This window comes from Streptomyces bugieae (genome assembly GCF_036352915.1).
GTDB lineage: Bacteria > Actinomycetota > Actinomycetes > Streptomycetales > Streptomycetaceae > Streptomyces > Streptomyces endophytica.
Window position 1 is genome coordinate 1 of the sequence record NZ_JAZBJP010000019.1, and the last position, 57671, is coordinate 57671.

At 72.0% G+C, this 57671-nt stretch carries 50 protein-coding genes, 1 pseudogene and 1 riboswitch (1 of these 52 running past the window's edge); of the genes and pseudogenes, 14 read left to right on the plus strand and 37 right to left on the minus strand.

The genetic code is table 11. The features are described 5' to 3' along the window. The 6 genes from V2J85_RS25155 to V2J85_RS25180 all read right to left on the minus strand — a co-directional run. The coding region (locus tag V2J85_RS25155; protein WP_474064969.1) for a P-type ATPase actuator domain-containing protein at nt 1–559 on the minus strand (559 nt) is incomplete at its 3' end. A 32-nt stretch (nt 560–591) separates the two neighbouring features. Continuing rightward, the gene (gene kdpA / locus V2J85_RS25160) at nt 592–2283 is read right to left on the minus strand and encodes a potassium-transporting ATPase subunit KdpA (RefSeq protein WP_330822855.1); all 1692 of its coding nucleotides are present in this window, start codon (nt 2281–2283) and stop codon (nt 592–594) included. Between the two features lie 31 nt (nt 2284–2314). Beyond that, nucleotides 2315–2404, minus strand: coding sequence for a K(+)-transporting ATPase subunit F (gene kdpF / locus V2J85_RS25165; RefSeq protein ID WP_096212427.1), 90 nt, complete (start codon nt 2402–2404; stop codon nt 2315–2317). 324 nt (nt 2405–2728) lie between these two features. Continuing rightward, nucleotides 2729–3496 carry a DUF3710 domain-containing protein gene (locus tag V2J85_RS25170; RefSeq protein WP_261955262.1) on the minus strand — a complete coding sequence of 256 codons (768 nt, stop codon included), beginning with the start codon at nt 3494–3496 and terminating at the stop codon, nt 2729–2731. A 1-nt stretch (nt 3497) separates the two neighbouring features. Further along, the gene (gene dut / locus V2J85_RS25175; protein WP_330822786.1) at nt 3498–4019 is read right to left on the minus strand and encodes a dUTP diphosphatase; all 522 of its coding nucleotides are present in this window, start codon (nt 4017–4019) and stop codon (nt 3498–3500) included. After that, complete coding sequence (locus V2J85_RS25180) at nt 4016–4609, minus strand: PaaI family thioesterase (RefSeq protein ID WP_261955263.1); 594 nt, start codon at nt 4607–4609, stop codon at nt 4016–4018. The genes dut and V2J85_RS25180 overlap by 4 nt, the downstream gene beginning before the upstream one ends. Before the next feature lie 58 nt (nt 4610–4667). Here V2J85_RS25180 and V2J85_RS25185 point away from each other — a divergent pair, with 58 nt between their 5' ends. Continuing rightward, nucleotides 4668–5111: a DUF3093 domain-containing protein gene (locus tag V2J85_RS25185; RefSeq protein ID WP_330822788.1), complete on the plus strand. Its 444-nt coding sequence runs from the start codon at nt 4668–4670 to the stop codon at nt 5109–5111. Between the two features lie 54 nt (nt 5112–5165). Here V2J85_RS25185 and V2J85_RS25190 read toward each other — a convergent pair whose 3' ends face one another. The 4 genes from V2J85_RS25190 to V2J85_RS25205 form a co-directional block, all read right to left on the minus strand. After that, nucleotides 5166–5936 (minus strand): hypothetical protein, encoded by a 771-nt coding sequence (locus V2J85_RS25190; RefSeq protein WP_261955265.1) that lies wholly within the window; start codon nt 5934–5936, stop codon nt 5166–5168. A 13-nt stretch (nt 5937–5949) separates the two neighbouring features. After that, nucleotides 5950–6252, minus strand: coding sequence for a DUF4193 domain-containing protein (locus tag V2J85_RS25195; RefSeq protein ID WP_016575747.1), 303 nt, complete (start codon nt 6250–6252; stop codon nt 5950–5952). Between the two features lie 536 nt (nt 6253–6788). Further along, nucleotides 6789–8051, minus strand: a complete 1263-nt coding sequence (locus V2J85_RS25200; protein WP_261955266.1) for a sensor histidine kinase — start codon at nt 8049–8051, stop codon at nt 6789–6791. A 6-nt stretch (nt 8052–8057) separates the two neighbouring features. Next, nucleotides 8058–8711 carry a response regulator transcription factor gene (locus V2J85_RS25205; protein WP_006602630.1) on the minus strand — a complete coding sequence of 218 codons (654 nt, stop codon included), beginning with the start codon at nt 8709–8711 and terminating at the stop codon, nt 8058–8060. A 330-nt stretch (nt 8712–9041) separates the two neighbouring features. Between V2J85_RS25205 and V2J85_RS25210 the strand changes: the two genes are divergently transcribed. Further along, nucleotides 9042–9218, plus strand: coding sequence for a hypothetical protein (locus tag V2J85_RS25210; protein WP_199812429.1), 177 nt, complete (start codon nt 9042–9044; stop codon nt 9216–9218). 87 nt (nt 9219–9305) lie between these two features. Here the strand turns inward: V2J85_RS25210 and V2J85_RS25215 are convergent, their stop codons facing one another. Both V2J85_RS25215 and V2J85_RS25220 read right to left on the minus strand, forming a co-directional pair. Further along, on the minus strand, nt 9306–10121 hold the full coding sequence (locus tag V2J85_RS25215) for an inositol monophosphatase family protein (protein ID WP_261955267.1): 816 nt from the start codon (nt 10119–10121) through the stop codon (nt 9306–9308). 96 nt (nt 10122–10217) lie between these two features. Beyond that, nucleotides 10218–11372, minus strand: a complete 1155-nt coding sequence (locus V2J85_RS25220) for a ferrochelatase (RefSeq protein ID WP_261955268.1) — start codon at nt 11370–11372, stop codon at nt 10218–10220. A 182-nt stretch (nt 11373–11554) separates the two neighbouring features. Here V2J85_RS25220 and V2J85_RS25225 point away from each other — a divergent pair, with 182 nt between their 5' ends. Both V2J85_RS25225 and V2J85_RS25230 read left to right on the plus strand, forming a co-directional pair. Then, nucleotides 11555–12826: an MFS transporter gene (locus V2J85_RS25225; RefSeq protein ID WP_330822797.1), complete on the plus strand. Its 1272-nt coding sequence runs from the start codon at nt 11555–11557 to the stop codon at nt 12824–12826. 180 nt (nt 12827–13006) lie between these two features. Further along, nucleotides 13007–14350, plus strand: coding sequence for a D-arabinono-1,4-lactone oxidase (locus V2J85_RS25230; RefSeq protein ID WP_330822798.1), 1344 nt, complete (start codon nt 13007–13009; stop codon nt 14348–14350). Between the two features lie 30 nt (nt 14351–14380). On the opposite strand, the gene V2J85_RS25235 is transcribed toward V2J85_RS25230, so the two are convergent. Beyond that, entirely contained in the window at nt 14381–15493 is a 1113-nt protein-coding gene (locus V2J85_RS25235) for a hypothetical protein (protein WP_330822799.1), read from the minus strand. 496 nt (nt 15494–15989) lie between these two features. Here V2J85_RS25235 and sepH point away from each other — a divergent pair, with 496 nt between their 5' ends. Beyond that, nucleotides 15990–17048, plus strand: coding sequence for a septation protein SepH (gene sepH / locus V2J85_RS25240; protein WP_261955272.1), 1059 nt, complete (start codon nt 15990–15992; stop codon nt 17046–17048). Between the two features lie 96 nt (nt 17049–17144). Here sepH and V2J85_RS25245 read toward each other — a convergent pair whose 3' ends face one another. After that, nucleotides 17145–17984 carry a sulfurtransferase gene (locus tag V2J85_RS25245; protein WP_330822801.1) on the minus strand — a complete coding sequence of 280 codons (840 nt, stop codon included), beginning with the start codon at nt 17982–17984 and terminating at the stop codon, nt 17145–17147. A gap of 246 nt (nt 17985–18230) precedes the next feature. On the opposite strand from V2J85_RS25245, the gene V2J85_RS25250 reads away from it, so the two are divergent. Beyond that, entirely contained in the window at nt 18231–19019 is a 789-nt protein-coding gene (locus V2J85_RS25250) for a VOC family protein (protein ID WP_261955274.1), read from the plus strand. Between the two features lie 48 nt (nt 19020–19067). Here the strand turns inward: V2J85_RS25250 and V2J85_RS25255 are convergent, their stop codons facing one another. Continuing rightward, entirely contained in the window at nt 19068–19712 is a 645-nt protein-coding gene (locus tag V2J85_RS25255; protein WP_261955275.1) for a ScbR family autoregulator-binding transcription factor, read from the minus strand. Between the two features lie 108 nt (nt 19713–19820). Between V2J85_RS25255 and V2J85_RS25260 the strand changes: the two genes are divergently transcribed. Beyond that, nucleotides 19821–20819: a ScbA/BarX family gamma-butyrolactone biosynthesis protein gene (locus tag V2J85_RS25260; RefSeq protein ID WP_419836832.1), complete on the plus strand. Its 999-nt coding sequence runs from the start codon at nt 19821–19823 to the stop codon at nt 20817–20819. On the opposite strand, the gene V2J85_RS25265 is transcribed toward V2J85_RS25260, so the two are convergent. The 5 genes from V2J85_RS25265 to V2J85_RS25285 form a co-directional block, all read right to left on the minus strand. Further along, nucleotides 20809–21588 carry a glucose 1-dehydrogenase gene (locus V2J85_RS25265; protein ID WP_261955277.1) on the minus strand — a complete coding sequence of 260 codons (780 nt, stop codon included), beginning with the start codon at nt 21586–21588 and terminating at the stop codon, nt 20809–20811. The two genes, V2J85_RS25260 and V2J85_RS25265, sit on opposite strands and share 11 nt — an antisense overlap. 36 nt (nt 21589–21624) lie before the next feature. Further along, nucleotides 21625–22293 (minus strand): thymidine kinase, encoded by a 669-nt coding sequence (locus V2J85_RS25270; protein ID WP_261955278.1) that lies wholly within the window; start codon nt 22291–22293, stop codon nt 21625–21627. A 121-nt stretch (nt 22294–22414) separates the two neighbouring features. Next, complete coding sequence (locus tag V2J85_RS25275) at nt 22415–23605, minus strand: alkaline phosphatase family protein (RefSeq protein WP_261955279.1); 1191 nt, start codon at nt 23603–23605, stop codon at nt 22415–22417. Further along, the gene (locus V2J85_RS25280; protein ID WP_030417303.1) at nt 23605–24198 is read right to left on the minus strand and encodes a DUF5998 family protein; all 594 of its coding nucleotides are present in this window, start codon (nt 24196–24198) and stop codon (nt 23605–23607) included. Before V2J85_RS25280 ends, V2J85_RS25275 begins: the two co-directional genes overlap by 1 nt. Before the next feature lie 70 nt (nt 24199–24268). After that, the gene (locus V2J85_RS25285) at nt 24269–27316 is read right to left on the minus strand and encodes a bifunctional acetate--CoA ligase family protein/GNAT family N-acetyltransferase (protein WP_330822805.1); all 3048 of its coding nucleotides are present in this window, start codon (nt 27314–27316) and stop codon (nt 24269–24271) included. 133 nt (nt 27317–27449) lie between these two features. Here V2J85_RS25285 and V2J85_RS25290 point away from each other — a divergent pair, with 133 nt between their 5' ends. Then, nucleotides 27450–27731 (plus strand): HPr family phosphocarrier protein, encoded by a 282-nt coding sequence (locus tag V2J85_RS25290; protein ID WP_033267424.1) that lies wholly within the window; start codon nt 27450–27452, stop codon nt 27729–27731. A gap of 329 nt (nt 27732–28060) precedes the next feature. Here V2J85_RS25290 and V2J85_RS25295 read toward each other — a convergent pair whose 3' ends face one another. The 4 genes from V2J85_RS25295 to V2J85_RS25310 form a co-directional block, all read right to left on the minus strand. Next, complete coding sequence (locus V2J85_RS25295) at nt 28061–28750, minus strand: GntR family transcriptional regulator (protein ID WP_261955281.1); 690 nt, start codon at nt 28748–28750, stop codon at nt 28061–28063. Nucleotides 28751–28930: 180 nt separating this feature from the next. Further along, a complete protein-coding gene (locus V2J85_RS25300; protein ID WP_261955282.1) occupies nt 28931–29731 on the minus strand; it encodes a M23 family metallopeptidase in 801 nt (266 codons plus the stop codon). A 12-nt stretch (nt 29732–29743) separates the two neighbouring features. Continuing rightward, a riboswitch (cyclic di-AMP (ydaO/yuaA leader) is annotated at nt 29744–29897 on the minus strand. A 275-nt stretch (nt 29898–30172) separates the two neighbouring features. After that, nucleotides 30173–31555, minus strand: coding sequence for a M16 family metallopeptidase (locus V2J85_RS25305; protein WP_330822856.1), 1383 nt, complete (start codon nt 31553–31555; stop codon nt 30173–30175). A 35-nt stretch (nt 31556–31590) separates the two neighbouring features. After that, nucleotides 31591–32928: a M16 family metallopeptidase gene (locus tag V2J85_RS25310; RefSeq protein WP_261957399.1), complete on the minus strand. Its 1338-nt coding sequence runs from the start codon at nt 32926–32928 to the stop codon at nt 31591–31593. A gap of 346 nt (nt 32929–33274) precedes the next feature. Here V2J85_RS25310 and V2J85_RS25315 point away from each other — a divergent pair, with 346 nt between their 5' ends. Further along, the gene (locus tag V2J85_RS25315) at nt 33275–35722 is read left to right on the plus strand and encodes a DNA gyrase/topoisomerase IV subunit A (protein WP_261955283.1); all 2448 of its coding nucleotides are present in this window, start codon (nt 33275–33277) and stop codon (nt 35720–35722) included. Between the two features lie 137 nt (nt 35723–35859). Here V2J85_RS25315 and V2J85_RS25320 read toward each other — a convergent pair whose 3' ends face one another. Next, nucleotides 35860–37131: a CobW family GTP-binding protein gene (locus V2J85_RS25320; RefSeq protein WP_330822858.1), complete on the minus strand. Its 1272-nt coding sequence runs from the start codon at nt 37129–37131 to the stop codon at nt 35860–35862. 642 nt (nt 37132–37773) lie between these two features. Next, the gene (locus V2J85_RS25325) at nt 37774–38943 is read right to left on the minus strand and encodes a citrate synthase/methylcitrate synthase (protein ID WP_261955284.1); all 1170 of its coding nucleotides are present in this window, start codon (nt 38941–38943) and stop codon (nt 37774–37776) included. A gap of 156 nt (nt 38944–39099) precedes the next feature. Between V2J85_RS25325 and V2J85_RS25330 the strand changes: the two genes are divergently transcribed. From V2J85_RS25330 to V2J85_RS25345, 4 genes are all read left to right on the plus strand, one after another. After that, nucleotides 39100–40347 (plus strand): citrate synthase, encoded by a 1248-nt coding sequence (locus V2J85_RS25330; protein WP_330822806.1) that lies wholly within the window; start codon nt 39100–39102, stop codon nt 40345–40347. Nucleotides 40348–40705: 358 nt separating this feature from the next. Continuing rightward, complete coding sequence (locus V2J85_RS25335; protein ID WP_330822807.1) at nt 40706–41650, plus strand: sucrase ferredoxin; 945 nt, start codon at nt 40706–40708, stop codon at nt 41648–41650. 499 nt (nt 41651–42149) lie between these two features. Then, a complete protein-coding gene (locus V2J85_RS25340; protein WP_330822859.1) occupies nt 42150–43769 on the plus strand; it encodes a sensor histidine kinase in 1620 nt (539 codons plus the stop codon). After that, nucleotides 43766–44440, plus strand: a complete 675-nt coding sequence (locus V2J85_RS25345) for a DUF7342 family protein (RefSeq protein WP_261955287.1) — start codon at nt 43766–43768, stop codon at nt 44438–44440. Before V2J85_RS25340 ends, V2J85_RS25345 begins: the two co-directional genes overlap by 4 nt. Nucleotides 44441–44453: 13 nt before the next feature. Here V2J85_RS25345 and V2J85_RS25350 read toward each other — a convergent pair whose 3' ends face one another. From V2J85_RS25350 to V2J85_RS25375, 6 genes are all read right to left on the minus strand, one after another. Next, entirely contained in the window at nt 44454–46058 is a 1605-nt protein-coding gene (locus V2J85_RS25350; RefSeq protein WP_330822809.1) for a solute symporter family protein, read from the minus strand. After that, nucleotides 46055–46558 (minus strand): DUF485 domain-containing protein, encoded by a 504-nt coding sequence (locus V2J85_RS25355; protein WP_330822810.1) that lies wholly within the window; start codon nt 46556–46558, stop codon nt 46055–46057. Before V2J85_RS25355 ends, V2J85_RS25350 begins: the two co-directional genes overlap by 4 nt. Before the next feature lie 117 nt (nt 46559–46675). After that, nucleotides 46676–47350, minus strand: coding sequence for a response regulator transcription factor (locus tag V2J85_RS25360; RefSeq protein WP_330822811.1), 675 nt, complete (start codon nt 47348–47350; stop codon nt 46676–46678). Next, nucleotides 47347–48456, minus strand: a complete 1110-nt coding sequence (locus V2J85_RS25365; RefSeq protein ID WP_419836836.1) for a sensor histidine kinase — start codon at nt 48454–48456, stop codon at nt 47347–47349. Before V2J85_RS25365 ends, V2J85_RS25360 begins: the two co-directional genes overlap by 4 nt. 103 nt (nt 48457–48559) lie before the next feature. Next, on the minus strand, nt 48560–49048 hold the full coding sequence (locus V2J85_RS25370) for a DUF1453 domain-containing protein (protein WP_330822813.1): 489 nt from the start codon (nt 49046–49048) through the stop codon (nt 48560–48562). A gap of 157 nt (nt 49049–49205) precedes the next feature. Continuing rightward, complete coding sequence (locus V2J85_RS25375) at nt 49206–51326, minus strand: DNA gyrase/topoisomerase IV subunit B (RefSeq protein WP_261955293.1); 2121 nt, start codon at nt 51324–51326, stop codon at nt 49206–49208. Nucleotides 51327–51770: 444 nt separating this feature from the next. Between V2J85_RS25375 and V2J85_RS25380 the strand changes: the two genes are divergently transcribed. Next, a complete protein-coding gene (locus V2J85_RS25380; protein WP_030412880.1) occupies nt 51771–52001 on the plus strand; it encodes a DUF7455 domain-containing protein in 231 nt (76 codons plus the stop codon). Nucleotides 52002–52127: 126 nt separating this feature from the next. Here the strand turns inward: V2J85_RS25380 and V2J85_RS25385 are convergent, their stop codons facing one another. From V2J85_RS25385 to V2J85_RS25405, 5 genes and pseudogenes are all read right to left on the minus strand, one after another. Continuing rightward, a complete protein-coding gene (locus V2J85_RS25385; RefSeq protein WP_261955294.1) occupies nt 52128–52937 on the minus strand; it encodes a serine protease in 810 nt (269 codons plus the stop codon). A gap of 140 nt (nt 52938–53077) precedes the next feature. Continuing rightward, entirely contained in the window at nt 53078–54631 is a 1554-nt protein-coding gene (locus V2J85_RS25390) for an RNA polymerase sigma factor (RefSeq protein WP_261955295.1), read from the minus strand. A 395-nt stretch (nt 54632–55026) separates the two neighbouring features. Then, entirely contained in the window at nt 55027–56028 is a 1002-nt protein-coding gene (locus V2J85_RS25395; protein ID WP_330822814.1) for a FadR/GntR family transcriptional regulator, read from the minus strand. Between the two features lie 730 nt (nt 56029–56758). Beyond that, nucleotides 56759–57524, minus strand: a pseudogene (locus V2J85_RS25400) (NUDIX hydrolase). A gap of 47 nt (nt 57525–57571) precedes the next feature. After that, nucleotides 57572–57671, minus strand: partial view of a glycogen debranching N-terminal domain-containing protein gene (locus V2J85_RS25405; protein WP_330822815.1) — the 3' portion only. The gene runs 1901 nt beyond the window's last position; 100 of the gene's 2001 nt are visible here — the last part of the coding sequence; its start codon lies off the right edge, out of view — the gene reads right to left on this strand; its stop codon occupies nt 57572–57574.

Genomic DNA, 57671 nt, shown 5'->3' on the forward strand with positions numbered 1-57671 from the left:
GGTCACCGCCGGACTCGCGGATGACCGGGGCGGACTCGCCGGTGATGGCGGACTCGTCGACGGACGCCACGCCTTCGACGACATCGCCGTCACCGGGGATGATGTCGCCGGCCTCGCAGACGACGAGATCGCCGATGCGCAGCTCGGTGCCGGCGACCTGCTCCTCCACCCCGCCGTTCAGCCGGCGCGCCACGGTGTCGGTCTTGGCCTTGCGCAGGGTGTCGGCCTGCGCCTTGCCGCGGCCCTCGGCGACCGCCTCGGCCAGATTGGCGAAGATCACGGTCAGCCACAGCCAGACGGCGATCGCCCAGCCGAACCAGTCCCCGGGGGACAGGCAGGCGAAGAGTGTGGTGAGGACGGAGCCGACCTCGACCACGAACATCACGGGGGACTTGACCATCACCCGCGGATCGAGCTTGCGCAGCGCGTCCGGCAGGGACCTGACCAGCTGCTTCGGGTCGAAGAGGCCGCCGCCGACGCGGCCGCCGCCGGGCTGGTGCCCGCCGGGGAGGTCCTGGTGCGGGGCGCGGGTCGGGGTGGCTGTCGGGGTGGTGGTCATGGAGCCGGGCTCCTCAGGCTTGGCGGGGGCGGTCATGACAGGCCCTCCGCCAGCGGGCCGAGCGCCAGCGCCGGGAAGTAGGTCAGACCGGTGATGATCAGGATGGTGCCGACGAGCAGCCCGGCGAAGAGCGGCTTCTCGGTACGCAGGGTCCCGGCGGTCTCCGGGATGGGCTTCTGCTCGGCGAGCGAGCCGGCCAGCGCGAGGACGAACACCATCGGCAGGAAGCGACCGAGCAGCATGGCCAGCCCGATCGTGGTGTTGTACCAGGGCGTGTTGGCGTTCAGGCCGGCGAAGGCGGAGCCGTTGTTGTTGGCGCCGGAGGTAAAGGCGTACAGGACCTCGGAGAAGCCGTGCGAGCCGGCGCCCAGGGCCTTGGTGTTGAGCATCGAGCCCAGTGCGTCGGGCAGCACCATCGAGGCGGCGGTGAAGCCGAGGACCAGCGTCGGGGTGACGAGGATGTAGCAGGCGGCGAGCTTGATCTCGCGGGTGCCGATCTTCTTGCCGAGGTACTCGGGCGTGCGGCCCACCATCAGGCCGGCGATGAACACCGCGATGACGGCCATGATCAGCATGCCGTAGAGGCCGGAGCCGACGCCGCCGGGGGCGATCTCGCCCAGCATCATGCCGAGCAGCTGGAGGCCGCCGCCGAAGGCGGTGAAGGAGGAGTGGAAGGAGTCGACCGCTCCGGTGGAGGTGAGGGTGGTGGCGACCGAGAAGATCGACGAGGCGCCGACGCCGAAGCGGGTCTCCTTGCCCTCCATGGCGGCGCCCGCGGCCTGCAGGGCCGGACCGCCGTGCGCGAACTCGGTCCACATCATCAGGGCGGTGAAGCCGAGCCAGATGACGCCCATCGTGGCGAGGACGGCGTAGCCCTGCCGCACGTTGCCGACGAGCTTGCCGAAGGTCCGGGTCAGCGCGAACGGGATGACCAGGATCAGGAAGATCTCGAAGAGGTTGGTGAAGGCGTCGGGGTTCTCGAAGGGGTGGGCGGAGTTGGCGTTGAAGTAGCCGCCTCCGTTGGTGCCCAGTTCCTTGATGACCTCCTGGGAGGCGACCGCACCGCCGTTGGTCTGCTGGTGCCCGCCCAGGCCGGGTCCGTTCAAGAACTGCCCGACCTCGTGGATGCCGGAGAAGTTCTGGATCGCGCCGCAGGCGACCAGGACGACGGCGCCGATGACGGAGACCGGTATGAGGACGCGGACGGTGCCGCGGACCAGGTCGGACCAGAAGTTTCCGAGTTCGCCGGTGCGGGACCTGGCGAAGCCGCGGACCAGGGCGATCGCGACGGCCATGCCGGTGGCCGCGGACACGAAGTTCTGCACCGCGAGGCCGACGGTCTGCACGACGTGGCCCATGGCCTGCTCGCCGCTGTAGGACTGCCAGTTGGTGTTGGCGACGAACGACGCGGCGGTGTTGAACGCCTGGTCGGGGCTGATCGACGCGAACCCCAGGGACAGCGGCAGACCGCCCTGGAGGCGCTGCAGCAGGTAGAGGAAGAGCACCCCGACCGCGGAGAAGGCCAGCACCCCGCGCAGGTAGGCGGGCCAGCGCATCTGGGCGTCCGGGTTGGCGCCGATGCAGCGGTAGAGGATCTTCTCGGCGCGGAGGTGCCGCGGGGAGCTGTAGACGGCGGCCATGTGGTCGCCGAGGGGGCGGTACGCCAGGGCCAGCGCCGCGACGAGCGCCGTCAGCTGGAGCACGCCGGCGAGGACGGGGCTCATCGAGCCCGCCGCGGAGGCAGCAGTGGTCACCTCAGAACCTCTCCGGGAAGACGAGGGCGAGGACGAGGTATCCCAGCAGGGCGACGGCGACGATCAGGCCGACCGTGTTCTCGACGGTCACAGCTTCGCCACCCCCTTGGCGACGAGGGCCACCAGCGCGAAGACCGCGATCGTGACGACGACGAAGGCCACGTCGGCCATCGTGTGCTCCTAGAGGGGAGGGGAGTTCGGACCCCTAGAGCAAACCGCCCGCATGACCGCTCCTGACCGGTGTTGACGCCTCCCTTACGGCCATTAGCGCCCCGTTGACGGATCTCATACGCCGCTCGGCCTGACCTGCACAAACGCGGAGGGCCCGCACCCCCTCCAAGGGGTGCGGGCCCGTATGACCGTCGTGATCCGGCCGGTCCGGCGCCCTTCCGGGCTCCGCCGGCCGGATCGTGTGTCAGCGGATCTCGGTGATCTCCGGTCCGCGCTCCAGGCGCTCCACGCCGCCGCCGAAGCGGGACTGCTCGACCTGCTCCTGCTGCACGCCGTCCGGCACCATCTGGGCGTCGTCCGGCAGCTTCAGGACGATCGGGTCGCGCGGCGCCATCGGGCCTTCGCCACGGACGATGACGGTGTCCCGGAAGATGTGCTCCAGCACGCCCGCGGCCTGCGGCTGCACCGCGCCCTGGCCGGAGATCACGCCGCGCAGGAACCACCGCGGGCCGTCCACGCCCACGAACCGCACGACCTGCACACCGTTCGTGCCGTCCGGCAGCTGTACCGGCACCTGGGCGCGCAGCTCCCAGCCCAGCGGGCCCTCGACCTCGTCGATGACCCCGCCCTGCTGGGTGATGCCGGCCGCGATCTCCTCGCGGACCTCGCCCCAGATGCCCTCGTTGCGGGGAGCGGCGAACGCCTGCAGCTGTACGGCGCTGTCCTGCAGCACCACCGTCGCGGCGACGATCGCGTCACCGGCGACCTCCACCCGCAGCTCCATGCCCTCGACCCCGGGCACGAACAGCCCGCCGAGGTCGACCCTGCCCTCTCCGGGGTTGGTGACCTCGGAGGAGTCCCACGGCCCGTCGGGGCGCGGCGCGGGCGGAAGATTGACCCGACCCTGCCCCTCGTCGCTCTCCTCCTCGGCCGTCGCGCCGGTCACCGTCTCCTCGGCGAGCCCCGCTGCCGACTCCTCAGGAGTCTTGTTCTTCTTGCGACGTCCGAACACGTCACTGTCCTTCCCGGTCGGCACCGACCGCTGCGTATTCATTCCCGCCCGTGGAGCCGCCCACCGCCGCATGACCGCCGGTGGAACCGAATCCCCCCTCGGCCCGCGCCGAGCCGGGAAGTTCCGCCACCTCGTGGAAGCGCACCTTCTCGACCTGCTGGACGACAAGTTGGGCGATCCGGTCGAACCTCTCGAACCGCACGGTCTCCCGAGGGTCCAGATTGACCACGATCACCTTGATCTCTCCACGGTACCCGGCATCCACCGTCCCGGGGGCATTCACGAGCGCCAGTCCGCAGCGCGCGGCGAGCCCGGAGCGCGGGTGCACGAACGCCGCGTAGCCGTCGGGCAGCGCGATCGCCACGCCGGTGGGCAGCACCGTGCGCTCCCCCGGCGCCAGCTCGGCCGCCTCGGTGGTCACCAGATCGACGCCGGCGTCGCCCGGATGCCCGTACGCCGGGACGGGCACCTTCGGGTCGAGCCGCCGCAGCAGTACGTCGACGGGATTGCGTACCTCACTCACGGGTTCACCTCGAAGGCTCGCGCGCGCTTGACCTGGTCCGGGTCGGCCATCGCCGCCTGGATCTCCTCGGTCCTTCCGTTCTCGATGAAGTGGTCGACCTTCACCTCGATGAAGACGGCGTCGGCGCGCACCGCGACCGGGCCGTCCGGGCCGCCTATGCGTCCCACCGCCGTCGAGTAGATCTTCCGCCCGTGCACCGCGGTGACCTGCGCGTCCAGGTGCAGCACCGTGCCGAGCGGCACCGGCCGTACGAAGTCGGTCTCCAGCCGGCCGGTCACCGCGATCACCCGCAGCAGCCAGTTCAGCGAGCCGAGCGTCTCGTCGAGCGCGGTGGCCAGCACCCCGCCGTGGGCCAGGCCCGGCGCGCCCTGGTGGGCCTCCTTGACCGTGAACTCGGCCTGGACGCTCACACCCTCGCCGGCCCGCGCCTCCAGGTGCAGACCGTGCGGCTGGCCGGTGCCACAGCCGAAGCAGCGGTCGTAGTGCGCGCCGAGGAGTTCTCCAGGCGCCGGCGCCTCGGCGTGCCGGACCGGAGCGACGGCGTCCGTCGGTGGCGTCAGCCGCGCCCTGGGTTCGTCAGTTCCACTCACGAGTGCAGACCCTACCCGCGCGGATAAGGGGCCCGCGCCGCCGTGCCAAGCTGGAGCCATGCAGTCGTACGAAGAACGTCTCACCGCGCCCCGCTCCTGGTGGGTGATCGCCGGGCTGATCGGCGCCGCCTGTGCCCTGATGCTGCTCCCGGTGGGGACGCTGCCGATGCTCGGCGGGCTGATCGGCGGGGCGGCGCTGTCCGCAGTGGCGGTGAGCGCGTACGGGTCGGTGCGGATCCGGGTGGTGGGCGGTGCGCTGATCGCCGGTGACGCGAAGATCCCGGCGTCGGCGCTGGGCGAGGCAGTGGCGCTGGACGCGGCGGAGGCGCTGGCCTGGCGGACGCACAAGGCCGATGCCCGGGCGTTCATGCTGCTCCGCAGCTATGTGCCGACCGCGGTGCGGGTGGAGATCACGGACCCGGACGACCCGACGCCGTACGCCTATCTGTCGACGCGGGACCCGGAGCGTCTGGTGGCGGCACTGACGGCCGTACGCGCCTGACGGGCGGGCCGGGCTCACCGGGCCGGGGATACCGGCCCCCTTCAGCGGTCCGCTTCAGTCGCCGGGCGGGAGCGGGGCCGGTCCGGGCGGCGGAGACGCCGGGAGGGCGTCGGGAAGTGCGTCCCAGGGCACCTGCCTGGCCCGCAGGTCCTTGCGGATTTTTTCCGCAACTTTTCTGGTGTCGCGGCGGTTCATGAAGCCGCCGACGGCGGCGCCCACCATGAACGGGGTGAGGCTGGGGAGGTTGCGCAGCGTGCGCTTCATGATCTGCTGGCGCAGCTCACGCTTCATCTGCCCGCCGAGCGCGGCGTTCAGCGAGGCCGGTTTCGCGATGTCGATGCCCCGCTCCTCCGTCCACGACGTCAGACAGGCCATCCCGCGCTGGCGGAGATTCCCGGCCGGCCGCAGGCCGTAGACCTCGTGCAGCTCGGCGATGAGCTTGAGCTCGATCACGGCGACGCCGGTGATCTCGGTGGCCAGCTCGGCCGGCATGGCGGGCGGTACGGGCAGCATGGCTGCCGCGCCCACGCCCGCTCCGACGGTGGCGGTCCCCGCACAGGCGCCCGCGACGAGCTTGTCGGCGAGTTCCTCGGGGGTCAGTCCGGGGAACTGGGCGCGCAGGGTGGCGAGGTCGCGGACCTGGATCCGCGGGGCGAGCTCGATGATCCGGTCGGCGATGGCGGCGATCGTCGCCCGTACCCGGCCGCGCCATACCGGGGCGGTCGGGTCGGCGGGCACGGGCGCGGTTTCGTCGCGTGATCGTGCGCCGGCCGCCGGACCTTGGCCGCCCTCGGGACGCTTGCGGAACGGGTTCACGCCAGCCACGGCGTAGACCGGCTCAGGCCGCGCAGTCGCGGCAGATCGGGTTGCCGTTCTTGTCCTCCGCGGCGAGCTGGCTGCGGTGGTGCACCAGGAAGCAGCTCATGCAGGTGAACTCGTCCTGCTGCTTGGGCAGCACGCGCACCGCGAGCTCTTCGTTGGACAGGTCGGCGCCGGGGAGCTCCAGGCCCTCGGCCTGCTCGAACTCGTCGACGTCGACGGCCGAGGCGGACTTGTCGTTCCGCCGCGACTTCAGCTCCTCGATGCTGTCCTCGTTGAGGTCGTCGTCGGTCTTGCGTGGAGTGTCGTAATCCGTAGCCATTTTCGCTCTCCCCCTCTGGGTGTCTGCGGTGTCTCAGCGCTCGTAACGCGTGAGAGGCCGGACTTGTGCCCGACCTGAGGCGGAGATTTTGCCTCACATCAAGGTCTGTTACTCAATCGACACCCAACCGCACCCCTGAAGAGGTGATCGGTTTGGATGGCGATCAGGACCGTACACGGTCCGAATGTCGCACCTCGCGCAGCCCATCACCTGTACTTCCCGTGATTCGGGGCCCGGGAAACCCGGACTTCCCCGGCATTCCACCAGGGCTTTTGATCGCGGAGCGTAGATGGCTGGAAATTCGCGTCTGTGAGGGATCACACACGCGATGACCGATGGGTGGACCGGTCCAATTCCGCGCAAAGCGAACGTGGCGAAGGATCGCTCCCCGCCCCCCTTTTCGTCAAACCGGCCCGGCCGGCAGACCTCCGCGGTGTACGGCCGCGAGACGGGCGATCCTACCCACCGGGGCCCTGATGCTGGTCAGGGCGGTGGCGGACGGCTCCAGCGGCCGCACAGCCGCCTTTGCGAGGGCCTCACAGCGGCAGCACCACCCGCATCACGAGACCGCCGCCCTCGCGGGGTTCTGCGGTGATGGTGCCGTCGTGTGCGCGGACCACCGAGCGGACGATGGACAGGCCCAGGCCGACGCCCTTGTCGCTGCCGGTGCGCTCGGTGCGCAGCCGGCGGAACGGCTCGAAGAGGTTCTCCACCTCGTAGGCGGGGACCACCGGCCCGGTGTTGGTGACCACCAGCACCGCACACCCCGGCTGCGGCTCGGTGCTCACCTCCACCCACCCCTCGGGCACGTTGTAGCGCACCGCGTTCTGCACCAGATTCAGCGCGATCCGCTCCAGCAGCACACCATTGCCCTGCACGAAGACCTGCTGGCGCACCCCACGCAGCACCACGCCCTTGGCCTGCGCCTCCTCACGGAGCTGGTCCACGGCCTGAGCGGCGACCTCGGACAGATCCACCGGCTTCTTGTCCACGACCCGGTTCTCACTGCGCGCCAGCAGCAACAACCCCTCCACCAACTGCTCACTGCGCTCGTTGGTGGCCAGCAGCGTCTTGCCCAGCTGCGCCAGCTCCGGCGAGGCGTCCGGATCGGCCAGCTGCACCTCCAGCAGCGTCCGGTTGATCGCCAACGGCGTCCGCAGCTCGTGCGAGGCATTGGCCACGAACCGCCGCTGCGACTCGAACGCCCGGTCCAGCCGGTCCAGCATCTCGTCGAAGGTGTCCGCCAGCTCCTTGAGCTCGTCGTCCGGACCCCCCAACTCGATCCGCCGGTGCAGATCCGACCCCGCCACCCGCTGCGCGGTCCGCGTGATCCGACCCAACGGCGACAGCACCCGCCCCGCCATCGCATAACCGAACGCGAACGCCACCACCGTCAACCCCAGCAACGCCAGCAACGAACGGTTCAGCAGGCTGTTGAGCGCCAGCGCGCGCTGGTGCTGGAGGCACTGCTCGACGGCCTGCTGGAGCAGCGGTCCGGAGGTCTGGGTGGGCAGGTCGCAGATGTCGCTGGTGGACTCGAACTTGCCACCGAGGATCTTCAGTGGCAGCGCGCTGCCGTCGTGCAGGGCGTCCGCGGCGAGCATGTAGATGATGGTCAGCAGCACGATGCCGGCCATCAGGAACATCCCGCCGTACAGCAGCGTCAGCCGTATCCGGATCGTCGGCCGGAGCCACGGGAAGGGCCGGACGTTGACCGGCGGGCGGGGGTCCCAGGCGGGTTTGGGCGGGATGGGCTGCGGTGGGGCGGCCGGCTTGGAGAACGAGGGCAGGGAAGGCATCGCCGGTCAGATCCGGTAACCCGAGCCGGGGACGGTGACGATCACCGCGGGCTCGCCGAGCTTGCGGCGCAGCGTCATGACCGTGACCCGCACGACGTTGGTGAACGGGTCGGTGTTCTCGTCCCAGGCCTTCTCCAGGAGCTGCTCGGCCGAGACGACGGTGCCCTCGCTGCGCATCAGCACCTCCAGCACCGCGAACTCCTTCGGGGCGAGCTGGACCTCCTTGCCGTCGCGGAAGACCTCGCGGCGGTTCGGGTCGAGCTTGATCCCGGCCCGCTCCAGGACGGGCGGCAGCGCGACGGTCGTACGGCGGCCCAGGGCGCGCACCCGGGCGGTCAGCTCGGTGAAGGCGAACGGCTTGGGGAGGTAGTCGTCCGCGCCGATCTCCAGGCCCTCGACGCGGTCGCTGACGTCTCCGGAGGCGGTGAGCATCAGGACACGGGTGGGCATCCCCAGCTCGACGATCTTGCGGCAGACGTCGTCGCCGTGGACGACCGGGAGGTCGCGGTCGAGCACGACGACGTCGTAGTCGTTGACCGCGATCCGTTCGAGGGCGGCAGCGCCGTCGTAGACCACGTCGACGGCCATGGCCTCCCGGCGTAGTCCGGTGGCCACCGCATCGGCGAGCAGCTGCTCGTCCTCGACGACGAGAACACGCACGTCGCTAGTCCTTCCTCACGGCCCTTTCGGGCGGGCACAACAATCACTCTGAGCCCTTCCATCCTGCCCCGAAGAGCCATAAACCGGCAGTAAGGCGGGAGGGCGGGGGCTGGGGCCCGGGGCCGCTGCGCCCGATCGGCAGGATTCCTGGGCGGGTTGAGGTTTCCCTGAGGTTGCGGGTGGGGAGGACGACTGCACACCCGCGATCACGCCCTGTTTTTTCTCTGGCGATCCACGTGCCATGAACTGATCCATTCCGCAGGGACCACGCCGTGATCGACCCACCGTCGGCACACCCCCGTGCCACCGACCCACGACGAGGGGGCGCACATGGACGCGTTCACCGCAGGCATTTTGCAGCGCATAGAGAACACCGAAGCCGATCTGGACCGGGCCCGCCGCGCGGGCGATGACTTCCTCGTCGAGGTCGAGCAGGCCGAGCTCGAGGACCTCCAGCGGCTGGCGAACGAGCACGGTGTGCGTTATGGAGCGGTCAGCAACGCCTGACCGCGACGGCGTACGGGGATCGCGCCCCGGCACCCAGGACAGGGTGCCGGGGCGCGGTCGTGCCCGGGCCGGTGGCGCGGCCGCGGGTCAGTCGTGCCAGGCGCCGAGCTCGTCCAGCAGCGGCTGGAGCTGCGCGAAGAGCTCCGGGGAGGCGGCGAGGGTCAGTTCGTGGGAGGCCGGCTGCCCGGGGCGGCCACCGGTGCGGGCCCCGGCCTCACGGGCGATCAGCGCACCGGCCGCCAGGTCCCAGGGGTTCAGCCCGCGCTCGTAGTAGGCGTCCAGCCGGCCGCAGGCCACGTCGCACAGGTCGATGGCGGCCGATCCGCCCCGCCGGATGTCGCGGACCTGCGGCAGCAGGGTGCGCACCACCTCGGCCTGGGCGGCTCGGCGGTCGGCCAGGTAGCCGAAGCCGGTGCCGAGCAGCGCCTGGGAGAGCTGCGGCGCGGGCCGGTGCCGGATCGGCTCGCCGTTGTTGTACGCGCCCCGGCCCAGGACGGCGTGACAGGTCTCGCCGCGCATCGGGGCGGCGACGACCCCGACGACCACCTCGCCGTCCTTCTCGGCGGCGATCGACACCGCCCAGGAGGGCAGGTCGTAGAGGTAGTTGACGGTGCCGTCGACGGGGTCGATGACCCAGCGGATGCCGCTGGTGCCCTCCGTGCTGGCGCCCTCCTCCCCCAGGAAGCCGTCGTCGGGGCGGTGCTCCCCGAGGAAGCCGGTGATCAGCTTCTCGGAGGCGAGGTCCATCTCGGTGACGACGTCGATCGGGCTGGTCTTCGTGGCGGCCACACCGAGGTCGGCGGGTCGGCCGTCGCGCAGCAGCGCCCCGGCGCGGCGGGCGGCCTCCAGGGCCAGCTCCAGAAGGTCGTCGTACAGCGCGTCGGTCTGCGTCGGGTCGGGCACGGTGCTCCTTGCTCGGACGAGCGGCGGTCGGGCAGCGGTGGGCGGCGTACGGCAGTCGGGCGGGCCGCCGGGCGTACGCCGCCGCGGTGTTCGGGTCTACGCGGGGGCCTGGGCGACCGGGCCCTGCCAGTCGGCGCCGGCCGCGGCCGGGCGCGGGGCGCGGGCCGGGCAGCAACCGACCGGGCACAGGTCGTGGGAGGGGCCGAGGGCGCCGAGGGCGCAGCGCTCGGGGGTGCGGCCGCGTTCGGTGGCGGCGCGCTCCAGGAGGAGCTCGCGGACGGCGGCGGCGAACCGGGGGTCGGCGCCCACGGTCGCGGACCGGGCGAGGGGCAGTCCCAGTTCGGCGGCCTTGGCGGTGGCCTCGGTGTCGAGGTCGTACTTGACCTCCATGTGGTCCGAGACGAAGCCGATGGGGGCCATGACCACGGCCGGGACGCCGGCGGCGTGCCGCTCCTCCAGGTGGTCGCAGATGTCGGGCTCCAGCCAGGGGATGTGCGGGGCGCCGCTGCGGGACTGGTAGACGAGCTGCCAGGGGTGGTCCACGCCGGTCTCCGCGCGGACCGCGTCGGCGATCACCCGGGCCACGTCGAGGTGCTGGGCCACGTAGGCGCCGCCCTCGCCGCCCTCGGTGTGGTCGTCCGGGGTGCCGGAGGTGTCGGCGGCGGCGGTGGGGATGGAGTGCGTGGTGAACGCGAGGTGGGCGCCGTCGCGGACGTCGTCCGGCAGCGCGGCGAGGGACGCCAGCACACCGTCGACCATCGGCCGGACGAAGCCGGGGTGGTTGAAGTAGTGCCGCAGCTTGTCGACCTGCGGGACCGGCAGCCCCTCGGCCTGGAGGGCGGCGAGCGCGTCGGCGAGGTTCTCGCGGTACTGGCGGCAGCCCGAGTACGAGGCGTAGGCGCTGGTCGCCAGGACGGCGATGCGGCGGTGGCCGTCGCCCACCATCTGGCGCAGGGTGTCGGTCAGGTACGGCGCCCAGTTGCGGTTGCCCCAGTAGACCGGCAGTTCCAGGCCGTTCTCGGCGAAATCCTTGCGCAGTGCGTCGAGCAGCTCGCGGTTCTGGGCGTTGATCGGGCTGACGCCGCCGAACAGGAAGTAGTGCTGCCCCACCTCCTTGAGGCGCTCGCGGGGGATGCCGCGGCCGCGGGTGACGTTCTCCAGGAACGGGACGACGTCGTCGGGGCCTTCGGGGCCGCCGAAGGAGAGCAGCAGCAGGGCGTCGTAGGGGCGGGGATCACGCTGTTCGGGCATGGCATCGATCCTGCCACCCTTCCCCCGGGTGCGGCGGGCAGGTCCCGGTACGCGGACGGCCCGCGAGCGCGGCGGGATCGGTCCGAAAAACCGGAGGCGTGGGGCTGCGCACCGCCCGTAAGCTGTATCGGCCACATACATTCCTTACCGATCTTCGGTCCTCATCCGGCGGAGCGCCCCCGTTGCCCAGTCCCTACCGCGCCATCTTCGGCCGCCCCGGCACCAAGTCCTTCTCCGCCGCCGGGCTGCTGGGCCGGATGCCGCTGTCGATGCTGAGCATCGGTGTCGTCACGATGGTCTCCCAGCTGACCGGGCGGTACGGCCTGGCGGGCGCGCTGTCGGCGACCCTCGCCCTGTCCGCGGCGGTGCTCGGTCCGCAGATCTCCCGGCTGGTGGACCGGCACGGCCAGCGCCGGGTGCTGCGCCCGGCGACGTTGGTGTCGCTCGCCGCGGTCGCGGGTCTGCTGCTCAGTGCCCAGCAGCGCTGGCCGGACTGGGTGCTGTTCGTCTTCGCGGCGTGCGCGGGATGCGTGCCGAGCGTCGGGTCGATGGTCCGGGCGCGCTGGGCGGAGCTGTACCGGGGTTCGCCGCGGGAGCTGCACACCGCGTACTCGTGGGAGTCGATCGTCGACGAGATGTGCTTCATCGTCGGGCCGATCCTGTCGATCGGGCTGTCCACCGCGTGGTTCCCGGAGGCCGGGCCGCTGCTGGCGGGGGTCTTCCTGGCGGCCGGGGTGTGTTGGCTGACGGCACAGCGGGCGACGGAGCCGGTGCCGCATCCGCGGGGGCAGCAGGCCAGCGGCTCGGCGCTGCGTTCGCCGGGGCTGCAGGTGCTGGTGGGGACGTTCGTGGCGACCGGCGCGATCTTCGGGGCGATCGACGTGGTGACGGTGGCCTTCGCGGAGCAGGCCGGGCACAAGACGGCGGCCAGTCTGGTACTGGCCGTGTACGCGCTCGGTTCGTGCGTGGCCGGTGCCGTCTTCGGGCTGCTGCACCTCAAGGGCCATCCGTCGCGCCGCTGGGTGATCGGGGTGTGCGCGATGGCGGTGAGCATGGTGCCGCTCCAGCTGGTGGGTTCGCTGCCGTTGCTGGCCGTCGCGCTGTTCGTGGCGGGGCTGTCCATCGCGCCGACGATGGTGACGACGATGGCCCTGGTCGAGGAGCACGTCCCGCAGTCGAAGCTGACCGAGGGCATGACGTGGACCAGCACCGGTCTGGCCGTGGGGGTGGCGCTGGGTTCGTCGGCGGCCGGCTGGGTGGTGGACGCCGCCGGTGCGGAGCGCGGCTATCTGGTGCCGGGCGCGTCGGGGGTACTGGCCGCGCTGGTGGCGTTCGCGGGTTACCGCCGGCTCCGTCCGCGGCAGCCGGCGGCCACGGCGGCCCCGGTCGCGGCGGGCCTGCCGGAGGGCGGCACCGCGGCCGCGGAACGGCAGGGCGGGCAGCCCGTCGCGTGAGTCGCGCGGCCCCGGGGGTTACCGGCGGTACGAGATGTCCCGGAGCCGGGTGATTACGGCCGATTCCTTGATCGCGTAATTCCGCTCTCCCCCTGTGGAGGACCCCGGGGTGACTGACATCATGCGCTCACACCAACGGCGGCCGACCGGCCGGCCCGCGTGAGGGGAGGGGACGTCACCATGGCAGTCAGCAACGCCGTCGACGGCTCGGGAGGGCGCGGCTCCACCGCCGCCCCGTGGCGCAACTGGGCGGGCAACGTCGCCGCCCGCCCGGCCCGGACGGTGACCCCGGCGAGCACCGAGGAGCTGGCGGCCGCGGTCCGCGCCGCCGCCGCGGACGGGCTGACGGTCAAGGCGGCCGGTACGGGCCACTCCTTCACCCCGGCGGCCGCCACCGACGGGCTGCTGGTCCGTCCCGAGCGGCTGACCGGCGTGCGCGCGGTGGACCGCGCGGCCGGCACGGTCACGGTGGCCGCCGGGACGCCCCTCAAGCGCCTCAACGAGACGCTGTCCGCGCACGGGCTGTCGCTGACCAACATGGGCGACATCATGGAGCAGACCGTCTCCGGTGCGGTCAGCACCGGTACCCACGGCACCGGCCGGGACTCGGCGTCGCTGGCCGCCCAGATCTCCGGTCTGCAGCTGGTCACCGCCGACGGCTCGGTGCTGACCTGTTCCGCCGAGGAGAACCCGGACGTCTTCGCCGCGGCCCGGCTGGGCCTGGGCGCGCTCGGCGTGATCAGCGAGCTCACCTTCGCCGTGGAGCCGGAGTTCCTGCTGACCGCCCGTGAGGAGCCGATGCCGTTCGACGAGGTGACCGGCCGGTTCGACGAACTGGTCGCCGAGAACGAGCACTTCGAGTTCTACTGGTTCCCGCACACCGGCAACTGCAACACCAAGCGCAACAACCGCAGCCAGGGTCCCGCGGCCCCGCCCGGCCGGATCAGCGGCTGGGTCGAGGACGAGCTGCTGTCCAACGGCGTCTTCCAGGTCGCCTGCGCCGTCGGGCGCGCGCTGCCGGCCGCCATACCGGGCATCGCCAGGATGTCCAGCCGGGCCCTGTCGGCCCGTACGTACACCGACATCCCCTACAAGGTGTTCACCTCACCGCGGCGGGTGCGGTTCGTGGAGATGGAGTACGCACTGCCCCGGGCGGCCGCGGTCGCGGCGCTGGGCGAGCTGAAGGCGCTGGTGGAGCGCTCGGACTTCAAGATCAGCTTCCCGGTGGAGGTGCGCACCGCGCCGGCCGACGACCTCCCGCTGTCCACCGCCTCCGGCCGGGACACCGTCTACGTCGCCGTGCACATGTACCGCGGCACGCCCCACGAGGCGTACTTCGCGGCCGCCGAGCGGATCATGACCGCGCACGGGGGCCGCCCGCACTGGGGCAAGCTGCACACCCGCGACGCGGCGTACCTCGCCGCCGCCTATCCGCGGTTCGGCGAGTTCACCGCGGTCCGGGACCGGCTGGACCCGGACCGCCGGTTCGGCAACGCGTACCTGCGCCGGGTGCTCGGGGACTGACCCGGGCACCCGACGCGGGGCGCGGCCGGTTCAGGAGGCTCCCGGTTCGGGCGCCTCGGCCTCGGGCTCCGGCCCGCTCTGCTGACCCCCCTGGTGCCCGCCGGTCGCGTCGCCGCTGCCGGTGCCGCCGCTGTCCGCCGACCCGCTCGGGGACGGGTTCGTGGACGGGTTCGTGGAGGGCGAGCCCTCCGGGTCCGGCGAGGTCTTGCCGCCGTCGGACGGGCTGGGGCTCGGCGACGGCGTGCCGTGATCGGTGCCCCGGCCGTTGCCGGTGTCGCCGGACCTGCCCGGATCCGGAGTGGCACCGCCGTTGCCGTGCCGACCGCCGTCCCCCGGGGTGCCGCCCAGGCCGGGCGACTGCGGGGTGACGGGCTGGTGCCGGCCGGCGCTCCCGGTCCGGGTGAGGTTGCCGAGCGTGGTGCCCTGCTGGCCGCTCGGGGTCTGCCCGGTCAGCAGCTCGGTGGCGGTCACCCCGCCCATGGCGAGGGCGAACACCGCGAGCGCGCCGAGCGCCGGCCGCTTCCAGCCGCGCAACCGCGTGCCGTACGTGGTGGCGCTGACCTCCTCGGGCCGGCCGACGCGCGACCCGGCCGGGGGCAGGACGGCATCCGGGCGGGCGGGCGCCTGCACCGGTGTCATGGTGGGGACGTCGAGGCGCGGCACCATTTGAGTCCGGTCGATCGGGTGGGCGTTCGCGGGATCGCGCCGGAGGGCCTGCACGGCCCGGGGGATCACCTGCGTACGGGCCGTGTCGGGCCCGGAGGTCTTGGCGGCGACGGAGGTGACGTGGTCCTCCGTGCCCTGCTTGTCGAAGGTGGGCAGCACCATCGTGGGGTCGGGCCGCCCTGTCTGCCGGGTGGTGGATCGAGTGCGGGAGGAGGAGCGGCGCGGCCTCGGCCGGGTGCTGACCGAAGCCTCCTTGATCTGCTCGCCGGTACGCCGGAAGAGGTGCTGGAATATCGACCCGCCGGTCGTGGCCACGACACTGACCAGACCCGCACCGATGATGGTTCCGTACACACCGAGTTGACCGGCGAGATACGCGGCGACGGCCGCGGCGAGTGCACTGCCGGACACCTGAGCGACGCTCAGGTCTATCCGCTTCTCCTTCTTCTTCGTGCCTGTTTCGGTTTCTTCGTCCATCTCCAACCTTTGATAGCCCCTTCGATCCATCTTGCACGGAGAAGTGACCAATTGGCGGAGTCAAAGGTTCCGAATCTGGGGAATATGTGAAACTCGCCACCCGTGCGTCAGGTCGAGAGATCGACAAGGTGACCGACCCCCGCTGTTCCCCCACAAGTTCGGCGGCGCGGCGGTCCACCTCGGTGGTCCGAATGGAGTACTGTGACGAACCCTGGCCCCGGTTCCCGTCCGGCTGCCCGGAACCCATGGGAGGGGCCAGATGACGGCACTCACCCCGGGGCGCCGCCGCTCGGCACGGGTGATCGGCGACAGGGCAAGCGGCATGGTCACTGAGCGTTGCGAACTGGTAACCGTGTCATAACGGCGTTTGAGGGCCAAGCCTCGACACGCCGGGCAACTCGGCAATGTTGTGGCAGGCTGCACCCGGGCAGGCCACACTCGACTAGCGGAAGCAGCGACGCACGTGACGTCGGCAGGCACCACCCGGGAGGTCCCCATGCCCGAACTGCGTGTCGTGGCCGTCTCCAACGACGGCACACGGCTGGTGCTCAAAGCTGCGGACAGCACCGAGTACACGCTTCCGATCGACGAGCGGCTGCGCGCCGCCGTCCGCAACGACCGCGCGCGGCTGGGCCAGATCGAGATCGAGGTCGAGAGCCACCTGCGGCCGCGGGACATCCAGGCCCGGATAAGAGCCGGTGCCTCCGCCGAAGAGGTCGCGCAGCTGGCCGGCATCCCCGTCGACCGGGTGCGCCGCTTCGAGGGCCCGGTGCTGGCCGAGCGCGCCTTCATGGCCGAGCGGGCCCGCAAGACGCCGGTGCGCCGGCCCGGCGAGAACACCGGCCCGCAGCTCGGCGAGGCGGTCGCGGAGCGGCTGCTGCTGCGCGGCGCCGACAAGGACAGCGTCCAGTGGGACTCCTGGCGCCGGGACGACGGCACCTGGGAGGTGCTGCTGGTCTACCGGGTCGCCACCGAACCGCACTCGGCGAGCTGGACCTACGACCCGCCGCGCCGGCTCGTCCAGGCCGTGGACGACGAGGCCCGGGCACTGATCGGCGAGGCCGACGACACACCCGAGCCGAGCTTCCCGTTCGTGCCGCGGATCGCCCGGCTGCCGCGCGACCGGCCGCTGGACCGCACGCTGGACCGGCACTCCGAGCGCGGTGAGCGCGGTGCGCAGGCCGGCGGCGAGGACGACGCCCGGGGCGCGGAGGAGGCCACCGGCGAGCGGGAGCGGGATTCGCTGACCAGCCTGCTGGAGGCGGTGCCGAGCTTCCGCGGCGACATGGTCGTACCGGAGAGCGCCAAGGCGCCGCAGGCCGACGAGGAGTCCGAGGCCGAGGTCGAGGAGCCGCCGGCCCCGGCGGCGAGCGCGGGGGCGGGTTCCGCGTACGCCGATGTGCTGATGCCGCGGGCAGTGGCCGGCCACCGCGACCGGCTGACCGGGACGACGGACCGGCAGGCCGAGGCGGACGGCGTCCGGCCCGGCCGCCGGGCCGCGGTGCCCAGCTGGGACGAGATCGTCTTCGGCACCCGGCGGAAGAAGCCGGAGTAGCGGCCTCCCGCCTCGTGACCCCGTCCGTCCGCCCGGTCCCACTCAGGGGCCGGGCGGACGGCCGCGTACGGGGCCGTGCAGGGCCCGTGGCGGGGCTCAGCCGGGCTGCGGGCCGGTGGCCACCGGCCGGGCCGGGTCGGCGGACCATTCGCTCCAGGAACCGACGTACAGGGCCGCGGGGATGCCCGCGTGCGCCAGCGCCAGCACCTGGTGGGCCGCGGAGACCCCGGAGCCGCAGTAGACGCCGACCTCGGCGTCCGGGGTGGCGCCCAGCGCCGCGAACCGCTCGGCCAGCTCGGCGCGGTCCCGGAAGACCGTGCCGCCCTCGGCGACGTTCTCGGTCGTCGGCGCGGACACCGCACCGGGGATGTGGCCGGCGACCCGGTCGAGCGGCTCCACCTCGCCCCGGTAGCGCTCGCCGGCCCGGGCGTCCAGCAGGACGCCGCGGCGGGCCAGGGCGGCCGCCTCGTCCGCGGTCAGCAGCGGCAGCGCGCCCGGCACCGGCGTGAAGTCGCCCGGTTCGGGAGCCGGTTGGGCGGTGCTCAGCTCGCCGCCCGCGGCCCGCCAGGCGGCCAGCCCGCCGTCCAGCACCCGTACGTCCTGGTGGCCGCTCCAGCGCAGCAGCCACCAGGCGCGGGCGGCCGCCCAGCCCTGTCCGCCGTCGTAGACGACCACCGGGTGGTCCGCGCGGACCCCGGCGGCCTGCATCGCCTTGGCGAAGACGCCGAGATCGGGGAGCGGGTGCCGGCCGGCCGGGCCGGGCGGCGCGGCCAGCTCGGCGTCGAGGTCGACGTAGACCGCGCCGGGCACATGGCCGGCCTCGTACTCGGGGCGGCCGGGCGGGCCCCCGAGCTGGTAGCGGACGTCCAGGACCACCGGAGGAGCGGACTGCGCCAGCTCGCTCGCGAGTTCGGTAGCGGTGATGATGACATTCATGGGACTCATCCTTGCGTAGCGGCGACTACGTACAGAAGGCGGGTGCGCACCCTCCGTATGACGGAGTTACGCTCTGCAGTAACGGCTCCGAAACGGACTCGAAACATCAAAACGGGCATTCTCCTTTGCGAACGCGCCGTGGACGGCGCGGCCGGGGCGCACACCAGGACACAGGGTGCGAGCATCTGCTCGGGACCCGCGCCCGTACCCCCATGGTCAGCCCCCGATCCTCCGAGGAGAGTGACGATGACGACCGAGGCAGCGACTCGGCGGATGCCCGGCGCGCCCTGCTGGGTGAGCCTCCTGGCCCACAGTCTTACCGCGACCCAGGAGTTCTACGGCGCGCTGTTCGGCTGGGAGTTCCGTCCGGGGCCGCAGCACTTCGGTCCGTACGCGCGGGCCTTCCTCGACGGTCGGGAGGTCGCCGGGGTCGGTGAGCTGGCGCCCGACCGTCATCTGCCGGTCGCCTGGACCACCTACCTCGCCAGCGACGACGCCGATGTGACCGCCGAACAGGTCCGTTGCTGCGGCGGGACGGTGGGCGTCGGCCCGCTGGACGCGGACCATGACGCGGGCCGGATGGCGATCGCCTCCGACCCGCAGGGGGCGATCTTCGGGATCTGGCAGGGCCGGACCATGATGGGCACCGCGGTCACCGGCGAGCCCGGCACCCCGGTGTGGAACGAGCTGGTCACCCAGGAGACCGGCGCCGTCAGCCCGTTCTACGAGCACGTCTTCGGTTTCGAGGCCGAGCCGGCTCCCGCCGACGGCACCGACTCCGGCTCCGACTATCTGACGCTGCGCCTCAAGGGCCATCCGGTGGCCGGCATCCACGGCGTGGGCAACGCACCGCTCCGCGACCGCGGCCCCCATTGGATGACGTACTTCGCGGTCCCCGACACGGACGCCGCGGCCCGCCGCGTCACCGAACTGGGCGGCCACGTACTGCAGCCGGCCCATGAGTCCGCCCACGGCCGGGCGGCCACGGTCGCCGACAGCGAGGGCGCGGTCTTTACGATCGTTCAGCAGCGCTGAGCGGGCAGCGAAAAAAGTACCGCGTGGTCTTTTTGCAGTCGTCCCGAATCAGGAGACCGGCTGCGCACTCCTCGCCTCGAAGAGTCGCTCGGCACGGAACGGCGAGGTGTCCAGCCGCGCCAGCACCCCGGGAACGGCGACGTTGGGCAGGAAGAGCTCCAGGAGCCGGGAGATCTCGGCGGAGAGGTCGGGGCCGTGCGGCACGGCCTCCGCGACGAGCTGCACACCGGTCCAGGCACCGACGAACAGCCGTGCCGTATCGGTCGGATCGACGTGCGGCAGCAGTTCGCCCCGCCGCTGGGCCTCGATGAGCAGCTCACGGCCCAGCACGATCCAGTCGGGCCAGCGGGTACCGAAGAGACTGCGCGCCTTGGAGTCGACGGACAGGCGTATCGAGGCACTCAACAGGGGCTCCCGGGGCAGGCGGTAGGCCAGCAGGAGCGAGATGTCCACCCATTCCTGGAGCTTCAGAACCTGCGGCACCAGGCCCTCCGAGGTCACCGCCTCGTCGAGCACACCGCGGGCGAGCTCCTCCTTGGAGGTGAAGTGGAAGTACAGCGCACCACGGGTGAGCTTGGCCCGGTCGATGATGGCGGCGATGGTGGCGGCTTCGTAGCCGTATTCGTTGAAGATCTCCGCGGCGGCCACCAGGCAGGCCTTGCGTGTGCGGATCGCCCGTTCCTGTTTTGCCAACTCGCGTCTCCCGTGACCACGTGATTTCCACTGCATTGAAAAAGACCGCGGACCCGGTATTTTACAGCGCGTCACTTCCTTCACGCGTGTCACTTCTAGGGGGACCGCATGCCCGAAGCCGCCGCCCGTATATGGGAGTTGCCCCAAGACCGCGGGTCTCCCGGCCCCGTGCTCCGCGTTTTCGGTGCTCAGGACAGGGTGGACGCCGTTGATCCGACGGTAGTGCCTCACGAGTACGCCCATCTCCACCACACGGACCGGGTGTTCATCACTGGCTGGAACCGTCGCGGACCCGGCGCATTCTCGCTCACCGCCCGGTGGCCTGCCGCCCAGGGTGACGGGCGGTGCGATCCGAGAGTGCTGGCCCAGACCTTCCGGCAGAGCGGGCTGGTGATCGCCCACGCGGAATACGGCGTACCGCTCTCCCACCACATGTTGCTGCACGACCTGAACTTCACGGCCAATCCGGATTTCCGCCTCCCGGAGGGCCGGTCCACGGTGCTCGACGTCGAGGTCACCGTCGCACAGACCCGGCGCAGCGGCCGTTGTGCCAGCGCTCTCGGCATGGTCGTCCGGATCCACCAGGGCGAGGTCACCGTCGCACAGGCCGAGTCGGAGTTCGCCTGGTCCTCACCGGCGGTGTACCGGCGGCTGCGCGGCGAGCACCTGGGCGTCGACTGGGGTGCCTGGCCACTTCCCGCACCGGTCGCCCCGGAGCTGGTGGGGCGGGTCGACGAGGCGGACGTGGTGCTCGCCGCCGGAGACCGCCCGCAGCGCTGGCAGCTGCGCAACGACCCCGGCAACACCTGGCTGTTCGACCACCCCGTCGACCACGTCCCCGGCCTCGCCCTCCTCGAAGCCGCCTATCAGGCCGCCCACGCCACGGTCGCACCGGCCCGCTTCGCCCCGGCAACCGTCACCAGCAACTACGAGCGCTACGTCGAGTTCGACGAACCCTGCTGGCTCGAAACGGAGTTACGCCCCGCCACCCCCTCAGGCCGCCTCACCGTCCTCGTCACCGGCACCCAGGGCGGTCGGACCGTCTTCCGCGCGGGGCTGAGCGGTGCGGCCTGCCAGGGCTCGGGGGCGGGACGGCTCACTGGTTGACCAATCCGCCGTCCACCGGCAGCACGGTCCCGGTCAGGAACGGGCAGCGGTCGCTGAGCAGCCATGCCGCGGCCGCCGCGATCTCCTCCGGAGCGGCGGTACGGCCTTGCGGCGTCGCGGAGTTGGCCATCTCCTCCAGGCCGGGGTTGCGGGCGAACCAGTCGGTGGTGATCTCGCTGCGGGTGGTGCCGGGCGCCACCGCGTTCACCCTGATGCCCTGGCGGGCGTACTCGTCCGCCGCGGCCCGGGTGAGCCCCACCACGGCGTGCTTGGAGGCGATGTAGGGGGCGGCGGCCGGGATCGCGATCAGACCGGCCACGCTGCTGTTGTTGACGATGGTGCCGGCGCCCTGCGGAAGCATCGCGGCTATCTCGTGGCGCAGGCAGTTCCAGACGCCGCGCACATTGGTGTCCATGATGGCGTCGTACACGTCGTCGGACATCAGGTGGAGCGGGGTGCGGTCGCCGCCGATGCCGGCGTTGTTGAAGGCCGCGTCCAGCCGCCCGTACGTCCTGACGGCGAAGTCCACCGCCCGGGCGGCGTCCTCGGCCACGGACACGTCGGCGGCGACATACGCGGCCTCGGCGCCCTCGGCCCGCAGGGCGCCCGCCAGTTCGGCGAGCCGTTCCTCGCGGCGGGCGACCAGGACGACCGTCGCCCCCTCGTCGGAGAACACCCGCGCCGCCGCGGCGCCGATCCCACTGCTCGCCCCCGTGACCAGGACGATTTTGCCGGAGAGAAGTTTGCCCGAGAGAAGATCGCTGTTCATGGGACGAGTCTGGCAGGGGCCGCCCCGGGCGAGGGGTCAGCCCGTCGCGTCCTGCGGCGTCGGGGCGACCGGCAGGACGTCCGGGGAGAGCGCGCCCGCACGGGCCGTGGCGCTGGTCATCCGGCGCAGGTGGTGGCGGCGGCAGAGCACCTCGTAGCCCACTTCCGCGGTCGTCTGGCGGACGTCGCCGACCACGACCTGGGCGCCCTCGACGACCATCGCGCCGTCCACCGTACGGGCGTTGTGCGTGGCCCGGGCGCCGCACCAGCACAGCGCCTCGACCTGCAACGCCTCGATACGGTCGGCGAGTTCGATCAGGCGCTGGGAGCCGGGGAACAGCCGGGTGCGGAAGTCGGTGGTGATGCCGAACGCGAAGACGTCCAGGTCGAGGTCGTCGACGACGCGGGCCAGCTGGTCGATCTGGCCGGGGGCGAGGAACTGGGCCTCGTCCACGATCACGTAGTCCGCCCGGCCGCCACGGGAGAGGTGCGCGACGAGGTAGGCGTACAGGTCCATGCCCTCTTCGACCTCGACGGCGTCGGTGACCAGGCCCAGCCGCGAGGAGAGCCGGCCCTCGCCGGCCCGGTCGTCACGGGTGAAGATGACCCCCTCCAGGCCCCGAGCGGCGCGGTTGTGCCCGATCTGCAGCGCCAGGGTGCTCTTCCCGCAATCCATCGTTCCGGAGAAAAATACCAATTCGGACATGGGTCGGAGGAGGGCCTTTCGGGTCGGAGTCGTCGCCCGCCCAAGGGAGGGCACGGCCCGCGCGGGGCCAACAGGCGGAGGGCATGGGGAAGTGACGGGCGGGGTCGCGGGCGGGCTGTGGTCAGGTGCGGACTTCCAGGAGCGGCACCAGCTGCTCCATGGAGGTCATCGACCCGTGCATCCCGACCATCTCCGACTCCCGGGGCTCCCGTTCGGTCGCGATGATCACCATGTCGGCGTGCGCGGCCGCGACCACGTCGCCGATCCGGTCGCGCACCCGGTCGTCGACGTACGGCCCGAACCACCCGGCGGCGATGGCCTCTTCGCGACTGGCGACCCACATCTGGTCGCCGACCACCTCGCGCCAGACGGCGAGCACATCGGCGGCCGCGCCCGGATGGGCGTAGACGTGCCGGGCCCGGCCCTCGCCGCCCAACAGGCGGACACCGGCGCGGAGTTCCCAGTCCTCGTCGAAGTCGATCCGGGACTCCGGGCCGAACGGGATGTCGATCATGCCGTGGTCGGCGGTGATGTAGAGCGCGCTGCGCGGCGGCAGTTGCTCGGCCAGTCGCTGGGCCAGCCGGTCGACGTACATCAACTGCCCGCGCCAGGCGTCGGAGTTGACGCCGTAGCGGTGCCCCTTGCCGTCGACCTCGGAGTAGTACGTGTAGACCAGCGAGCGGTCGGCGGCGCCCAGCTGCTCGGCGGCCAGGTCCATCCGCTCCTCGCCGGAGAGCCGGCCGTGGAAGGAGCCGCCGCTGAGCGCGATCTTGGTGAGCGGGGTGTGCTGGAAGTCCGGCGCGGAGACCTGGCAGGTGTGGATGCCCGCGGCGTCCGCGAGCTGGAAGACCGTCGGGTACGGCTGCCAGGCGTACGGGTCGGTCCACGGGTACCAGCGCAGCTGGTTCATCAGCTCACCGGTGGCCGGGTCCTGGCAGGTGTAGCCGGGCAGGCCGTGGACGCCGGGCGGCAGGCCCGTGCCCACCGAGGCGAGCGAGGTCGCGGTGGTCGAGGGGAAGCCGGCGGTGAGCGGACGGCCGCTGCCGTTGAACGACGTCCCCAGGAGGGAGGTGAGGAACGGTGCCTCCTCCGGGTGCGCGCGGAGCAGGTCCCAGCCGAGGCCGTCGATCAGGAAGACACAGGCCCGGTCGGCGGGCGCGAGGTCCATGCCGGTGGCGAGCTCGGTCATGCCGAGGCCGGCGGCGAGGGTGGGCAGCAGATCGGCGAGCGAGCCGGTGCCGTACTGCGGGACCGGGGCGCCCAGCGGGTCGAGCGGTTCGGGTTCCGGCCAGGCGGGGGCGATGTCGACCATCAGCGGGGGGTGGTGGTGGCCGCGGTGGCCTCGGAGAGCGCCTGGGCGAAGGCGAGCGTCTCGCGCACCGAGTCGGGGCCGTCGCCGGCCTCGCTGACCCGCAGCGAGAGGTCGTCGGCGGTGGAGGAGCCGGTGTAGCCGTGGTCCGCCTCGCAGTTGGGGTCGCCGCAGGCGGCGGGCTCCAGGTCCAGCCGGGCCACCGCGCCCCACCCGATGGTCAGGACGACCTCGCGGGGCAGCTGGCCGGGGGTGTACGACTCCGGGTTGGCGACCACGCGGCTGAGCACCACGGAGGAGATCCGGCCGAGCTTGACGGACTCGGTGGAGGTGGTGGCGTACGGCGACGGGGAGGTGGCGTCGGCGGCCTGCTCGTCGGTGTGGCTGACGATGAAGCGGGTGCCGGTCAGGACGAGGACGGTGACGTGGCGGCGGACCTCGTTGGCGTCGAAGGTCGTCTCCTGGTGGACGAGGTACGACACCACCGGCTCACCACCGACCGCGGCCTGCACCGCCTCGGCCACGAGCGTCGGGTAATAGCCACTGCGCTCGATCGCCGCGCGCAGCCCCTGGGTCGTCGTACCGGTCTTAGCCATGGGGTCCATCCTACGGGGCTCGGCGGGCACCACAGCCCCCGTGGGGCGGGGTCCGTGCGGTCCGGGCGGCTCAGTAGGCGGGCAGGCGGCGGGGGCCCAGGTCGGTGGTGGCGGGCGGCCGGGCCAGGCGGACGGCGGCGTCCAGGACGGACAGACCGCGCGGGGCGACGACGACCGGTTCGAGGTCCACCCCCACCACCTCGGGGTGGTCGTCGACGAGCCGGGAGACCCGGAGCAGCAGCTCGGCGAGGGCGGCGGTGTCCACCGGCTGGGAGCCGCGCCAGCCGAAGAGCAGCGGGGCCGCGCGGATCGAGCGGATCTGCTCGGCGACCTCACGGTCGGTGGCGGGGATGAGACGGTGGGCGACGTCGCCGAGCAGCTGGGAGGGGGCGCCGGCCAGACCGAAGGAGAGCACGGCGCCGGCGGCCGGGTCGATGGCGGCGCGGATGACCGTGTCGACACCGCGCGGCACCATGGACTGGACGACCGGCCGGAGTTCTTCGGGCGAGCCGAGGAAATCGGTCAATTCGGCGTAGACGCGGCGGAGTTCGGACTCGCCGGCGATGTCCAGCCGGACTCCGCCGAGGTCGGCGCGGTGCCGGAGGTGGGGCGCGGTGGTCTTGAGGGCCACCGGGTAGCCGAGGCGGGCGGCGGCGCGCACGGCGGCGTCGGCGTCGGGGGCGGGCAGCACGGGGCGGGTGTGGATGCCGTAGCGGGCGAGCAGGGCCGCGGCGTCGTCGTCCGGCACCCGCACCGAGCGGCCGTCGGGGACGTCGGCGCTGAGCCGGTCGAGGAGCCGCTCGATGTCGGCACCGGCCGCGGCCTCCTGGATGTCGTCGTACTCGGGCACCCGGCCGGGGTCGGCCGCCTCCCGGCGCCAGGCGGCGTAGCGGACGGCCTCGGCGAGCGCCCGTACGGCCCGCTCGGCCGCGGGGTAGGCGGGGATGCGCAGCGGGGCGGCGCGGCGGCGGGGCGGGGCGGCGGCCTCGGCGGCGCGGAGCGGGGGTGTCTGCGCCGCGGCGCGGGCTCCCGGGGGCGGGCCCGGCGGGAACGGTGGACGGGGCGGCGGGTACGGGGGTCGGGGTGGCGGGGACGGGGGTCGGGGTGGCGGGGCGGGGGCTGCCGTCGTCGGTGAGGTGGGGGCGGCCGTGGCCGGCGGGTCGGGTGCGGCGGGGGCCGGCGGGGCGGGCCGATCCGCCGCCGGGGAGTCGGGGCCGGGGCTGGGGCTGGGCGGCGGGGCGGCGAGGGTCTCGGCCAGGGCGTCCATGGCGAGGTGGACGACCGTGACCGGCTTCTCCGGGTGGGCCGCTGCGGCCGTGCGCAGGGCCGCGGCGAGCGCGGCGCCCTCGCTCACGCCCGGGGAGGCGCCGTCCTCCTCCCCCACCCAGGGGATGGCCGTGACGATCACCGCGTCGCAGCCGTCGCCGGAGAGCGTCTCGTCGAGCGCGGCGCGGAAGTCGTCCGGTGTCGCGGCGGAGGGCAGCACCCGGGGGCGCAGCGGCCGGAGGCGCTCGGTCAGACAGGCGTCGTAGGCGAGCAGGGCCAGGGACTCGGAGTTGCCGAGGATGGCGATGCGCGGGCCGGTCGGCAGCGGCTGGGAGGCCAGCAGCAGCCCGGCGTCGATCAGCTCGGTGACGGTGTCGACGCGGATCACGCCGGCCTGGCGCATCAGGGCGGCGACCGTGCTGTCGGGGACGCGGACGGTGGGCACGGCGTGGCCGGGCGGGGCGGTGCCGTTGTGCCGGGCGCCCCGGGCGACCACGACCGGTTTGACGGCGGCGGTGCGGCGGGCCAGCCGGGCGAACTTGCGGGGGTTGCCGATCGACTCCAGATAGAGGATCACGACGTCGGTGTCCGGGTCCTCGTACCAGTACTGGAGGAGGTCGTTGCCGGAGACGTCGGCGCGGTTGCCGGCCGAGACGAAGGCGGAGATGCCGGCGATCCCGCCGTCCCCGGGGCCGCGGGCGTGCAGTCCGCTGAGCAGGGCGATGCCGATGGCGCCGGACTGGGTGAACAGTCCGATGTGGCCGGCGCCGGGCATCTGCGGGGCGAGGGAGGCGTTCAGCCGGACGTCGGCGGCGGTGTTGATCAGGCCGAAGGCGTTCGGCCCGATGATCCGCATGCCGTACGAGCGGGCCTGGTGGAGCACGGCGCGCTGGCGCTCCCTGCCCTCGGGGCCCGCCTCGGCGTAACCGGAGGAGAGGATCAGCACGCCCTGGACGCCGTGTTCGCCGCAGTCGCGGATCACCTCGGGGACGCGCTCCGCGGGGACGGCGACGACCGCGAGGTCGACCGGGTCGGGGATCTCCCGGAGCGCGCGGACCGCCGGTACGCCTTCGGGGTCGAGCCGCCGCAGGTCGTCGGGGAAGGCGTGGTTGACGGCGTGCAGCCGGCCGGTGAAGCCGGCGTCGAGGATGTGGCGCAGGGCCGTGCGGCCGATGCCGCCGGGGGCGCGGCCGGTGCCGATGACGGCGACCGAGCCGGGGGCGAGCAGCCGCTGGACGGAGCGGGCCTCGGCGCGCTGCTCGCGGCTGCGCATCACGGCCATGGACTGCTCGGTCGGTTCGAGGTCGAACTCCAGCCGCACCACGCCGTCTTCGAAGGTGCGCTTCTGGGTGTACCCGGCGTCCGTGAACACCTTGATCATCTTGGTGTTGGCGGGCAGCACCTCGGCGGCGAACCGCCGGATGCCGCGCTCGCGGGCGACGGCCGCGACGTGCTCCAGAAGGGCGGAGGCCACTCCGCGCCCCTGATGGGCGTCCTGCACCAGGAAGGCGACCTCGGCCTGGTCGTCCTCGGGGCTCTTGGCGGGCAGCCCCTGGTCGTTGATCCGGTCGTAGCGGACGGTGGCGATGAACTCGCCGCCCACCGTGGCCGCGAGCCCGACCCGGTCGACGTAGTCGTGGTGGGTGAAGCGGTGCACATCGCGGTCGGACAGGCGCGGGTAGGGCGCGAAGAAGCGGTAGTACTTGGACTCGTCCGAGACCTGTTCGTAGAAGGAGACCAGCCGCTCGGCGTCGTCGGGGGTGATGGGGCGGATCCGCGCCGTGCCGCCGTCGCGCAGCACCACGTCGGCTTCCCAGTGGGTCGGGTATGCGTGGTCCGGCGGCTTCTGCATGCGGACAGCGTACGACCGGCCACCGACAACCGGCCCGGCGCGCGTAATCTCGGGGTCAGGGGGAGGCTGGGAGCACTCCCGGCAGCGTGAGAGAATGGTCTAGACAACAGTCACGACTTTGAAGGGCAACACCATGGCTGAGCGCCGCGTGAATGTCGGTTGGGCCGAGGGCCTGCACGCCCGCCCCGCGTCGATCTTCGTCCGGGCGGCCACCGCCTCGGGCGTCCCGATGACGATCGCCAAGGCCGATGGCAACCCGGTCAACGCGGCCTCCATGCTCGCGGTCCTGGGCCTGGGCGCCCAGGGCGGCGAGGAGATCGTGCTGGCCTCGGACGCCGAGGGCGCCGAGGTAGCGCTCGACCGTCTGGCCAAGCTCGTCGCCGAGGGTCTCGAAGAGCTGCCCGAGACCGTCTGAGTCCCCCGGGACGCCCCTTCGCACGGCGGCCCCGCCACGGTGACCTGAAAAGGTGCCGCGGCGGGGCCGTTTCGCGTGCCGGAGAAATACCGTTCCGGGGGAATGGCCTCCCCCTCCCCCACGCACATGTCACACCCGCTGCCGCGGAATTTTCGCGGCCTGGGACCACTATGCCGGGAGGCAGGTACGGGAAAGCGTGCCGCGGAATGTGCGTACCGGAACGCACGCGCGCAACGGCATACGAAAACGCGCCGATATCCGAATTCAAATCCGGATGCGACGCAATCGCGCCCCGGAAATTCCGCACCCCTTTGTATACGGCCCGATTGTTAAGAACGGGCGCGCGCCGTGTTGACGGGCCGTTTCGTGTCGCTCACGTCGGGCGTGGCGGGGCGCCGCAGCCGGTACACCGGGAGCGACCGCTCGATGTGCGCCGCCATCAGGGCGCGGGCCCGTTCCGCGTCGCCCCGGGCCACCGCGTCCAGCACCGCGCCGTGGTCGTCCCACGCCTCACCGGCCCGCGGCGGCGGCTCCACCGCATACATCCACTCGATCTTGCGGCGCAGCTGGGTCAGCAGTGCGGTCAGGCTGGGACTGCCGGCCGCCTGGGCCAGCGTCTCGTGGAACCAGCCGTCGAGTTGGCGCAGGTCGGCGGGGTTGCCGTGGCGGGCCCGCTCGCGGCCGAGCCGTACCAGACCGCGCAGCACCTTCAGATGGGCGGGGGTGCGCCGGGCGGCCGCGCGGGCCGCACCCAGCGGCTCCAGCAGGGCACGGATGTCGAGCAGGTCGGCGGCCTCCTGCTCGGTGGGCTCGGCGACGCAGGCGCCCGCGTGGTGGCGGGTGGTGACGAAGCCCTCCGACTGCAGGGTGCGCAGCGCTTCGCGGACCGGCACTCTGGAGACGCCGTAGCGCGCCGCCAGGATCTCCTCGATCAGCCGGCTCCCCGGCGCCAGTGCACCGGAGATGATGTCCTCGCGAATCGCCGTGCACACCGCATGCGCGGAAATATGGCCTCGCATCGATCGTGCCTCCGCCGTAATCCCCGGAAAACGCCGCCGGTCGGCGGCTTTTCCGAGACTCTATTCGACCGGCACGGTTTTTCCGACGGACTCCGCGTATTCGGCGATATTTTTTGGCCAGCGGGCGCGGGGATGCGGAGGCGTGCGCCGGGGGTGCGGGCGGGGCGGCCGGACGCCGGCTCAGACGTTGACGCCGTGCGACCGCAGATACGCGATCGGGTCGATGTCGGAGCCGTAGTCCGGGCTGGTGCGGGCCTCGAAGTGCAGATGCGGGCCGGTGACGTTGCCGGTGGCCCCGGAGAGGCCGATCTGCTGGCCGGGGGTGACGGTCTGGCCGACCGAGACGCCGATCGACGACAGGTGGCCGTACTGGGTGTACGTGCCGTCGTGCATCTTGATCACGATGTTGTTGCCGTACGAGCCGCCCCAGCCGGCCTCGACGACGGTGCCCGCGCCGACCGCGTGGACGGAGGTCCCGGTGGCGGCGTGGAAGTCGATGCCGGTGTGGCTTCCGGAGGACCACAGGCTGCTGGACGCCTTGTAGCCGGTGGAGACGTAGGAGTCGGCGACGGGGGCGACGAAGGCGTTCAGACGCTTGCGCTCGGCGTCCCGGGCGGCCCGCTCCTTGGCCTCGCGCTCGGCCTTGGCCTTCTTCCTGGCCGCCTCGGCGTGCCGCTCGGCCTCCGCCGCGCGCTTCTTGGCCTCGGCCTCGGCCTTCGCCTGCACGGCGGCGGTCTCGGCGGCGGCCTGCTGGGCGTCGGCCTGGACCTCCAGGCGGTGGGCGAGTTCGTCACCGAGCACGACGGCCTGGGTGAGGCCGGTGTCCTGCGTGCGCGCCGCGTCGGTGGCGGCCAGCGCCGGCGAGGCCAGGGTGCCGACGACGCCGGAGGTCGCGAGGGTGGCTATGCCGGCGAGCTTGCGGGTCGTCCGGGCGCTGCGGCTGGCCCGGCGGTGCTTCCCGGTGGCACGGGTGAACGCCATGTGCTGGCTTGTCCTTTCCTTCCCTCTCGCCTACCGGGTTAGCTGACGGGTTCGGAGCAGGAAGGTCTCCTACGGGCTCCTCCGGAGAGGGGCCCGATTCACCCCAGGGACGTGGGTCCCCGGCTCCCCTGGCTCGCGCCGTACGGGGACTCGGCGATGACTGTCCGGTGCCACTGTTGTGGCGGAGTTGTGACGAACAGCCGGACCGACGCTAATCGGGGCCACTTCGCGGAGCCAAACGGAACCACGATTTTGTGCGGGATCCCACAAGTTCCGACCCAACGAGCCCTTACAAACCGGACATACGACGGACAACCGACGGACTCGGGCGGACAGGTACGGACTCCGGCCGACGAGCGGCGGACATACGACGGCTCCCGCGGTGCGCGAACACCGCGGGAGCCGACCGGTCGTGACGCGTCGTCATGCGCCCTGGGCGGATCAGCCGCTGACGACCTTCACCTCTCCGATGCCCAGCGCCTTGACGGGCTCGGTGATCTGCGCGGCGTCGCCCACCAGGACGGTCACCAGGCGGTCCACCGGGAAGGCGTTGACGGCGGCGGCGGTCGCCTCGACCGTGCCGGTCTCCGCGAGCCGGAGGTACAACTGCGCCTGGAAGTCGTCCGGGAGCTGCTGCTCCACCTGGTCGGCGAGGGTGCCCGCGACGGCCGCCGCGGTCTCGTACTTGAGCGGCGCCACCCCGACGAGGTTCTGCACCGCGACGTCCCGCTCCTCGTCCGTCAGCCCCTCTGCCGCGAGGGTCCGCAGCACCTTCCAGAGGTCCTCCAGCGCGGGCCCGGTGGAGGCGGTGTCCACCGAGCCGCTGATGGCGAGCAGCGCCGCGCCGGTGGTGCCCTCGGGGGACGTGGGGGCCGTGGAGCGCAGTACCTGGCCGAAGGCGCGCACGCCGTAGGTGTAGCCCTTCTCCTCGCGCAGGACGCGGTCCAGACGGGAGGTGAGGGTGCCGCCCAGGCAGTACGTGCCGAGCACCTGGGCCGGCCACACGCGGTCGTGCCGGTCGGCGCCGATCCGGCCGATGAGCAGCTGGGTCTGGACGGCGCCGGGGCGGTCCACGATCACCACGCGGCCGGTGTCGTCGGCGGCGATCGGGGTGGCCTTGACCGGCTCGGCGGTCGAACCGCTCCAGGCGCCGAGGGTGTCGGCGAGCGCCGCGGCCAGGTCGACGCCGGTGAAGTCACCGACGATCACGGCGGTGGCCGTGGCGGGCCGGACGTGGGCGTCGTAGAAGGCGCGCACGGCCGCGGCGTCGATCCGCGCGACGGTCTCCTCGGTGCCCTGACGGGGGCGGGAGATCCGCGCGGTGGCCGGGAACAGCTCCTTGGAGAGCGCCATAGCCGCACGCCGGGCCGGGTTGGCGAGCTCGTGCGGGATCTCGTCGAGGCGGTTGCGGACCAGCCGCTCGATCTCGCTCTCCGGGAACGCGGGGGCGCGCAGCGCATCGGCGAGCAGGCCGAGCGCACGGGTCAGCCGGGACGCCGGGACCTCCAGGGAGACGCGTACGCCGGGGTGGTCGGCGTGCGCGTCCAGGGTGGCGCCGCAACGCTCCAGCTCGGCGGCGAAGCCCTCCGCGTCGTATTTGTCGGTGCCCTCGGACAGGGCGCGCGCCATGATCGTGGCGACGCCGTCCAGGCCCTCGGGCTCGGCGTCCAGCGGGGCGACGAGGTTGATCTCGACCGCGACGACCTGCTGGCCGGGGCGGTGGCTGGTCAGGAGCGTGAGGCCGTTGGGCAGTTGGCTGCGCTCGGGGGCCGGGAAGGCCCACGGCTTGGGCGCGCCGCTCTGGGGCTGCGGGTGGAACTGCATGGTGCTCCCTGCGGAATCCTGGCGGGTGTCGTCGCTCACTGCTCCGTCTCCCCTTCCTCGGCGGCGTTGCCGGCCGGCTCGGTGGGCTCGTAGACGAGCACCGCACGGTTGTCGGGGCGCAACCGGGCCTTGGCGACCGCCTGCACCTCCTCGGGGGTGATGTCCAGGACCCGCTGCACGGCGGTCAGCGCGAGCTGCGGGTCACCGAACAGGACGGCGAACCGGCACAGTTCGTCGGCGCGGCCGCTGACCGTCGCCAGACGGTCCAGCCATTCGCGCTCCAGCTGGGCCTGCGCCCGTTCCATCTCCTCCGGGGTGGGCCCCTCGGCGGCGAACCGCGCCAGCTCGTCGTCGACCGCGCGCTCGATGGCGGGCACCTCCACCCCGGCGGACGTCTTCACGTCCAGCCAGCCCAGGGAGGGCGCACCGGCCAGCCGCAGCAGGCCGAAACCGGCGGCCACGGCGCTGCGGTCGCGACGCACCAGCCGGTTGTACAGGCGGGAGGACTCGCCGCCGCCCAGGACGGTCAGGGCGAGGTCGGCGGCGTCCGCCTCACGGGTGCCGTCGTGCGGCAGGCGGTAGGCCGCCATCAGGGCACGGGAGGGCACCTCCTCCTCGACGACCTCGCGCAGCTCGGTGCCGACCACATCGGGCAGCGTGCCGTCCCGGGGCGGCTGCTTGCCGTCGTGGGAGGGGATCGAGCCGAAGTACTTCTCGATCCAGGCGAGCGTCCGGGCGGGGTCGATGTCGCCGACGACCGACAGGACGGCGTTGTTGGGCGCGTAGTACGTACGGAAGAACGCCCGGGCGTCCTCCAGGGAGGCGGCGTCCAGATCGGCCATCGACCCGATGGGGGTGTGGTGGTACGGATGACCCTCCGGGTACGCCATGGCCGTCAGCTTCTCGAAGGCCGTGCCGTAAGGGACGTTGTCGTAACGCTGGCGGCGCTCGTTCTTGACGACGTCGCGCTGGTTCTCCAGGGATTCCTCGTCGAGTGCGGTCAGCAGCGAGCCCATGCGGTCCGCCTCCAGCCAGAGCGCGAGCTCCAGCTCGTGGGCGGGCATGGTCTCGAAGTAGTTGGTGCGCTCGAAGCTCGTGGTGCCGTTGAGCGAACCGCCGGCGCCCTGCACCAGCTCGAAGTGGCCGTTCCCCTTCACCTGCGCGGAACCCTGGAACATCAGGTGCTCGAAGAGGTGAGCCAGGCCCGTACGGCCCTTGACCTCGTGGCGGGAGCCGACGTCGTACCACAGGCAGACCGCTGCGACCGGGGTCAGGTGGTCTTCGGAGAGCACCACGCGCAGGCCGTTGGCCAGCCGGTGCTCGGTCGCTGTCAGGCCGCCGGAGCCGGCTTGTTCTGTGGCCGTGTGACCCATGGGCATGTACGTCCCTTCGATCGCTTGCGAGGAAGTTCTGTCACTGTATGCAACCGCGTCGGCATCTGGCGAAGTTCCCGCAGGGCCGCCCCCGAACGAGGGCCCGCGCCGGGCCGTCGTGGGGCCGCCCGCAAGCCGTCGTGGGGGCCGCCCACGGGCCGCCGCAGGGGCGGAAGGGGGAGTCGCGGTCGGCGTTGTCAGTGGGGCGGTCCACAATGGTCCGCGTCAGACTCAGAGATACTCGCCGGTTGATCCCCCAGCTGATCGACCCGGCTGATTGACCGACGACGCTCCGGCGCCGTCCCCGACCTCGGCAGTAGACGCAGCAGAAGGAGCCGCAGCCGCGATGGCCCGCCGCAGCACGAAGACCCCGCCGCCGGACGACTTCGAGGAGAGGATCCTCGACATCGACGTCGTCGACGAGATGCAGGGTTCCTTCCTCGAGTACGCGTATTCGGTCATCTACTCGCGCGCCCTGCCGGACGCCCGCGACGGCCTCAAGCCCGTGCACCGCCGCATCCTCTACCAGATGAACGAGATGGGCCTGCGCCCCGACCGCGGCTATGTGAAGTGCGCCCGGGTCGTCGGCGAGGTGATGGGTAAGCTCCACCCGCACGGCGACGCGTCCATCTACGACGCGCTGGTCCGCATGGCGCAGCCGTTCTCGATGCGGCTGCCGCTGGTCGACGGCCACGGCAACTTCGGTTCGCTCGGCAACGACGACCCGCCGGCCGCGATGCGGTACACGGAATGCCGGATGGCGTCCGCGACGTCCCTGATGACCGAGTCGATCGACGAGGACACCGTCGACTTCTCGCCGAACTACGACGGCCAGGAGCGGGAGCCGGTCGCCCTCCCCGCCGCGTATCCGAACCTCCTCGTCAACGGCACCTCCGGCATCGCCGTCGGTATGGCGACGAACATGCCGCCGCACAACCTCGGCGAGGTCATCGCCGCGGCCCGCCACCTGATCAAGCACCCGAACGCCGACCTCGACACCCTGATGCGCTTCGTCCCGGGCCCGGACCTGCCGACCGGCGGCCGGATCGTGGGCCTCGGCGGCATCCGCGACGCCTACGAGAAGGGCCGCGGCACGTTCAAGATCCGTGCCACGGTCACGGTGGAGAACGTCACCGCGCGCCGCAAGGGCCTGGTCGTCACCGAACTCCCCTTCACGGTCGGCCCGGAAAAGGTCATCTCCAAGATCAAGGACCTGGTCGGCTCGAAGAAGCTCCAGGGCATCGCGGACGTCAAGGACCTCACCGACCGCGAGCACGGCCTGCGCCTGGTGATCGAGGTCAAGAACGGTTTCAACCCCGAAGCCGTCCTGGAGCAGCTCTACAAGCTGACGCCGATGGAGGAGTCCTTCGGCATCAACAACGTCGCGCTGGTGGACGGCCAGCCGCTGACGCTGGGCCTGAAGGAGCTGCTGGAGGTCTACGTCGACCACCGCTTCGACGTGGTGCGCCGCCGCAGCGAGTTCCGCCGCAGCAAGCGCCGCGACCGGCTGCACCTGGTCGAGGGCCTGCTGACGGCCCTGGTGGACATCGACGAGGTGATCCGCCTGATCCGCTCCAGCGAGAACAGCGCGCAGGCCAAGGAGCGGCTCATCGAGCGCTTCTCGCTGAGCGACGTCCAGACCCAGTACATCCTCGACACCCCGCTGCGCCGGCTGACCAAGTTCGACCGGATCGAGCTGGAGTCGGAGCGGGACCGGCTGCAGGACGAGATCGAGAAGCTGACCCGGATCCTGGAGTCGGACGCCGAGCTGCGCAAGCTGGTCTCCGGCGAGTTGGCCGCGGTCGCCAAGAAGTACGGCACGGACCGGCGCACGGTCCTGCTGGAGTCGGCGGGCACCACGGTCGGCGCGGTGCCGCTGGAGGTCGCCGACGACCCGTGCCGGGTGCTGCTGTCCTCGACGGGCCTGCTGGCGCGTACGGTCACCGGCGAGGTGCCGTTCGACGTCGACGCCAAGCGGGTCAAGCACGACGTGATCGTCTCGGCGGTGCCGGCGACCACCCGCGGCGAGGTGGGCGTGGTGACGTCCCTGGGCCGGCTGCTCCGGCTCCCGGTGATCGATCTGCCGCAGCTCCCGGAGACCGCGGCGGCGCCGAGCCTCGCGGGCGGCGCACCGCTCGCGGAGTTCCTGACGCTCCAGGACGGCGAGGAGCTGGTCTGTCTCACCACCCTGGACGAGTCCTCGCCGGGCCTCGCGCTCGGTACGGAACAGGGCGTGGTCAAGCGGGTGGTGCCCGACTACCCCGCCCACAAGGAGGAGTTGGAGGTCATCACCCTCAAGGAGGGCGACCGCATCGTGGGCGCGGCCGAGCTGCGCACCGGTGAGGAGGACCTGGTCTTCATCACCAGCGAGGCGCAGCTGCTGCGCTATCCGGCGTCGCAGGTACGGCCGCAGGGCCGGCCCGCGGGCGGTATGGCCGGGGTCAAGCTGGGCGAGGGCGCGAAGGTGATCTCGTTCTCGGCGGTCGATCCGGCGGCCGACGCCATGGTCTTCACCGTCGCCGGTTCGCACGGCACCCTGGACGACTCGGTCGCCACGGCCAAGATCACCCCGTTCGACCAGTACCCGCGCAAGGGCCGGGCGACCGGTGGCGTGCGCTGCCAGCGGTTCCTGAAGGGCGAGGACTGCCTGATCCAGGCGTGGGCCGGCACGGCGCCGGTGCGGGCGGCGGACGCCAAGGGCTCGCCGGTACCGCTGCCGGAGCCGGACCCGCGCCGGGACGGCTCGGGAGTGGCCCTGACGAAGCCGGTGGCCGCGCTGGCGGGACCGGTGTGAGCGGGCCTCGGTGAGCGAGCGTCTGCCTCTGTGAGCGGGCCTCTGAGCGAGCCTCGCCTTCTCCGAAAATGAACGCCGTCGGGCCGGTGCGGAACCGGCCCGACGGCGTTACGCATCTCCCCTGCCCGTCTACTTGCCTACTCGTCCCCCGACTCGTCTCCGTCGTGGGAGGCCACGTACCGCAGCACGCCCCACATGCTGTTCACATCCGCCTCCGGCGGCCCGGTCTCCCGGCAGTTGTCCAGCTCCTTGCGGAGCGCCGGGGCATCGATGCCGCTGCCGATGAGGACGAGCTGGGTGCTCCGTTCCTCGCCCCTCGGCCAGGGCTCGGGGTAGAAGCGCAGGAAGTCGCCGACGGCGTGCACGGTGAACTTCTGCCGGTTCTCGGGGACGTCGAAGTGGACGAAGCCCTTGATGCGGTAGAGCCCGACCGGCCGACTGTCGAGGAAGTCCATGAGCCGGCGCGGGTGCATCGACTCCGCCGAGCTGAACTCCACGCTCTCGTAGGCGGCGTGAAGGTGCCCCGCGTGGTCCTGGTCACTGTGCGCACCACAGTCGTCGTGGCCGCAACGGCCGTTCACGGAGCGGTCGTTGGGGTCGTGGTGGCTGTGGTGGTCGTTCGGGCCAGGGTGGTCGTTCGGGTCGTTGGGACCCGGGTGGCCGTTGGGTTCCTTGGAGTCGCGGTAATCGTTCTCGCGGTGGTTTTGGGGGTGCTCGTCGCGGTGGGCTCGGTGGTGCTCGCCATGGGCCGCGGCCTCACGCAGCAGATCCTCGAAGGACAACTGACGCACGGCCGCGTCGTGGTCCTCCCCCGGCCCGCGGTCGAAGAACAGCTCGGGGTCGATCCGGCCGTACGCCGTACAGATCACCGGCCGGCCCGGCGCCAGCTCCGCCAGGGTGTCCCGGAGCGCCCGGCGCGCCGCGTCGTCGATCCGGTCGGCCTTGTTGAGCACCACGATGTCGGCGATGCCGACGTGCCGGGCCAGCTCGGGATGGCGGGCCCGGGTGGACTCGAACTCGGCGGCGTCCACGACCTCGATCAGCCCGCCGTAGACGATCCGGTCGTTGTCGCTGGCGAGGATCATCCGGATGAGTTCCTGCGGCTCGGCCAGCCCGCTCGCCTCGATGACGATGACGTCGATACGGGCGGAGGGACGGGCCAGCCGCTCCAGATACGTGTCCAGTTCGCTGGTGTCGACCGCGCAGCACAGACAGCCGTTGCCGAGCGAGACCATCGAGTCCACCTGCCCGGCAACGGTCATGGCGTCGATCTCGATGCTGCCGAAGTCATTGACGATCGCGCCGATACGGGTCCCGTCGCCGGCCCGGAGCAGGTGGTTGAGCAGGGTCGTCTTGCCCGAACCGAGGAACCCCGCGAGCACGACGACCGGGATCTGTTGCGTGGCCAGAAGGCGCCTCCATGGTGCGGGTGGCGGGCCGCACGGCCCGGCGGCGGACGAGCTGTCGATCGTAACGGACCACCGACTGCACGCCGCTCGGGCCGAGCGCCTCGTCCGGTACGGGGCGGGGACGGGACCAAGGGGCGGGACCAAGGGGCGGGGCCAAGGGGCGGGGCCGACCGGCCGGCGCCGGGGCAGGGCCGGTCAGGGCCCCTGGTCAGGCGCCCGGCCAGGGGCCCGGCCAGGGCCTGTTCGGGCGCCGGGCGGGAGCCTGGCCGAGCGCCAGGCGGGAGACGGGTCCCCTGCCAGGCCGGCGCCTGGTTCAGATCCTGGTCCCGTGCCAGGCCGGCGCCTGATTCGGAGCCTGGTCCCGTGCCAGGCCGGCGCCTCCTCCGGAGCCATGCCCGGCACCGCGGCCTGGTGTCGAGGCAGGAGTGCCGAGGCACGTACTGCCGCCCGGCACCTATGCGCGGTGCCTGCATCCGGTGCCTGCATCCGGTGCCTGTGCGCAGTGCCGGGATCCGATGCCGAGGCGCCGTGCGGGGTCCGGTGCCGGCGGCCCCGTGCCAGGCCTTCGGCGCCGGTCTCGTTCCATGCCTTCGGCGCCGGTCTCGTGCCGCCGGCTGGGACCCCGTGGTGCGGGTGTGCCGGCTAGCCGGGCACCACCTCCGGCAGCGGCTGTGGCGGGGGCGGGCCGACGTACCGGGCCGCCGGCCGGATGATCTTCGAATCCTCCGCCTGTTCCAGAATGTTGGCGCTCCAGCCGACGACCCTGGCCGCGCAGAAGGTGGGCGTGAACATCTCACGCGGCAGCCCGCACAGCTCCATCACGACGCCCGCGTAGAACTCCACGTTGATGTGCAGCTCGCGGCCCGGCTTGAGCTCGGCGAGGAGCGCCTCGGCGCGCGCCTCCACCTGGACGGCGAACTCCACCAGCGGGCCGCCGAATTCCTGGGCGATCCCCCGCAGCATCCGTGAGCGCGGGTCCTCGGTGCGGTAGACGGGATGCCCGAACCCCATGATCCGCTCGCCGCGCAGGACCCGTTCGCGGATCCAGGAATCGATCCGGTCCGGCGTGCCGATCGCGTCGAGCGTGTCCAGTGCCCGGCTGGGCGCTCCGCCGTGCAGCGGCCCGGAGAGCGCGCCGACGGCTCCGACGAGGCAGGCCGCGAGGTCGGCACCGGTGGAGGTGATGACGCGGGCGGTGAACGTCGAGGCGTTGAAGCCGTGGTCGATCGTGGAGATCAGATAGGCCTCTATCGCCCGGACCCGGCGCGGATCCGGTTCCTCGCCGGTGAGCATGTAGAGGTAGTTGGCGGCGTGCCCCAGATCCGGCCGCGGCTCCACGGGCTGCTGTCCCTGCGCGAGCCGGTGCAGTGCGGTCAGCAGGGTTGGTACGGCAGCGACGGTGGCGAGCGCGTCGGCCCGCCGGCGGTCGGCGTCGATGTCGTACAGCGGCCGGAATCCGGCGCTCGCGCCGAGCAGCGACAGCGCGGTGCGCAGCCCGGCGAGCGGACCCGCGAGCGCTCCGGCCCGGGCCAGGGCGGGCAGTGCGTCGCGTACCGCCGCGGGCAGCGGGCGCAGCGCGGCGGTCTCGGCCTTGAAGGCCGCCAGCTGGACCGCGTCGGGCAGCGCGCCGTGGAACATCAGGTACCAGACGTCCTCGAACGTGCGGGTCCGGGCCAGCTCGACGGCGGAGTACTGGCGGTAGTGGTAAAAGCCCTCGCGCCCCCGGACGTCTCCGAGTTGGGTCTCGGTGACGATGACGCCCGCGAGCCCGCGGGGTGCCTCGATGGGTGCGTTCGCCTCGGCGATCGGCATGACAGCTCTCCTCGTTCTTCCTCCCCCAATATTGATTCGACTATCTATGCTTGACTCAACACTCGTCAATATTGATTGCATCAATATATGGGTCAATGCAGGAGGGTCCTGGACATGGATGAGTCCGGGTACGGACGGGCTGGATACGGTGATCCCATGGCGGATCACGACACGGCGCAGGACACCGGCGAGCGACGGCTGAGCACGCGGGAGGCGGCCGACCGGCTCGGCGTGAAGCCCGAGACGGTCTATGCGTACGTCAGCCGCGGTCAGCTGACCAGCCACCGGGAACCGGGCAGCCGCGGCAGCACCTTCGACCCGAAGGAGGTCGACGCGCTGGCCCGCCGCAGCGGCCGCCGCGAACCACCCGCCGCCGGCGCCGAGTTGGCGATCCGCACCGGCATCACACTGATCGACCGCGACCACTGCTACTTCCGTGGCGTGGACACCGCGGAGCTCGCCGCCCACTACAGCTACGAGGAGGTCGCGGAGTGGCTGTGGACCGGCGTGCTGCGCCGCGGCATCCGCTTCACCGCCCCGCAGGACGCCCGAACCGCGGCCTGCCGCGCCGTACGGGCGCTGCCGCCGCACAGCGGGCCGATGGACCGGCTGCGGGTCGCGGTGATCGCCGCCGCGGCCGCCGATCCGCTGCGGTTCGACCTCTCCGAGGACGCCGTCCTCGGCACCGCTCGCAGCCTGATCCCGACCCTCGTCGACGCCCTCCCGGCGCTGGGTGAAGAACCCTCCACCACCGGACCGCTCGCCCCCCGGCTCTGGTCCCGGCTGACCGCGGAGCCGGCCGACGTCGCATCGCTGCGGGTCCTGGACGCCGCGCTGGTCCTGCTCATCGACCACGACCTCGCCGCCTCCACGCTCGCGGTCCGGGTCGCGGCCTCCGCCCGCGCCCATCCGTACGCGATCGTCTCGGCGGGCCTGGGGGCGCTGGACGGTCCGCTGCACGGCGCCGCGAGCGGGCTGGCGCACAGGATGCTGCTGGAGGTCCTGGACCGGGGCAGCGCGGCCGCCGTCGTGGCCGACCATCTGCGGGCCGGGCGCCGGGTACCGGGCCTGGGCCACCGCGTCTACCCGGGTGAGGACCCGCGCGCCGGCGTCCTCTTCCGGCTGCTGGCGGACGTACCGCAGGCAGCCCCCGCCCTGCGGGCCGCCCGCGAGGTCGTCACCACCACGGCCCGCCACACGGAGCTCAACGCCAACGTCGACCTGGCACTCGCCGTGCTGACCGTCACGGCGGGGATGCCGCCCGAGGCGGGTGAAACGGTCTTCGCCCTCGCGCGCACCGCCGGCTGGATCGCGCATGCCCTGGAGGAATTCGACGAGCGCCCACTGCGTATGCGCCCCAGCGGCCAGTACCACGGCCCACGCCCCCCGCAGCCGCTGCCGTGAGCGAGCCCACGCCGCCTTGGGCGCCCTCCCTGAGCGGGCAGAAGCGGGTCTGCGCGTCGGCCGTAAGCGGGCCCAAGCCCTCGTGTGCGTCTGCCGTGAGCACGCCCGAGCCCTCTTGCGCGTCGGCCATGAGCGGCCCCGAGCCATCTCGCTCACCCGCCCTGAGCAGGCCCGAGCGGTCCGGCGTTCCTGCCGCGACGGGGAGCGAGTGGCCGGTCGTTCCCTCGCCGGCGATCCGTGAGCGATCCCGCGTCGCCGCCATGACGCGACGCCACTTCCCGTTTCCTGCGCCTTCCACGCAGGTGCACGAGCGGTCCGGCGTGCCCGACGTCCGAACCATGAGGTTAGGCTCGCCTTCGTGAGTACCTGCGCCACTGCCTCCCGTAACGGGGCCGAACCGCTCGCCGGGACCTCGGCCACCGCCCGCACCTGGTTGCTCATCGAGCAGACCGGCCCCTGGGGAGCCAAGGCGCTCACGGACAGCCACCTCGACCCCGGACTCGGCCGGGCCCTGAACGCCGCGGCGGACGGGACCGGCGTACGCATCGCCCTGATCCGGCGCCCGGGCCGCCATGCCGACTGCCACGGCGTCTCCCGCCGCCGGCTCTTCCTCGCGCACACCGCGCCGGGGCGCTCCTGGGTCCGCACGACCACCGTCACCGATCCCGGCGCCGCCCTCGGGCTGGACTTCGCCGCCCTCGGCGCGGGCGAACACCACGGCATCTGGGAACCGCACTCCGGCGACCCGCTGGTCCTCGTCTGCACCAACGGCAAACGGGACCGTTGCTGCGCCCTGCTCGGCCGACCCCTGGCCGCGGAACTCGCCGCCGCCGGAATCGACACCTGGGAGGTCACCCACCTGGGCGGCCATCGCTTCTCCCCCACCCTTTTTCTCCTTCCTTACGGTTACGCCTACGGCCGTGCCTCGGCGCATCTGGTCAAGTCCGCCGTGGAGGCGGCGCGCAGTGGACGGATCGTCTTGGAGCACTGCCGTGGCCGTTCGGCCTGGGACCGCCCCGCCCAGGCGGCCGACCTCGCGGTCCGTGCCCGGATCCATGAGGACCGCGCGGACGCCCTCGACGTCGTACGGGTCGAGGCCCTGCCGCCCGCCCCCGACGCCACACCGGCCGGCAGTGCGGGACCGTCCTGGGGCGTCACGGTCGCGCACACGGACGGCCGGACCTGGCAGGTGACCGTCGAACAGCGCACCGACGGCGCTCCCGCGCCGGCCAGCTGCGGGGCACCCCTCCTTCCCCCGGCGCGGATGGCGGTCATCTCGCTCACCGCCGCAGATCCGGCCTGACTCCTTCACGACTTCGCGGACACCGACACGGCCACCGACACGGCCGCGTCGGCTCCGACACCGTCACGGACTGTGACGACTCTGCGAGAGTAAGCGCTCACGCTCCGCGACCGAAAGGCCTGTGGATAACCCCCGCGAACCCGTCCTTCGCCGTCCACAGCCCGCGTGGCCGCTCCCGTCAACCCGCTCGGTCGCTCCCGTCGCGTCCCGGCCGACGCGCCGCGCGTGGCCACCCGGACACCCTCCGAATTCCTCGCCGCAGGGATTACCGGCCCGGCGGTCGGCCCGCTTACTGTTCGTCCGTATGGGCGAGAAGGAAGCGTCGGTTCCGCGCCCGAGCGCCACAGAGCCCTCGGGCCCCGCACGGTTTCCCGCCGGTGCCTCCGCCCCGAGAAAAGCGACCGCCCCGCTCAGCGCTGCCAAGGCACGCACCACGGCCGGACCGCGCCTGACACGCCCCCGGCTGGGCTGGCCGCGGCGCGTCTTCTCCCAGGTGCTGATGATGCAGCTGGCCATCGCCACGGGGGTCACCGCGCTGGCGACCGGCCTGTTCCTCGCCCCGCTCAGCGCCCAACTGGACGACCAGGCGATGCGCCGGGCGCTCGCGATCGCCCAGACCACCGCCGCCGAACCGCGTCTCGACGACGCGCTGGAGGCGTCCCGCCCGAGCCCGCACGGCCCCGTCCAGAACGAGGCGGAACGGATCCGCGCGGCCACCGGCGCCGAGTACGTCGTGATCATGGACAAGCGCGGGGTGCGCTGGTCCCACACCGATCCGGACGAGATCGGGCGCCACGTCTCCACCAACCCGAGCGCCGCGCTCTCCGGCCGTGAGGTCATGCAGATCGACGAGGGCACCCTCGGCCGCTCCGCGCGCGGCAAGGTCCCGTTGCGGGACGAGCACGGCAAGGTCGTCGGCGCGGTCTCGGTCGGCATCGCGTACGAGAGCGTGCAGGAGCGGCTGCTGTCCACCGTGCCCCAACTGCTCGCGTACGCGGGCGGGGCGCTCGCCGCCGGGGCACTGGCCGCCTATCTCGTCTCCCGCCGTCTCCAGCGGCGCACCCATGACCTGGCCTTCTCCGACATCTCCGCGCTGCTCGCCGAGCGGGAGGCGATGCTGCACGGCATCCGGGAGGGCTTCGTCGCGCTCGACGGGCAGGGCCGGATCCGCCTGATGAACGACGAGGCGCAGCGCCTCCTCGATCTGCGCGCCGAGGACACCGGCCGCCCCCTGGAGGCCGCCCTTCCCCCGGGCCGTACGACCGATGTGCTGGCCGGCCGCGTCTCGGGCGCCGACCTGCTGGCGGTCAGCGGGCACCGGGTGCTGGTGGCGAACCGTATGCCGACCGACGACGGCGGCGCGGTGGTCACCCTGCGCGACCGCACGGAACTGGAGCGGCTGGGCCGCGAACTCGACGGCACCCGCGGTCTCATCGACGCCCTCCGGGCCCAGGACCACGAGCACGCCAACCGGCTGCACACTCTCCTGGGCCTGCTCGAACTGGGGCTGCACGAGGAGGCCGTGGAGTTCGTGACCCGCGTTGTGGGCGTCCACCGGGCCACCGCGGAGCAGGTCACCGAGCGCATCCACGACCCGCTGCTGGCCGCCCTTCTGGTGGGCAAGGCCACCGTCGCCGCCGAACGGGGCGTGTCCCTGCGGATCGCGTCCGGCACCCGGCTGCCCGACCGCCTGATCGACCCGCACAGCCTGGTCACCGTCCTCGGCAATCTCGTCGACAACGCCCTGGACGCCACTGCCGGCGCGCCCGACGCCCAGGTGGAGGTGGAGGTGCGGGCCGAGGGACGGACCGCCGTCGTGCGCGTCGCCGACAACGGGCCGGGCGTGCCCGAGGAGCGCCGGGCCGAGATCTTCACCGAGGGCTGGACCACCAAGGAGCCGCCCGCCCACGGGCAGCGCGGCATCGGACTCGCGCTCGTCCGCCGGCTCGCCGAGCGCTACGGGGGCGGCGCCGTGGTGGACGAACGACCAGGAGGCGGGGCCGTGTTCACCGTCACGGTCCCCGATGCCCTCTCCGAGGAGCTTCCCGAGCCGGCCGGGATGGCCGGTGACCCCGGGGGCGCGCGCCGCGCCGAGGACGCCACGGAGGCAGGCCGGTGATCGACGTACTGATCGTGGACGACGATGCGCAGGTCGCGCGGATCAACGCCGCCTATGTCGCCAAGGTGCAGGGTTTCCGGGTCAGTTGTGTCGCACATACGGCGGCGGAGGCCCTGGCCGCCCTGGAGACACATCCCGTCGAGCTGATCCTGCTGGACCACTACCTGCCCGACCGGACCGGCCTCCAACTGGTCGGCGAACTACGGCGTCGTGGCCTCTTCACCGACGTGATCATGGTGACGGCGGCCCGCGACATCGCGACCGTACAGGCCGCGATGCGGCACGGCGCGCTCCAGTACCTGGTCAAGCCGTTCACCTTCGCTGGCCTGCGCTCCAAGCTGGAGGGCTATGCGGCGCTGCACCGCACCTTCGCCGGCGGCGGGCAGGCCGAGCAGTCCGAAGTCGACCGGCTATTCGGCGCGTTGGGCGCCGCCAACGCCGGGCCCGCCGAGCTGCCCAAGGGGCACTCCACCGCCACCGCCGACCGTGTGCGCGCGGTGCTGCGCTCCGCGGACACCCCGCTCTCGGCCCAGGACGTCGCCCACCGGGCCGGACTGAGCCGGCAGACCGCCCAGCGCTATCTGAAGCTCCTGGAACGCGCCGGCCGGATCCGCCTCACCCTCCGGTACGGCGAGACGGGCCGCCCGGAACACCGCTACGAATGGGTCTGACCCCTGGCGGAGGCTAGACCGCGCCCGCCCCGGTGAGCGCCCGTACCTCCGTCTCCGCGTGCCGGGCCGGATCGGCGGCCTCCGGGGAGAGCAGTGTTCCCAGCCAGCCCATCAGGAAGCCCAAGGGGATCGAGACGGCCCCCGGGTTGGACAGCGGGAAGACGGCGAAGTCCAGGTGGGGGAAGAGGGATTCCGGGCCTCCGGAGACCACGGGTGAGAGGACCACCAGGGTGAGCGCGGGGACCAGCCCGCCGTAGACGGACCAGACGGCCCCCCGTGTCGTGAAGCGGCGCCAGAACAGGGCGTAGAGCAGGGCCGGCACATTGGCCGAGGCGGCGACCGCGAAGGCCAGGCCCACCAGGAAGGCGATGTTCAGGTCCTGGGCGAGCAGCGCCAGGGCGATGGCGACGGCTCCGACCGCGACCGCGGCGAGCCGTGCCACGGCCACCTCGCGGCGCTGCGCGTCCCGTACCGTGCCGCGCGGGCGGCGCAGCGAGGCGTACAGGTCGTGGGCCACGGAGGCCGACGAGGCGAGGGTGATGCCGGCGACCACGGCCAGGATGGTGGCGAAGGCGACCGCGGCCACCACGGCGAACAGAACCGTTCCTCCGGTGGAGCCCGCCCCGCCTCCCAGGTCGACGGCGAGCAGCGGAACGGCGGTGTTGCCCGCCGGGTTGGAGGCCCGGACCGCATCGCTGCCCACTACGGCGGCGGCCCCGAAGCCGAGCACGACGGTCATCAGGTAGAAGCCGCCGATCAGCCCGATGGACCAGCCGACGGAACGGCGGGCGGCCCGCGCCGTGGGCACGGTGTAGAACCGCGACAGGATGTGCGGCAGCCCCGCCGTCCCCAGGACGAGCGCCAGGCCGAGGCTGAGGAAGTCCAGCCGCGCGGTCCAGTCACCGCCGTATTTGAGACCCGGCGCGAGGAACGCCCGTCCGTGGCCGCTGCGTTCGGCGGCGGTGGTCAGCAGTGCGCCGAGGTCCCCGTGGAACCGGATCACCACCAGGACGGTCAGGGCCACGGCCCCGCCCAGGAGGAGCACCGCCTTGACCACCTGGATCCAGGTGGTGGCCCGCATCCCGCCGAAGGCGACGTAGACCACCATGAGGGCGCCCACGCCGATCACCATCCAGGTACGGGCCTGCGGTCCGGCGCCGCCGAGCAGAAGCGCCACCAGACTGCCGGCACCGACCATCTGCGCCACCAGATAGAGCACGGACACGGTGACGGACGCGGCGCCGACCGCGATCCGCACGGGGCGCTCCCGCATCCGTGCGGCGACGACATCGGCGAGGGTGAACCGCCCGCAGTTCCGGACGAGTTCGGCCACCAGGAAGAGCACGAGCAGCCAGGCGACGAGGAAGCCGACCGAATACAGCAGTCCGTCGTAGCCGAAGAGGGCGATCAGCCCGGTGACGCCGAGGAAGGACGCGGCGGACATGTAGTCCCCCGCGATGGCGAAACCATTCTCCATGGGGGAGAAGAGCCTCCCGCCGGCGTAGAACTCCTCCACGGAGCCACGCCTGCGGCGTCCCGCCCAGAGGGTGATCGCCAGGGTGAGCGCGATGAAGGCGCTGACCAGAGTCAGGGCGAGGGTCTCGTGGCCGCCGGTCACCGCGTGTTCCCCCCGGTCAGTTCCTGGGTTTCCCAGCGGATCTCCAGCGCCGCGCGGTCCCGCCGCAGCCGTGCGTGCCGCATGTAGGCCCAGGCGAGCAGAAACGTTGTGGCGAACTGGCCTAGCCCGGCGGCCATCGCGACGTTGAAGGCGCCGACGAGCGGACGGGCCATGAGCCCCGGCGCGGCGATCGCCGCCACCACATAGGCGAGGTACCAGACCAGGAAGGCAAGAGTGGCCGGGACGACGAAGCTCCGGTAACGGCGGCGCACCTCCTGGAACGCCCCACTTCGGTGCACCGCCAGATAGATCTCGCCCGGGGGAATCCCGCTGTCCCGCGGCCCTCCTACGGTCAGCGGCTCCCCGGCATCCCCTTCGTGGCCCGCCGCGTCCGCCGCACCGGCCGTTTCCGCCCACCCGGGGGCGAGGGCGTCGTACCAGGGGTCGTCGAGCCGTACGGCCCCGGGCTCACCGGCCGAGCGGCCGTCGTGCTTGTCCACCGAACTCTCCTTGGTGCACGGGTTGGTTGTCCGTGCCGCCCAAGGGTGGACAGAAAGGAAGATCCCGGACGTGGGCTTCCGGACCCTTCACCCCATCAGGTGATGGACCACCAGGAACTACCCGGGCGGCTGTGCGAGCCCGTGGCGGTACGCGTAGTGGATCGCCTGAGCCCGGTCGCGCAGTCCCGCCTTGGCGAAGAGATTGTTGATGTGGGTCTTCACGGTCGCCGTGGAGACGTGCAGGGTGCGGGCGATCTCCGGATTCGACAGCCCCTCCGCGACCAGCCGCAACACCTCCACCTCGCGCGCGGTGAGCCCGTCCGGGGGCTCCGCCGGCGGCTGCGGCACGGTGTGCGCGGGCTCGGTGAAGCGCTCCAGGAGGCGGCGCTGGATCTTCGGCGACAGGCCCGCCTCACCGGAGAGCACGTCGTCGATGGCGCGGACGATCTCGTCACCGTCCGCGTCCTTGGTCAGATAGCCGCGGGCGCCGGCCTGCAGGGCGGGGAAGAGCGAGTCGTCGTCGGCGTAGGTGGTGAGCACCACGACCTGGGTGCCGGGGTGCTCCGCGCGGATCCGGCGGGTGGCCTCGACCCCGTCGCAGCGGGGCATGCGCAGGTCCATCAGGACGACGTCCGGGGCGTAACGGGCGACCAGTTGGACCGCCTCCTCGCCGTCCGGCGCCGAACCGACGACATCAATGCCCGGCAACAGCCCCAGCAGCATCACGATTCCCTCGCGCACCACCGTCTGGTCATCGGCGACCACGACCCGCGTCACCGTACGTGCCGTCATGCGGGCACCCGCAACCGCACCACGAAACCCTCCTCGTCAGGGCCGGACTCCAGCGTTCCGCCGAGGAGTTCGGCGCGCTCCCGCATCCCGAGCAGACCGTACCCGGAACCGCTCGCGGAGAGTTCGGCGGACCGCCCGCGGCCCCCGTCGTCCCGCACTTCGAGCCCCACGTCGTCCGCCCCGTAGTCCAGCCGCACGCTCACCCGCGCCCCCGGGGCGTGTTTGCGCACGTTCGTGAGCGCCTCCTGGGCGACTCTGCGGACCGCGAGGCCCGCCTCGGCCGGCAGCACACGGGGCTCGCCCGTCACATCCAGCCGAGCGCCCTCAGCGGCCGTCAGACGGCGCAGGAGGTCCTCGACCGGGATCATCTCCCCGCGGAGGGCGGAAAGCGCCTCACGGGTGCCCTCAAGCCCTTCCCGGGCCATCCCCCGGCACGCCACGACCCGCTCCAGGAGCTGTGCGCGGTCCGCCTCCAGGTCGGGACTGCGCTGGATCAGTTGCCGCACCGCCTCCAGATGCACCAACTGGGCGCTCAGGCTGTGGGCGAGGACGTCGTGGATCTCCCGCGCGATCCGGCCCCGTTCGGCCAGTGCCGCCGACTCCGCCTCGGCCTTGCGGGCCGCCCGCTCCTGGGTCAGCAGCCGCTGGGCGTTACCGCGCGCCTCGGCGTCGAGGCGGATGACGTAGCCGGCCAGGGCCAGGCCCGCGGTGGTCGTGGTGGTCGTCAGCCAGCTGTCGGTGTTCATCACGGCGTACGCGGCGAGCGCGGCCGACGAGCACAGCAGGCCGACGGCCAGCGGCAGCCGCTCCATCGCGGTGATGGCACAAGCGCACCACAGGACGATCGCCGGCGTCCGGGCACCGGCGAAGGAGAAGCCGAAGGCCGCGGCCTCCAGGACGAGCAACAGGCCGACGGACGGCCAGAGAAGGCGCTCGCGCGTCACGCGGAAGAAGGCGCGGAACACCACGAGCGTGGTGGCGACCCCCGCGAGCGCCGCCACCAGTGCCCAGCCTCGGAAGTGCGGCCCGGCCACGGTGGACCACGTCAGCCCCGCGACGACCAGGACGCGCACCGACCGGCCGATCCACAACCGGGCGCCGCTCATGCCTTCCCGGGACAGCGACTCCCGCAGGGGCCAGCTCGTCAAGGAAGGGGGCAGCACGTACGGTCCTCGGTCGGTGGGTGGCGGTATCGGGCGCGCCGTGGCCTCAGCCCGCGACAGGGACACCGTACGTCCGCTGGAAGGCCTGGGCCCGCCAGGTGGTGACCCCGGTCCGGGTGAGCAGCATGCCGGCGACCGAGAGCATGATCGCCGGGGTGCCCTGATGGACGCCCATGACCGCGGCGATGGCCATCAGGCCGCCGCGCAGCACCATGGCGCAGAGCCACACGCCGGCCGCCGCCCAGCTGCCCTTGGTCCACACCACCCCGTCCGCGTCCGTCCAGATGCGCGTCGTCCAGGCCCAGCCCGCACCGCAGCCCAGCCCTATCAGGAGCCCCACGGCCAGCAGGACGGTGGACGCGGTCCGGTGGGCGGGGTCCAGGAGGCCGGGGTCGCGCACCGCCAGGAAGGCCAGGACGGCGGGGATCAGCCACCACTTCTTGCCCTCGGACGTGATGCGCTGGGCGCTGAACTGCTTGATGAACACGAACACGACAGCCGCGGCGATCGCCACGATGTTGAGCAGGCCGCTCATGACCTGAGCCTCCGGGAGACGGGATTTTCCGACGTCCCCGACGCTACGGAGAGTGGCCGCCGCGCGGATCGGAGCCAGGGTGGGGCGCGGGTGGAAAGCGCGGCGGGCGCCGCTCCACCCTGGGGTGGAGAGACGCCCGCCCGGGCTCAGGGAGCGCTCAGGTGTCGATCCGGGAACGGTCCAGCGTGGCCGCGGAGTTGGTGATGAACTCCTTGCGGGGGGCGACCTCGTTGCCCATCAGGAGGTCGAAGGTCTTCTCCGCCGCCTCCAGGTCGCTGATGTTGATCCGGCGCAGGGTGCGGTGGCGCGGGTCCATGGTCGTCTCGGCGAGCTGGTCGGCGTCCATCTCACCCAGACCCTTGTAGCGCTGGATGCTGTCCTTGTAGCGGACGTTCTTGCGCTGGAGCTCCAGCAGGGTCTGGCGCAGCTCGTTGTCGGAGTAGGTGTAGATGTACTTGTCCTGCCCCTTTTTTGGGTTGGTCAGCTCGATGCGGTGCAGCGGCGGCACGGCGGCGAAGACCCGGCCCTGCTCGACCATCGGACGCATGTAGCGCTGGAAGAGGGTCAGCAGCAGGATGCGGATGTGGGCGCCGTCGACATCGGCGTCGGCCAGGAAGATGACCTTGCCGTAGCGGGCCGCGTCGATGTCGAAGGTGCGGCCGGAACCGGCCCCTATGACCTGGATGATGGCGCCGCACTCGGCGTTCTTGAGCATGTCCGAGACCGACGACTTCTGGACGTTCAGGATCTTGCCGCGGATCGGGAGCAGCGCCTGGAACTCGGAATTCCGGGCCAGCTTCGCGGTGCCCAGCGCGGAGTCGCCCTCGACGATGAACAGCTCGCTGCGGTCGACGTCGTCGCTGCGGCAGTCCGCGAGCTTGGCCGGCAGCGAGGAGGACTCCAGCGCCGTCTTCCGCCGCTGCGCCTCCTTGTGCTGGCGCGCGGCGATGCGGGTGCGGGCCGCGGCGACGACCTTCTCCAGGACGGCGCGCGCCTGCTGCTTGGCGTCCCGCTTCGTGGACGTCAGGAACGCCTTCAGCTCCCGGCTCACCACCTGGGCGACGATCCGGGAGGCGGCCGAGGTGCCGAGCACCTCCTTGGTCTGGCCCTCGAACTGCGGCTCGGCGAGGCGTACGGTCACGACCGCCGTCAGGCCCTCCATGGCGTCGTCCTTGACGACGTCGTCCTCGGCGACACGGAGCAGCTTGCTCGACCGCAGGACCTCGTTGACCGTCTTGGTGACCGCGCGCTCGAAGCCGGAGACGTGGGTGCCGCCCTTGGGGGTGGCGATGATGTTGACGAACGACCGGAGCGTGGCGTCGTAGCCGGTGCCCCAGCGCAGCGCGATGTCGACGCCCAGTTCGCGGGTGACTTCGGTGGGGGTCATGTGACCGCGGTCGTCGAGGACCGGCACGGTCTCCTTGAACGTGCCCTGCCCGCTGAGCCGCAGGACGTCGCACACCGCCTTGTCCTGCGCCAGGTACTCGCAGAACTCGCTGATGCCGCCGTCGTAGTGGAAGGTCTCCTCCGTCTTGCCTGCTCCGTCGAGGCCGCGCTCGTCGCGGACGACCAGGGTGAGGCCCGGGACGAGGAAGGCGGTCTGGCGGGCGCGGGCGTACAGCGTCTCCAGGGAGAGCTTGGCGTCCTTGAGGAAGATCTGCCGATCGGCCCAGTAACGGACGCGGGTGCCGGTCTTCGTCTTGGCGATCCGCTTGCCCTTGTGCAGGCCGTTGGCCGGGTCGAACGGGGCGTCCGGGCCCGATTCCGTGAAGATCCCGGGGACGCCGCGGCGGAAGCTGATCGAGTGCGTCTTGCTGTTGCGGTCGACCTCGACGTCGAGCCGGGCGGAGAGGGCGTTGACGACCGAGGCGCCGACGCCGTGCAGACCGCCGGAGGCCGCGTACGAGCCGCCGCCGAACTTTCCGCCGGCGTGCAGCTTGGTCATCACGACCTCGACGCCGCTCAGCCCGGTCTTGGGCTCGACGTCCACGGGGATGCCGCGGCCGTTGTCGCGCACCTCCACGGACCCGTCGTCGTGGAGGACCACCTCGATGTGGTCGCAGTAGCCGCCGAGCGCCTCGTCGACGGAGTTGTCGATGATCTCCCAGAGGCAGTGCATCAGACCGCGGCTGTCCGTGGAGCCGATGTACATGCCGGGGCGCTTGCGGACCGCTTCGAGGCCCTCCAGGACGAGCAGATGCCGCGCGGTGTAGTTGGAACCGTCCCGGTCTGCCCCGGTCAGCACTGCGGTGGACGGCACGGACATCTCGGCGGTCACGCGGTTCGCTCCTCGCTGAATTTCTGGCAGTCCGCATTCCGCGGACTCGGTTGTGGCGGTGTCGCCGGTCAGAGGGTACCGAGGCCTGGTAGAGCCGATGTGACGCCACCCGTAAGCATGCTCATGGTAGTAGAATTTCGCTCGTGCGTTCGATCGCTCGTTGGGGTGACGTCCGAGTGACGTGCACATCACGTTCCCTTCGAGGCATGAACCATTTAGGCTCCGGGCACGTCCTCATCAACAACCGGCAAGCCAGCCGGGGGGACAGACCCAGCACCCAACGTGAATCAGACCACCAAGCAATACGGCTCATTCGCCGCCACCCGGCAGCACCCGGCCCCCTCGAAGAATTTTTTTCGAGGAAAAGGCACGAGCGGGAACGTTTTCGGCCTGGTTGGATGTTGACCCTGGTACGACAGCTCGTCGAGCTAGAGAAGAGGCGACGTGACTACTGTTCTGACACCCGCGAGCCCGCTGACGGCCGCTGACCGCTGCGACCGCTGCGGCGCCCAGGCATACCTGCGCGTCGTCCTGATGTCCGGCGGAGAACTGCTCTTCTGCGCCCACCACGGTCGCAAGTTCGAGCCAGAACTCAAGAAGATCGCCGCGGAAATACAGGACGAGACGGAGCGGCTGAACGCTTCTCCGGCGTCCGCGTCCGATGAGGAACGCTGACACTTCGCATCCACGACGAGCGAGCAGCGGCCCTGCGCCGTGCGGCGGGCGGTCACCCCGGCACCACCGGGGGGCCGCCCGCACTCGTACGCGCGCCCCGGTTTTCCGCCGGCTCCCCGCGGCGCCTCAGCCCGCGCCATGCGCCAGTACCGCCGGAAGCAACGCCGAGGCCCGGGTGTAGACCCCCGGGCTCCCCGCCTGGCCACAGCCGGTCCCCCAGGACACCAGCCCCACCAGGCGCCCGTGGACGACCAGCGGTCCGCCGCTGTCGCCCTGGCAGGCGTCCCGCCCGCCGGCCGGCTCCCCCGCACACAGCATGGAACGGGACCGGTACGTTCCGTCCGCGGTGCCCGGATAGGCCCGGGTGCAGACCGCGTCGCGCAGCACGTTGACATGCGCCGAGCGCAACCGTGACGCGTAGCGGCCCTCGCCCGTGGTGTCTCCCCATCCGTAGACCGTGGCCCGGCTGCCCGGCCGGTAGGCCCGGTCGTTCCGCCCCGCTATCGGGATGGTCCGGTTCCGTACCGGCCTCGGGAGCGTGAGGACGGCCATGTCGCCCTCATTGGTCCAGCTGTCATAGCGGGGGTTCACCCAGACCTTCGCCGGCTTGACCTCCTGCCCCCCGCCGCCGGTGAGGTTGTCGCGCCCGATCACGATGCGCAGGTCCCGGACCTGCTGCCAGGGGACGCCCAGCACCTCCTTGCCCAGACAGTGCGCGGCCGTCACGACCGTGGAGTGCCCCACCAGCACCCCACCGCAGAACTGACCGGAGCGCTGGGCCCCGAAGCGCTGATGGGAGGCCAGCGCCACCGCCCAGGGGCTCTGGGACAGTTGCGCGGGCTTCCCGCCGATCACCGACTCGTCCGCGGCCGCCGGCACCGGCAGGGTGAGGACCAGTGCGAGGGCTCCGAGAACGGCGCCTGCGGTCGGACGCATACGGACTCCTGACTGTGGGACAGCTGTCGCCCACCCAGAGTGACCCAAACGGCTGCGCCGCGCACCCGGACGGCGGCGAGCCCGGCCCCTCCCCATTGGAGAGACCGGGCTCACGGCGCTGTACGGGCCGGGCGGTTCGACTAGTCGAGGTAGTCCCGCAGCACCTGGGAGCGCGACGGGTGACGCAGCTTCGACATCGTCTTCGACTCGATCTGACGGATCCGCTCACGCGTGACGCCGTAGACCTTGCCGATCTCGTCCAGCGTCTTCGGCTGGCCGTCGGTGAGACCGAAGCGCATGGACACGACGCCGGCCTCCCGCTCCGAGAGTGTGTCCAGAACCGAGTGCAGCTGCTCCTGCAGGAGCGTGAAACTCACTGCATCGGCGGGCACGACAGCCTCGGAGTCCTCGATCAGGTCACCGAACTCGCTGTCGCCGTCCTCGCCCAGCGGGGTGTGCAGCGAGATCGGCTCGCGGCCGTACTTCTGGACCTCGATGACCTTCTCGGGGGTCATGTCGAGTTCCTTGGCCAGCTCCTCCGGGGTGGGCTCGCGGCCCAGGTCCTGGAGCATCTGGCGCTGGACGCGGGCCAGCTTGTTGATGACCTCGACCATGTGGACGGGGATACGGATCGTACGGGCCTGGTCGGCCATGGCGCGGGTGATGGCCTGGCGGATCCACCACGTCGCGTAGGTCGAGAACTTGTAGCCCTTGGTGTAGTCGAACTTCTCGACCGCACGGATCAGACCGAGGTTGCCCTCCTGGATCAGGTCCAGGAAGAGCATGCCGCGGCCGGTGTAGCGCTTGGCCAGGGAGACCACCAGACGGAGGTTGGCCTCCAGGAGGTGGTTCTTCGCCCGGCGGCCGTCCTCGGCGATGATCTCCAGCTCACGCTTGAGCTTCGGCGCGAGCTTGTCGGAGTTCGCCAGCTTGTCCTCGGCGAACAGGCCCGCCTCGATGCGCTTGGCGAGCTCGACCTCCTGCTCGGCGTTGAGGAGGGGGACCTTACCGATCTGCTTGAGGTAGTCCTTGACCGGGTCGGCGGTGGCGCCGGCCGCGGCGACCTGCTGAGCGGGGGCGTCGTCCTCGTCGTCGTCGGACAGGACGAAGCCGGCGTTCTCCGGGGTGTCGGCGCCCTCGGGGCCCTCGCCCTTGCCGGGCGTCGGGGTCTCCTCGGTCACCTCGTCGTCGAGGAGCTCGTCGACGTCCTTCTTGGACGCGGTCTTCTTCGCGGTGGCCTTCTTGGCCGTGGTCTTCTTCGCGACCGTCTTCTTGGCGGTCGTCTTCTTCGCCGCTGCCTTCTTCGCAGGCGCGGACTCGGACTCACCGGCCGGGTCCGCCACGGGGGCGGGGGCGGCGGCGGTGGTCTTCTTGACCGTGGCGGTCTTGGCCGCGACGGTCTTGGTGGCGGTGCGCTTCGCCGGACTCTTCGCTGCGACGCTCTTGCGGGTGCGCTTGGGCGCCTCTGCGGCACTGACCATCAGCGTCACACCCTCCTCGTCGAGGATCTGGTTGAGGCTGCGCAGAACGTTCTTCCACTGGGTTGGCGGAATCTGGTCAGCCTCGAAGGCCCGACGCACGTCATCGCCGGCGATCTGCCCATCTGCCTTTCCCCGCTCGATGAGCGCCATCACAGACTCGGACTCGGCGATCTCCGGCGGGAGCGTACGGGATGTGCTGGCCGACACGAACAACCTCTCGGAACGATGGAAACGGCTTCCGACCCCGTCCAGTGTGGATCGGAGCCGACGACCGTCGGTGGGGATGGACCGACGGCGCAGGGGCAACCGGGGAGTTGAACAGCGTCACGAACGCCGCTCGTATTCCCTCCTCGGCTATCACCTCTTAAGTCATCGCGCTTCCCGGGAGAGCGTTACGCCCAATCTGCGTGGCCCGAGTCACACCCCATAACGACCCATTCCCTGTCATATGACATGCAATCCTCCCGAGATCTGCCGCCGGATCCGGTCGACGCCCCGGATCCGGCGAGCGCGTGCGCCTTCGCCGCGTACGGCGTGCCCCGCCCGAGGGGTACGCAGGGCACGGGGCCGCGCGGCGCCTACGTTCCGTACGCGGTCGGGTACGGCCTTCAGTGCTCGCGGGGCGCGGGGACGACGTGGTCCACGGGCGTCCCGGAGCCCTGGCCGGCCGCCTCGCCATGGGCGGCGAGGAGCTGGCGCATCGCGGATTCGGCCGCCGTGGCATCGCCGGAGCCGATGGCGTCGACCACCCGCATGTGCTGGCCCACGGACGTCTCGACCGGCCGCTCACAGCCGCCGCCGGATCCGCCGGAGACGTGCAGGGCGGCGGAGACGATGCCGGAGAGGTGCTCCAGCATGCGGTTGCCGGCGAGCTGGAGCAGCAGGGAGTGGAACTCGGCGTCGGCGCGGGCGAAGGTCATGGTGTCGCCCTGGGCCGCGGAGTGGCCCATGATCTCGACCATGTCGGCCAGCCGCTGCTGGATGTCCTCCCGGCCGTGCCCGGCGGCGAGGCGGGCGGCGAGCGGCTCGATCGTCCAGCGCAGCTCGCACAGCTCCCGGCGCTGGTCGTCACGCTGCGGGCCGTAGGCGCGCCACTCGATGATGTCGGGGTCGAGGAGGTTCCAGTCGCTGACCGGACGCACCCGGGTGCCCACGTTGGGGCGCGCGCTCACGAGCCCCTTGGCCTCGAGGACGCGCAGTGACTCACGGACGACGGTGCGGGAGACCTCGAAGCGCTGGCCGATCTCCTCGGGGACGAGCGGACGGTCGGCGCCGAGATCACCGGAGACGATCATCTGGCCGAGCTGTTGGACGAGTTGGCCGTGCAGGCCGCGGCCGCGGCTGCCGGCCGCGCGCCGGCCGACCCGGCCGATCTCCGCCTCGGAGCCGTCCCAGACCTGCGGAACGCGCTCGGCACGCTCCGGGCCGGCCGTGTTGCCGGTGTTCGCGGCGTTGGCGGCGTTGGCGTAGGGGTAGCGGTCAAGCTCGCCCGGGCCTGCGAGGCCGGTGTCGCCGGGGCGAGCCGCGGTCATCATGGTGTGCGCAAGGGTACTCACGCATCCTTTGTCGGCGACACCCTGAACACCCTTGAGGTCTTTGGTGAAAAGCACACGAAAGGGTGATCGCCCCCCATCTCTGAATTGACGCTTTATCGGAAGGAAATGCGCCACCCAGGGCGAGTTACGGACAGCATCCGCAACAACAGGGCGTCAAAACAGGCGCCTTACTCGACCGGAACGGAGAGTCGCAGCGCGCCACGACGACATCACCGCAGGCCAGAGCCGGTTGCCTGCAACAACGGTGCGCCGCCTGCGGATTGAGCCGAACCACTTCTCACGACCGATATGTCGCGGTCGATTCCGGACCGCCACTTGACGGCCACCGCGCAACCACTCCACGAAATCAAGGAATTTCACACGCGGAACAGCGGTATCAACGGGCATCTGCCACACCTGATGTCGACCCGTTCCGCACCTCGACTCACGTACCTCTCCGCGCCACGGGCGTTACTCGGCAGGTGAGTTGAGATGCTCGCCCGGGGCGACGACATCGAGAGGCGAAGCCGTCGATGCGGGCGGCCGCAACGCAGGCCGCGATGCAGGCCGGGGCGCGGCCGGCATCCGATGACCGCAGGAGCCGCCCCGCCGGGAGAGGCGAGCCGCAGGCAGGTGAGCGGCTGAACGTCGACCACGGGCGACACGAGTAGCCCGACCCGGACAAGGTATCGGAATATGTCCTATTTTCTCGTAATTGTTCAATCGTGTCGGTTTCCGCGGTGTGCGGGCACAGGAGAGAACAGCGGCCCGTGGCCGTCCCCACCGGGAAGGCCGAAGGCCGTGCTCAGACCTCGGGGCGCAGCATCGGCGGGTTGAGCAGCGTCGCGCCGCCGGCCCGGAAGAGCTGCGCGGGGCGGCCGCCCTGACGCGTCGTGGTGCCTCCCGTCGGCACCAGGAATCCCGGGGTGCCGGTCACCTTCCGGTGGAAGTTCCGGGGGTCGAGGGCGACCCCCCACACGGCTTCGTAGACCCGGCGCAGCTCCCCCACCGTGAACTCCGGCGGGCAGAAGGCCGTGGCGAGCGAGGAGTACTCGATCTTCGAGCGGGCCCGCTCCACCCCGTCGGTGAGGATCTGGGCATGGTCGAAGGCGAGGGGGGGCCGCCAGCTCGCCCTCGCGGGCATGGGTGTCGTCCGGCTCCAGCAGGGTCTCGACCGGTGCCCAGCGGGCACTGCGGGCGTCACCGCCGGCCGTGGGAGCGGGCAGGTCCGGTGCGAGGACCAGATGCGCGACGCTGACGACCCGCATCCGGGGGTCCCGCTTCGGATCGCCGTAGGTGGCGAGCTGTTCCAGATGGGCGCCGTACACGGGCGTCGGACCCGTCGGGGTCTGGGCGTGCAGACCGGTCTCCTCGGCCAGCTCGCGGGCGGCCGCTGCCTCGAGGTCCTCGTCGGCCCGGACGAATCCGCCGGGCAGCGCCCAGCGTCCCTGGAACGGCGGCTCACCGCGGCGCACGGCCAGTGCGCAGAGGGCGTGGCGGCGCACGGTGAGCACGACCAGGTCGACGGTGACAGCGAAGGGCGGGAAGGCCGACGGGTCGTAGGGAGGCATGGCGTGATCATAGTCGTCCGCCTGACGATAAACAGGCCCGCAGTACCTCACGAACGCAGTTGCAGACCCTCCGCGGCCGCTTCCACCATGCCCATGCCGAGTCTGCTGATCCGTACGGCGAACGGCTGCTCGGCGACGCTCAGCCCG

Excerpts from the sequence above, each read along its gene's own strand:
- V2J85_RS25330 (WP_330822806.1), top strand. The coding sequence starts at position 39,100 with ATGGCGGATCACGACACGGCGCAGGACACCGGCGAGCGACGGCTGAGC.
- V2J85_RS25275 (WP_261955279.1), bottom strand. The coding sequence starts at position 23,605 with ATGGTCGACATCGCCCCCGCCTGGCCGGAACCCGAACCGCTCGACCCG.
- V2J85_RS25250 (WP_261955274.1), top strand. The coding sequence starts at position 18,231 with ATGACGACCGAGGCAGCGACTCGGCGGATGCCCGGCGCGCCCTGCTGG.
- V2J85_RS25300 (WP_261955282.1), bottom strand. The coding sequence starts at position 29,731 with ATGGCGTTCACCCGTGCCACCGGGAAGCACCGCCGGGCCAGCCGCAGC.
- V2J85_RS25220 (WP_261955268.1), bottom strand. The coding sequence starts at position 11,372 with ATGCCCGAACAGCGTGATCCCCGCCCCTACGACGCCCTGCTGCTGCTC.
- V2J85_RS25195 (WP_016575747.1), bottom strand. The coding sequence starts at position 6,252 with ATGGCTACGGATTACGACACTCCACGCAAGACCGACGACGACCTCAAC.
- V2J85_RS25315 (WP_261955283.1), top strand. The coding sequence starts at position 33,275 with ATGGCCCGCCGCAGCACGAAGACCCCGCCGCCGGACGACTTCGAGGAG.
- V2J85_RS25360 (WP_330822811.1), bottom strand. The coding sequence starts at position 47,350 with ATGACGGCACGTACGGTGACGCGGGTCGTGGTCGCCGATGACCAGACG.
- V2J85_RS25210 (WP_199812429.1), top strand. The coding sequence starts at position 9,042 with ATGGACGCGTTCACCGCAGGCATTTTGCAGCGCATAGAGAACACCGAA.
- V2J85_RS25385 (WP_261955294.1), bottom strand. The coding sequence starts at position 52,937 with ATGCGTCCGACCGCAGGCGCCGTTCTCGGAGCCCTCGCACTGGTCCTC.
- V2J85_RS25230 (WP_330822798.1), top strand. The coding sequence starts at position 13,007 with ATGGCAGTCAGCAACGCCGTCGACGGCTCGGGAGGGCGCGGCTCCACC.
- V2J85_RS25235 (WP_330822799.1), bottom strand. The coding sequence starts at position 15,493 with ATGGACGAAGAAACCGAAACAGGCACGAAGAAGAAGGAGAAGCGGATA.
- V2J85_RS25370 (WP_330822813.1), bottom strand. The coding sequence starts at position 49,048 with ATGAGCGGCCTGCTCAACATCGTGGCGATCGCCGCGGCTGTCGTGTTC.
- V2J85_RS25185 (WP_330822788.1), top strand. The coding sequence starts at position 4,668 with ATGCAGTCGTACGAAGAACGTCTCACCGCGCCCCGCTCCTGGTGGGTG.
- V2J85_RS25310 (WP_261957399.1), bottom strand. The coding sequence starts at position 32,928 with ATGGGTCACACGGCCACAGAACAAGCCGGCTCCGGCGGCCTGACAGCG.
- kdpA (WP_330822855.1), bottom strand. The coding sequence starts at position 2,283 with ATGAGCCCCGTCCTCGCCGGCGTGCTCCAGCTGACGGCGCTCGTCGCG.
- V2J85_RS25285 (WP_330822805.1), bottom strand. The coding sequence starts at position 27,316 with ATGCAGAAGCCGCCGGACCACGCATACCCGACCCACTGGGAAGCCGAC.
- V2J85_RS25340 (WP_330822859.1), top strand. The coding sequence starts at position 42,150 with ATGATGCAGCTGGCCATCGCCACGGGGGTCACCGCGCTGGCGACCGGC.
- V2J85_RS25295 (WP_261955281.1), bottom strand. The coding sequence starts at position 28,750 with ATGCGAGGCCATATTTCCGCGCATGCGGTGTGCACGGCGATTCGCGAG.
- V2J85_RS25245 (WP_330822801.1), bottom strand. The coding sequence starts at position 17,984 with ATGAATGTCATCATCACCGCTACCGAACTCGCGAGCGAGCTGGCGCAG.
- V2J85_RS25325 (WP_261955284.1), bottom strand. The coding sequence starts at position 38,943 with ATGCCGATCGCCGAGGCGAACGCACCCATCGAGGCACCCCGCGGGCTC.
- V2J85_RS25290 (WP_033267424.1), top strand. The coding sequence starts at position 27,450 with ATGGCTGAGCGCCGCGTGAATGTCGGTTGGGCCGAGGGCCTGCACGCC.
- V2J85_RS25305 (WP_330822856.1), bottom strand. The coding sequence starts at position 31,555 with ATGCAGTTCCACCCGCAGCCCCAGAGCGGCGCGCCCAAGCCGTGGGCC.
- V2J85_RS25270 (WP_261955278.1), bottom strand. The coding sequence starts at position 22,293 with ATGTCCGAATTGGTATTTTTCTCCGGAACGATGGATTGCGGGAAGAGC.
- V2J85_RS25260 (WP_419836832.1), top strand. The coding sequence starts at position 19,821 with ATGCCCGAAGCCGCCGCCCGTATATGGGAGTTGCCCCAAGACCGCGGG.
- V2J85_RS25265 (WP_261955277.1), bottom strand. The coding sequence starts at position 21,588 with ATGAACAGCGATCTTCTCTCGGGCAAACTTCTCTCCGGCAAAATCGTC.
- V2J85_RS25200 (WP_261955266.1), bottom strand. The coding sequence starts at position 8,051 with ATGCCTTCCCTGCCCTCGTTCTCCAAGCCGGCCGCCCCACCGCAGCCC.
- V2J85_RS25280 (WP_030417303.1), bottom strand. The coding sequence starts at position 24,198 with ATGGCTAAGACCGGTACGACGACCCAGGGGCTGCGCGCGGCGATCGAG.
- V2J85_RS25365 (WP_419836836.1), bottom strand. The coding sequence starts at position 48,456 with ATGAGCGGCGCCCGGTTGTGGATCGGCCGGTCGGTGCGCGTCCTGGTC.
- sepH (WP_261955272.1), top strand. The coding sequence starts at position 15,990 with ATGCCCGAACTGCGTGTCGTGGCCGTCTCCAACGACGGCACACGGCTG.